We start from the raw sequence: 57,671 nt of genomic DNA, 5'->3' as shown, positions 1-57,671 counted from the left end.
AAATAATCAGCAGATAGCAAGTTGGTTTTTTATCCGTTACAATATCCCGTCTTTTCATATTCGCTTACGTCTTAAGATTAGAGATAATGGGAATCTATCTGAACTAATTAAAGTGTTTTATGATCATCTGAATAAAGACATAAAAACTGGGATAATTAGCGACGTGCAAATCAAACCTTATATTCGAGAAATAGAGCGATATGGTATCGACTATATTGAACAAATAGAATGGTACTTTAGTTTCGATAGTAGACGTGCAATAAATTTACTCAATTTAAAACATGAAGAATCCGTCTTATATTTTATTACAATTCAATTTTTAAAAGATGTTCTTAGTCAGTTGAGCTTAACTGCTCAAGATCAATTGGCTTACGCTAAAAATATCGCGGACAAGTTTGTTAAAGAAATGCACATTGATATGCTGGGTTTTAAAAAAATCAACGAAGTATATAAACATTTTCAGATTAATAACAATATAAAAACCACAAAAGTATTCGAAAGAAGTCATCTCGTGACAGTAGCACAAGCCATCAAATTACTTAACAAAATTGAGCGAACTCAACGTATAAATCTACTGATCGATATCACACATATGCATATTAACCGAGTGTTTATTGCAAATCAACGCATACATGAATTAATCATCTATCAGTATCTCCAGAAGCACCTGCAGGCAAAGCAAAAACACTCAAAGCTTCCAATTTAATCATAACATGGGTTTTGAAATGATTATGAGCTGCTGTCATATAAAGAAAATTTGCCGCATCCAAATAAGTACTATGTAATCTCTTTTCTATATTTTCAAGTCCTTTACTTAAACCAGATGTATTATGAATACTATTAATTAGATTATCGGTTTCTATATGTAGAATGTTCTCTGTAATGTAAATCCTAATAAGAGCGGGATGACCCTTTAATGATAAATTGCCATGTTTAAAGATATTTTCTGCTAAGGTAATCAAAACCAAAGGAATTATGCCCAGCTTTTGAACACCCTGCTGTACTTGTACCTCAAAATAAATCTGTTCATTTTGACGTAGCTTATGTAAATGAATTAAATTATGCACTTGCTCAATTTCTTCTCCAATAAATATGTGTCCCTTTTCTTCACTTGTTTCCACTGCGTAGCGCATCATGGCGGACAATGTAAGTATGGCGTCCGCCGCCACAGGAGCTGTTTTCCGCGTCTTATTGTATATAAAGTTTAACGTATTAAAAAGAAAATGTGGGTTTATTTGGGCTCGCAAATAAGCATTTTGCGCTTTCGTCAGTTCCTTTTCAATTTTTTGTTGTTCAATAATTTGATTTAACTGTTGTTTTTCAAGGGTTGTCGCACGCTCCTTTTCTTTCAGAAAAGTAATGAGGAAATAATACCCAGTAGAAAATCCAATAAAATACAAAGCTCTCCAAATATACTTAAGGAGATACGGTCTGTCTATTACCACTTCTCCCATTCCAAACACCAACGGAAACTTCGCAGCTATTGAATCGATAATATATAAAATCAATAAATATAGAACTATTTCTAAAACCACTACAAAGGGCATTGTCCAAACCGGAATGAATTTCCTTCTTAGTGTGATATATAAAACAACATGAGCATGAAAATAAAATAAGGCAATATTGTGTGCATAATGAATGACATAATCACCAATATAAAGAAAGTGCCCCATAAACAAGCCTAGAATGACTGTTTCATAAAGAATAAAAGTGGACCACGTTACCAAATGAGACCTCAAATTGACTCGTCTTTTATATAAAGTATTCATCACAATTTTCTCTATCTTTTCTCTTTCGTGTAAGCTACGACTATTTTCGTGTAAAAATGTTGATTTTGATTTTAATAACTATGAACTTTAAACGAAAAACCATGGGAAACATCAAAATTAAAAAAGAAACAGTTTTTCTTTTCAATAGGAGGAAAAATAGTCAAGTGAAACAGAATAAACTATTTACATCAGAGACAATCAATATGACAACATATCCTCCTCCTCCCACTACAAGATCTTTTTAAATATTGTTTACTTAATAGTTTTAGTTGGTTGGTTTAAAGGCTGGTTTGTTATAAACGGCCAGTCTTTATTGTATTTTTAGTTAGATATTCATAAAAAGAATCTTTATAGAAAGTGCCTATAGGGACTAGCATATTTTTGGGCATTTTCACTAAATTACCTTCTACTTTCTCAATGTGCTCTTTTGAAATCAAGAAGGAGCGATGAATCTGTATAAAGCTATCTGTTTCGTCTAATCTTTCTTTTATCTCCTTCAGCGTCAAATAAGTAATAATCTCCTCTGTTGTAGTATAAATCTTAATATAATTCTTTACACTTTCAACTGCTAATATCTCATCAAATTTTATACGAACAAATCGATTTCGCTCTTCTGTCGTTTTTACATAAAAATCCTTACCTTTTTCTCCAGAATGTCCAAAATTACTTTCAATCTTTATCAGCTTATTAATGGTCATTGCAAATTTTGCAAAGGTAAAGGGCTTTAGCAAATAAGCGTCAGCTTCTACTTCGAAAGCATCAAAAGCATATTTTGTATGTGCAGTAGTAAAAATCAATTTCTCTGTTTTATTTCTAATAGCACGTGAAAGATCAATACCAGAAATCCTAGGCATATCTATATCCATAAAAACAAAATCAACCTTACCTCCATTGGCAATATCCGTCATTGCTTCTATAGGGTCTGTATATACTTTTACGACTTCGAGTTCAGATATCTGTTCCACATAATCGGTTATAATTTCTATTGCATCGGGTTCATCATCTATGATAATACATTGATAGGGCATAATTCGAGTATAAACGTTTATCCAAAAATAAGCAAAAACAACTATGATACAACTATTTACTCAATTTACTTTTGAGAGATCCTTCACTTAATGTCAACGTTAATTTTCAATTAATCAATTTGTTTGCTCAAATTGTTTTTATTTCTTACTTTTCTGAAAAATATCTGGTTATGCAAGACTATTTGGATACATTTTTTCCTGTTATTCTAATAACACACATTTTTTTATGTATAAGATTTAGTAGTCTCGCGGCTTTTCGTTACTCTAACAATTATAGCTTTAGTCTTATACTAATGGTAGTATTCATTCCCTTTATTGGGTATTTCGTAGCATTAAAAAAATTAAAAAGATCTGCTAGTTAGTGCGCTCATTTGCGGAGAACCGAATTCTTATAGGCTTGGATGATTTTTATTTATAAGAAGCCCCAACAAGAAAGCCGCCTATATAGGCGGCTTTCTTGTTGGGGAAATCTAAAATGCTTAGTTAGTTGCATCCCACCAAACAGGAATTTGCATTGCTGCAACGTGTCCTGAAGGAATATTTGAAGGAATATTTTCCGAGTTGTAAGATCTTTCGGAAGCCGGGTAAGGGAATCTCAAAGGTATTATCGGCACAACAACACCAAAAGGATCATCACTTGAACCAGGATACACTTCTAGATTCAAAGGTAGACTTGGATAACCAGTTCTTCGAAAATCATTGTATGCTTCGAATTGTAAGTAATTTGCTATATACTTTTGAGTCATAATTTGATTGTACGCTTCCTCTGCATTACTACTTAGTTTATTCGCATTTACATATGCTTGATAACCAGTCACACCATACATATCCATTGAGGCAACAATACCCTCTTCATATGCGGCACTTACAGCAGGAGTAATTGTTCTATTAGCTTTAAGAAATTCAGCTTCCGCTCTAATGAAGGGAACCTCAGCATATACCAATAGGTTAAGCGAAGCATCTGCGGCACTATAAAATGAGTCTATAGGAGAATAATTAGCCAATGCTAAGGTTGGTGGATCATTTGTTACTCCGATATATTTGTCTTTATTTACCCCATCATTCGTTACCACTCCAACTTGATAAGCTAATCGTGGGTCACTAGTGGCCGCTAAAAGATTAACATAGAACTGTGAAGGTTTTGTCGCTGTATTCCAATTCCCTAAAATTGCATATTGATACCAGGGGTTTTGTGCATCTGGAGAATTTAAATAGGCAAAGGTTGGTGCTTCATCAGCGCTTATGCTGCCTTGATCTAAAATTTTTATTGCCAAGTCTGCCTGAGTGGCCGCGTTATAGCCCGGCGCATTGGAAAGTCGTAAATAGAACCGTGCTTTTAAAGTTCGTGCCAAATGTTGCCATTTCGTCATGTCTCCTCCATAAACAAAATCTTCAGTACCAGGACTTGCGGTACTTGTTTGTTCTGCTTCCGCTATCGCTTCATCTAATAAAGTTTGTATCTGCTTATATATATCCTCCTGCGAATCATATTTAGCCTTCACGACGCCACCTTCACCATTAAAGGCATCCGAAAAAGGCGCGTCTCCAAATGCATCAGTTACGTAAGACATATTCCAAGCAAGCATCACTTTTGCGATCGCGCTATACCCTGGGTTTCCATTCTCATTTGCTTGCGCAATCAGCACTTTGCAATTCTTCATTACATCCACATAGGAATAGAATTTCCAAAAATTATCTACGTCGCTTGCATTAATTAAGTAATTGCCCTCATGTGGTCCAGCCACTGCATAGGCTGTATGTTTTGTTAATAAGCTTGAAGTCCTAACCGGCCAGCCTCCAGCCACTTCATATGCAAAATTGCTAAGTATCCCCGGTAATATTAACTTTTCAGTGGCTTCTGATGGTGCATTTGGGTCTGTATTGATATCCAGTTTTTTACTACACCCAGCAGAAAACAACAACGAAATTACTGAAACTATAAGTAGTATATTATTAATTTTCATGACTCTTTGATTAAAATTTCACGTTAAGACCAAAAGTAAACCCACGAGTGCCAGGAGTTACCGAATGGTAAAAACCTTGGCCATTTCCATTTCCAAGTAAGCTTCCTTCAGGATCGAGGTAACTGAAATCAGATTTTATCCATAAATTTCGTCCCGTTGCAGAAAAGCTAATCTCTTCGAATGGTGTTTTCTTAATAAGGGATTGCGGTAATCGATAACTAAGTGTGATTTCTCTTAATTTAATGAATCCAGCATCTTCTACAATTGTTTCATAAGTTTCTGTAAATTTATTCTGAAAATATGCTTGATCTTGTAAAATAGGCGTTGTGTTAGGTTGGCCATCAGACTCTCTAATTCCCTGCCAAGTTGTATATGTGTTCCTCTGTTCAGTTACACCAGCTGTACCATAGAACGTAGAATAATATAGATCAAAGTTTAAAATATCGCCACCGTGACGAACATCAAAAAGCGCCGACAGCGATAGTCCTTTATAGTTAAATGTATTTCTTATCCCGCCTGTCCAGTCAGGCATCACATTCCCAATTGGTCCCAGATCCTCAGCTGGCAAAGGGTATCCTTCGTCATCGATTAATATATCTCCATTTTCATTACGCATAAAACCCTGCCCCCAAATTACACCGTACCCATAATCTTTGTCGGCTCTTATTTGTGGGCTTGTGAAACCACCTAAAAATATATTGTCAACTCCCTCCGCAATTGATTTCAACTTATAACGATTTCTTGCAAAATTTACCATAACATCCCAAGAGAAGTCTTGCGTACGCAATGGTGTTCCTGTCAGGACCACTTCAAGACCTTTATTTGAGACTTCACCAGCATTAATAACTCGACTAGCAAAGCCGCTTGCACCAGAAATCTCTTGATCTAAAATTTGACTCTTACTCACTTTATCATAATAAGACATATCTAATCCTAGCCGATTTTGGAAAAACTTCAATTCCAAACCGACTTCTTTTTCTGTAACCTTTTCAGGAGTCAGTCGGTCATTGGCTAACAACGAGTTTAATCTAAATGCATTTACACCGTTAAAAGGGAAGTTTATATTCCCTCTAGTACCATCACCCGGATTTGCCTGACTAAAAGTTTGATAAGTTCGATAAGGTTGAGCATCATTCCCTGCTTGCGCGTATGAGACTCTTATTTTACCGTAAGGGAAATAATCATTAGACCATCCTAAAGCATCTGTAAAGACAAATCCCAATGAAGCAGATGGATAAAAGAATGAATTATTCCCTTTGGGGAGTGTCGAAGACCAATCATTTCTCGCCGTCACATTTAAGAACAGATAATTTTTATAATCTAATGTTCCCGCTAAATAAAGCCCTACTAGCCTCCTTCTTTCATCATCTTGGAAAGCTTGAACACTTTCTGCATTACTTATATCATAAAACCCAGGAATGCTAAGATTTAATCCGCGAAGTGTTCTTCTTGTATATTTACGGTCGTTATAATTTGTACCTACTAAAGCAGTAAAAGAGAAATCTTCATTAATATCTTTTGCAGCGGATAAAATTAAATCATTATTAAATTGTGTATTTTTCAATAGGGATGCATACATTCTACCAGGCAAGGCCCCTCGCGTCCCTATATTCGTATACTCATTCATCTCATCGGTATAAGTATCCAAACCAACTCTATTCGTTAATTTCAACCAATCTGTAAGCTGTAAATTCATTTCATTGGAGGCTATGATTCGATCCACATTACTTGGAGAGGAATTATTGTTAACGAGCCACAATGGATTATTAAATCCCGTAGTACCATCTGCTGGAGAACTCCAAGACATATTACCATATTGATCATAGGCTTGTTTAATGTCGAAATTAATTGGTGCAAAGTTTAATCCATATAAAAATGATCTTGCGCTATTCCCTTCAGAAAATCTATTATTTATCGAACTTGTATAACTTACGGACGTGGTAGAGCTAAAATTTTTACTTAATTGGGAAGTGAAATTTGCTGTAAAACTATTTCTTTTGAAATCATTATTCGGTACTATACCTTGTTGCGTTAAATTTGAATACGTTAGCATATAAGATGACTTTTCTCCTCCCCCACTTAGTGATACTGAATTATTCCACACCTGGCCTGTACGATAAAAATCTTTGCGCGGATCATAAATGCTTGGTATACCAATTGAATCGATTACTGCTTGACTAACAGAGTCGCGGTGCGGTCCCCAACTAGCAGTTGTTTGTGTGGCTCCACCGTCAGCTTCAGAATAACCTCCTAAACCTAGAGGTAACCCATTTTTATATAATCCATTTGTACCTTGTAAATACGAATGTTGATATCCGTCCGTGATAGCATTATCAAAAGCCACACTAGAAGAAAAACTTATTTTTGGCCATTTTCTATTTAAATCCCGCACACCCTTTTTGGTAGTAATTAATACAACCCCAAAAGCTCCCCTAGAACCGTAAAGAGCGCTCGCAGAAGCCCCTTTTAAAATAGAAATATCTTCAATAATATTTGGATCAATATCCATCGCTCTGTTTCCTCCAGCACCATTGAAAAGTGTACTTTCGGTACTTTCAGAAATCCCGCTGTTAACAGAGTTATCCATTGGAATACCGTCAATTACAAATAGTGGAGAATTGTTCCCAGTTAACGAGGTATTGCCTCTTATTACAATTCTCGCTGAAGAACCAGCTTGTCCTCCAGAGCTGTTAATCTGTACTCCTGCTACTTTTCCTGCGAGAGCGTTTACAACGTTCGATTCTCTCGAATTAACAACATCCTGTGATTTTACATTTTGAACAGAGTAACCTAGAGACCTTTTCTCTCTAACAACTCCCAAAGCTGTAACTACAACCTCATCCAGTTGGGCAGCATTTTCTACCAACACGACGTTTAATGTATTATTTGAAGACAGAGGAATCGTTTGAATGACAAATCCAACATATCGAAAAGTTATTGATTTTGCATCATTACCTATTTGCAAAGAATAATTACCTTCTGAATTTGTTTGCGTTCCTAAGGTCGTTCCACTTACAAGAACGGATACTCCTGGTAAAACACCTCCCTTTTCATCAGTGACTTTACCGCTAATGGTTCTCTCTTGAGCATGTGCTATTCCTATTAACATAGTACACACCCAAAAGAAACTTAGTAGTTTTTGTTTCATGTGTTGTTTGTTTTGGTTTAAAAATTAAATTGATTAAAATATTATGTATGATTAATTTATCATAATCTATAGTAAATCTGTCCTCCTGATCTCACAATGAAAATTGCACATCTATCTAATATAGATCGCTTATTACAACAAAAACTACAATTAGTATGGATAGTTTTGACATCTTTGCTTAAATTGGCACTAAGGAAGAAAGAAGAGAAAATCACAAAACATCAATAAAGCAATATTTTCGACCAGCTCTGGGTTGATGTAAAAACATCATTAGATAAATGATACTAATAGTAAATTTTCTTTCAAATATTCCTGAATGTATAAATTAAATGCTTAACAATTTTTATATCCCAAAACAAAAGTAGTATTTAATGAATACTCTACAATAATTTTTTTATAAAAAAGGCGTAAAATGCAAAACTGATTTAATTTAGCTTGCTATTAACCGAACAATTGTAACAAACAAGAAAAGTTATCCGAATATTTTCATTCACCTACCCTGTTAAACCCATAAATTTTATATTTCTCCACGGTACGGAAAAGCCCAAATATTTTATTAAGCAAAAAAACCACCTGATAATTACATTCAGGTGGTTTAAAAGTCAAGTAAGATATACTTTTTTTAATTTATATCTCGGGGTTAGATTCCGATTCTCCCACTGGAATCGGAAAAATATAGCTACCCGCACTAGGAGTAATCGAAGAACCTGCACCATAAGAAGGTATTGCTTCTCCTCTGCGAAGAAGATCTGGTGACCTAAACCCTTCCCCTAATAGCTCAATGCGTCGCTCTGTTAAAATCTTGCTGATTAAATCATCCTTACCTGAGCTACTTATCGTTGTTGTTGCGTCGGACCTATTGTGAACTGCATTTACCAAAGCTAATGCGCGCCCTTGATCGCCAATTTCCGCTTCCGCTTCTGCTACATTCAATAAAATCTCTGCATATCTAATTACAGGAACCCAGTCTATAAAAGGAGCCGTTCCTGACCACTTGGTTAAAATAGGATAATTAGTGGTACCTACCGCTTCGGTTCCTGTCAAAAGTGTTCTACGTGCATCATTAGCGCCCCACTGTCCATTTGTGTAGATACCAGGAAAATCACCTGTACTATTATTCAAATAGTATTCGATGTTTCCACCAGCTCCTCCATTATAATAATAACCGATCTGGTTTTGCGTACCTGGTGCATTGGTATCAGCCATCGGCATTGATAAGATATTTTCGAGTGTTTTATAGGTCGTAAAAATGGCCTGAACATTACTAGACAATTCATGTGGCACGCCAGTCGTTGCTTTAAAGGGAGCACTAGCATTCACCATTTTATTACCCTCAGCAATCACATTAGCATAATCTCCCATAGCTAAATAAATCCTTGTTTTTAATGCGATGGCAGTATTCTTATGTGCTCTTGTTATTTGCAAATCTCCCGAATAAGTATTAGGCAATCCTTCTTCAGCATCATTTAAATCAGACAAAATTTGAGCATAAATTTCTGCCACGGTACTTCTAGGCAAAGCATTGTTTTCTGAACTAGACTCTGCTTTTAATCTTAAAGGAAGGCCAGGTGACGCTCCGTTATCCAATACATAAGGTTTAGCGAACATATGTACCAATGCGTAATACATCCAGGCTCTAACAAATTTTGCTTCTGCACGGTAATTTGCTTCTAATTCTGCACTTACAACACCTGGGTGCTTATCAAAATCCTCCAAAAATTTATTTGCTCGATTAATCGTAAGGTAAGCTTGACTCCAAAAGTTATTCACTTGCGTAGTCGTTTCATTGTTAGTATGGTTATATACGGCTAAGCCAGTTACGCCATTACTAGTACGGTTAATAAACTCTTCTGCACGGATATCATTATAAATATAATAACGACCCGCCATTAATCTACCATCCTTTGCGGAGGCATACAATCCCTGAACATGTGTAATAATTCGTTCAGGAGTATCAAACATATTTTCCTCTGGAATGCTTAGCTCTGGACTAAGATTTAGGAAATCTTTACTGCAACTAGATAAGGTCGCAGTAAATGTTAGGGCAACGAACGAAGCTTTCAGCAACCCTAGTGTACTATTTTTATATACTGATTTCATTATTTTTTTTCTTAATTGTTAAACTTAGAATCCCACTGTTAATCCCATGGTAAAAGTTCTTGCTTGCGGAATCGAATTACGCTCAATACCGGAAGAGAGATTCTGATTACCATTGCTTGAAATTTCTGGATCGACACCTGAATAACCTGTAATGATAAATAGGTTTTGTGCCGATGCATACACTCGCAAAGATTTTATTCCACTATTTCCAAATAATGTAGTAGGTAATGTATAACCTAAGTTCACATTTTGAAGTCTTAAGAAATCACCTTTCTCCACATTTTCAGAAATTAAGAAGGAAGATCCATTAGAGACATTATCTCCATACACTGCGCGAGGTATTTTTCCATTTGTATTTTCAGGTGTCCAAGCGTTTAATACTTCCGTTGAATTGTTCCAAACGCGTTGGTCTAGCAAGCCCGCACGCGTACCATTATAGATATAATTTCCACCGGAGAATGTAAATATCAAACCTAGATCAAAAGCCTTATATTTAAATGTATTGTTAAATCCTCCAAACCAGGTAGGTATCGTATTTCCTAATATTTGATTTTGACTGGCAGCTGATGGAGCGGGTGAGCCATCAAGGTATGTCCAGGTATTTTCCCCACCAGAATGCTGATACTGAATTTCCCTTCCTTCGAGATCAACAAATATACGGCGTCCATTTTCGGGATTGATGCCTGCCGTTTTTACACCATAAATACTCGCCGCAGAATACCCGACTTTAGTAATACTTGTCAGTTCAAGACCTCCGGTGTAAGCAAGTAAAGGCGTCTCCTCATCAATCAAACTTGTAACCCTATTCTTTAAAGTAGAGAAGTTTAAGCTTGTAGTCCAAGTAAAATCTCCTTTATCAATCGGTGTCGCGTTAATTGCAAATTCAAATCCTCTGTTATACATAGAACCTACATTTAACAAAATAGTATTAGCATCTGCATCAACGGGATTTGGGATGCCTTTTGAAGGTGCCTGTGGTACTGCTAAGATCATATTGTCGATATCTTTGTTATACCAGTTGGCCTCAAAATTCAAACGATTATTGAAAAATCCTAGGTCTAAGCCAATATTTATCTGTGAGCTCGTTTCCCATTTCAATTCGTCATTACCTGCCTGGATATACCAGTTCCGGGCTACGCCACCATAGATACCTGTTGAATATAGATTATAAGAACCGTACAGATTATTTAGGTTTCCATTACCCGTTCTTCCCCAGCTACCCTTTAACCTAAAGTTTGATATGGTGTTTGCCAAGTTAGAGTTCTTAAAAAATTCTTCATTTGAGATCGTATAACCTAAGGAGACCCCGCCAAAATTACCCCACCTATTATTTGGTGATAATGCAGAATTTCCATCACGTCGGAAATTTCCGCTGATATAATACTTACTGTCGTAGTTATAACTTATGCTACCTAAATAAGCTTCATACGCTACTTCATTGATCCAGTTCCCGCCTGCGGTATTTACCAAGAAGCTTCCTTGATATTGATCATAAAACGGATCTGCTAAATTCGATCTTTGACCGCCCCATGCTTCATCTCTCCTTTTTTGTGCATCAGAGCCAATTAATAAAGTAAGATTATGCACATCGGCGAACGTTTTATCGTAGGTAAGTGTATTTACCCAGTTCCAGTTTTCAGATCTTATCTTATTGTTAAATGCTTGACCTGTGCTACTTCTTCCATCACCTTGAATAGGGTTCCAGAATCGTTGGTTTTCGATATTACGCAGATCCCACGAATAGGTGGTACGAAAATTTAGACCCTCGGCAAGTTTTATAGTTGCTCCTAAATTCGCTAACAAACGGTTTGTTTCCGAGGAATTTTTATCTAGGTCTATTAGTGGATAAGGATTTGCGTACTGAGCGGGAACCAAATTTGCGCCACGTCCGATTGCATTTCCTTCCAAATTATAGCTTCCGTCTGGATTAAATGGACGTACATTTGGCATTTGCACCATTGCAATACGCCCCAGTCCTGAAGAATTATACGCGGCGCCATCAATAGATCCGCTATTAGGTGCATTATTCTGTGTATTTGTATAATTTACATTAGCATTTAACTTTAGCCAATTGGTCAGTTGATGATCTATGTTCATCCGACCACTTTTACGTTTAAAATTATTAGATTTTAAAAATCCGTCTTGATCGGCTAATCCAGCAGAAAAATAATACTTCGTCTTTTCTGTACCTCCCGAAATGGTAAGATTATGATTTTGTTGCCAGGCGGATCTGTATATTTCATCATACCACCTAGTATCTACTATAGACCCATCGTCATTATAATCCAAAAAGAATCCTCTTCCTTGTTCATCTCTTTGCCCCGCAGGAACGGTATTAGGATTAAGTGCTAAAGCATTAGCTAAAGCACCATTTTTATGATTCACATATTGCTCAGCATTTAACAGCTCTTGTAACCTAATAGCTTTTGTATTTCCAACCCATCCATCATATACAACACTCGTTTTTCCTTCTTTACCTTTTTTTGTGGTGATAACTAACACTCCGGCAGCAGCGCGTGATCCATAAATGGCTGAAGACGCCGCATCCTTTAAGATATCCATGGATTCAATATCGGCGGGATTTATATCTCCTAGCGGGTTATTGGAGGCTGCATTTAAATTGGTCCCTTCAAATTGGGTAGCATTATCCGTTGTAATAGGAATGCCATCCACCACAACTAGCGGAAAGGAGCTTAAAGACAATGAGCTGAGTCCGCGAACACGGATGACAGGTGCATTGTTTAACAAGCCATTAGGCTGTACAACGTTCACTCCTGTTGCCTGCCCTGTCAAGCCTTGTCCAAAACTCTGGATCGGCATTGACTTAATAACATCTCCTCTAACAGAGGCCGCTGAACCTGTAAATTCTTGCCTTTTCTGTGTTCCATAACCCGTTACAATAACTTCAGAAAGTTCGGACGCATCCGATGATAACACAATGCTCAAAGTAGAACGCCCACCTATCTCTTCTACAACTGACTTGTAGCCAATATAGCTAAATGTTAACGTTTTCGCATTAGCTGGCATCGAAATAGCATAATTTCCTTGGCCATCGGTTTGCGTTCCATTAGTTGTTCCTGAAACGACAACGGATACACCTGGTAAAGCTGCCCCTGTTTCATCAGTTACTTTACCGCTAATTCGTCTTTCCTGCGCATAACTACTCCCTATAAAGAGGGTGCACAACAGAAAAAAACTTAGTAGTTTTTGTTTCATGTGTTTGTTTTTTGGTTAAAAATTAAATTGATTAAGATATAGGGTTGTTAAATAAAAATTAAAAGTGAATAGACACTGATCGACTAGAATTTATTCGCCAGGTTTTATAATGAGTGGATAAGCACCAATTTGGCACTTTAAGTTTGAAGAGAAAATATTAAGTTGTAAATTATATTGCATGACACAAATTTGCTACACAATAGAAATCTGATATCAAATACAATTACATTCCCGAAATGATAAGATCATTAAGGAAAGCCTCGTTAATTAAGAACGTCTAAAAATAAAAGGGGGATTGTAAATGTTTTTTCAAATAATTCTAGTTGTGTTTTTTAAAATTTCCCAAACAAATATAATATTCAATAAAAATATCGCAATATTTATTTAAAAAAAAACATTATATATTTAAAAAAATGCCTTTAAGACTTGTTTGGCATTAAAATAAGATTAGAATTGTAACAATAAAAAATCACTTGATTTTTTCAAAAAGACTAATTCATTATACTAGTTTATGCTTTTTACAAATAAATGATCGGCTGTAAAAAGAGCATTCTCTGTTAAAGGAGATAAGCCATTTTTCCTGATTCCTCCATTACAAAAATCAAAGTAAGTATGTACCCGATAACCATTAATAAAAAATTGATCTGTGAGCTTTACACCGATGTATCATTTTAGACGACGCACTTATAAATTTTCTCGCAAACTATTATTTCAAATAGATTCGACTAGTTGAAAACACACATCCGCAGTTAAACAAACAAACTAAAGGAAATAAGATTAAGGCGAAGTCCCTTTACTGTAGCTTCACTTTAATCCATACTTCTAATTTATTGGGTCTGTTCCACCTTTTAATGTCACGTATCTAGTAAAATACGCTGATTCTCCGCATGCATTTATTACTTTCACCTTATGGCTATGTTATTTGAGACATAATTAGGTGGAAGCGTTGGCGAACGTATAATTATTGTGCTCTGCCCTTAATTTTGGATCGTTAGGCCTCCACTAACTGACCATTGATACGAAGTAGCTCCAGGAATTGGAGTAACTGAGTAATCGTATGCTCCAGAGCCGCCCATAATTGCTTGCCCTTGAATCGCTGTAGGTGCAGCGGCTCCTACTATTACTTCCTTGGCTGAGGTATTAAATGATCCGCATGGAGTTGTTATTGTTGCTAATACAAAACCTATACCACCTCCTGTGCTTATGACATTAACATTTATTTCTGTATTCGAACCACTTATAGATAACGGACCCGAAACATTCCATGAAACCACAGAATTTGCAGGCATATTAACTAATGAATATGACGCAGTTGTACAAAAAGTCTGGGCTCCGAAGACTGTTACGTTTGTAGGTACACTTTTTGTAATATTAAATCCTTTTCACTGGCTCGTATGTCTGACGTGTGCTATTGTATCCACTAACTTCAATCCATCCAGCATTATCATTACTTACAGTAATAGCGCCCGTTGTACTTGTTCCTGATAAACCGGTACTGATCGTCCATCTATAAGAATTTGCAGGATAATTTGAGTTACTATTTGCGCTGTATAGGTTTTTGTTCCTCTAAAGCCACACGGAATTACTTGGTCACCAGTGATATTTAATGATGTTGTCGCTTTTACCGTTACCGGTTTGTCCAAAAAAGTACCACTACCACAACTCCCATCAATTTTAACATTCGTATAATTTGCCCTAACTTTCCAACTTCCATTATTATTTATAACATTTGTCCACTGTATTTTTACACTATTCGGAGTCGTTTCAACAATAGTTCCATCTTGTGCCTCCCAAGAGATACCCCCACAAATAGTACCACTAAATACATATTCATAGACCCGATCTGGGCAAGGATTTCCCTCCCTAATAATTGTCTGAGCTTTTAAATGATGGGATATCCCAAACAGAAAAGCTAAAAGTATAAGTTTAAATTTCACATATATTCTACTTATATTATTGATCCCAAGTCTCAAATTCATTGTCTTTAGATTTTTCATCAAAGATCTTATGGATGGCTATTTTACCAAACTCACCCAACTCAACTTCTTTGCTACTAAATGCATTTTTGCCATTTGCCACTTTATCGTTTAAAACTACCGCTACGAAATATCTCCCGGGAAGTAAGTCTTGCTGTGCAATTCTGTCCATTATAGCAATGTTGTTTGAAAAAATAGCCGTGTCGCGGGAGCTATCATAAGCATATCCTTTTAAAACTTGTTCTACACTTTCGATTTCAAGATGCCGACCATTTGAAGGCCATACTACAATAGTAGCCCTTTCAGGTTGGAAATAAGGCTTTTCATAGGCGTCATAGCCAATTATGCCAACAGAAATATCCAATATGGAAGTAGTATCTGGCACACCATAAAATGGATCTCTAGGTAACCCCGCTAATTCTGTTTTTTTGTCAGATTCTATAGGAACCTGTTGCTGTTCTGACGACGTTTTGCTACATGCACATGCCAAAAGCAGCAAAACGGCATAAAGAAGTCTTCTTTTTTTCATACGACTTATTTCTGTTTAATAGGTTATAAAGAGTTTAACTATACTGATTCCCTTGTGAAAACTATAATTTACACAAAACAAGATTCAGTTATATAAGCAACCTGTTTATCATTAAAGTTCAAATTTACAACATCTAAACACCATAAATAGACCCCTTAATTGCTGACTGTTAATTCTTTATATTACTTTTCGAAGACAATTTTTGGATCTAATACTAAAAAAAAACGGGACTAGCTCCGATGTTGATTAATTGCTTTTTTTGATTTTATGGTTTAGTTATATATTTCAGTTTGATAGCACCAATGTAATTAAGAGTTTTATTATTTGCAAGTAAATGTGAAAAATAACGAGAATTATTTAGTCAATTCGGCTTAAGTGGCTGTCGCACTACTTGTTTTTAAGAAAGTTGAGGGACAAAAATCTATACCTACTACCAATCAATAAGCTGCTCAATGGCGAAATAATCAGCTATTATTAGCTGAAGCATTTAAATTTGAGGTATCGGATATGCTGAAGCATATAGTTAAAAAGATTAATATACGAGGGACACTGATATTACATTCTAAAAATCAGGGATGGCAATATCGGGTAAGTATCAGAGAGTGCCGAAGGAAAAAGACATAATACATAGCCCGTTAAGAAAAGACAATACCTGAATAATGCTGCGATTGAAAATTTCTTTAGCATTATAAACCCTAAATTGTTTTACCTAAAAGATAAAATGTTAAAGAACTGAAAAAGGATATCGAGGAACATATTGGGATATGATAACAATGATTGAATCAAACTTATTCTAAAAGGAATGAGCCCGATAAAATACCGGGCTCATCAAACTAATAATTAATATTTAAATTTGTCCAACTTTCTGGGTGCGCATCAAATTTTTAAACGAGCATTCCCTTCTTCAATCATTGAATGAATGAACAATATTAAGGCATCCACCATTGTTTAGCGCCCTTCGAATCAATTCCTCCCGCTATTTTCGAAACAGCGTCTCTATAGTTGACAGCATTTCTTGTTTGCTCTTCAACTGGATAAGTCATTCTATAAGGCACAAAATCAACATTCTGATCAAGGCTTCCACTAACCGGTGCAACAAAAAGTTGAGCACCTCCTGGTTTTTTGATATCGAGACGTATTCTTTCTAACCAAGCCTGAATACCTTGCATATACATACCTAACCACTTTTGCACACCGATCACATTTTTCCAATCAGCACTGCTATAAGGATTTGCAGCTATGTATTGATTGATGGCATTTCCATCTGTAACACCCCAATAGTTCATAGAAGCTGTAATGCCCTTTTTATAAAAGTCTTCTGCAGTTCCCCCCACGCTAAAGCCTCTTTCTGCTGCTTCTGCTAAAGCAAAAGCCACCTCCGGATAACTCATGAATATCCCCGATTCTTCAGCCGCTCTAATACGTGTACCGGGCAATGAAACTTGATCGGCATTAATGACAGTAGAAGATCCGTATACATAACCAACATATTCGCCGCTTACCTCTGCAGGGCTCGCATAAACCGCTAACCTTGGGTCATTAACTTCCTTCATGTAGTCAACCAATGTCTTCGAAACAGAAAAATCACCTGTTCTTGATTTATAACTTTCGTTGATGGGATTGTTGTTCGGAGCGTTTGCTAGGTAATGATAGAGCGCATTATCTTCATTACCTTGAAATACACCGGAGCTCACAGCAGCTTCAATCGCAGTTCTTGCAGCCTGGGGATCCTTGTCTACCATACGCAAGGCGATCCTTACAATAAGAGAGTTGGCGAATTTCTTCCATTTTATAACATCACCTCCGTAGATATTGTCACCAGAACCATAACTAGATTGATCTTCATCTAATATCTCAACCTGCTCTTGCAAGGTTTTTAACAAATCAGCATAAATAACCTGCGATGATTCGTATTTAGGGTTCAGCGCCGCTTCTCCTTGAAGCGCTTCACCATAAGGCACATCGCCGTAAATGTCCGTCAATACATGGAAAGCCCAACTTTTGAATATCTTAGAGATAGCGGATTTATTTGGAGAACCACTTATTAAATCGGCCTCATTTTGTTTAACACTTTCTTCTAGGTTATTCAGTACGTCATGATAATATGCTGCCCACAAATTATAGTTAACATTTGTTCTAATTTGGTATCTACTTTCTTCTGTATAATCTGGTTGCGACCATTGTTGCGAATAGAGTAAACCAAAGCGCCCGTTCTGCCATTCATCCCAGGTATTATCCATCGCGTTTTTCTGTGCATAGGATAACAAATATTCAGGGTTAACCTCATGCGCATTGTTTGGATCGTAGTTAAGCTCCTCAAAGCTCTTGGTGCAAGACCCCAGCCCTATTAGGCATAAAATGGTGAGAAATCCTAATTTATTATTATGTCGTTTCATCTTATTCAATTTAAAAAGTTACATTTAGATTAAAGCCAAAGGTTCTTGTAGAAGGCATAGATACGCCTTCAATCCCTTGGAGATTGCCGGTCGATAAAGCCATAGCCGATGGGTCTACATGTGGAATATTCGACTTCATAAGCCATAAATTTCTACCTGTTAAAGCAACTCTAACGGTTTGTAACCTCAATCTCTCCACAAAAGATTTAGGTAAATTGTAACCAAGATTTACCTCTCTTAGATAAATATAACTTGCGTCATATACGTTTTCGGCAGCAATTCTTTGTCCACCGTTTGCATTAAAGTGCGTATATGCATCAATTGAAACATCATTAGGAGTACCGTCTTCCTTAACGCCAGGTACTATAATTCCGTTTTCTCTGATACCATTTGCGGCTGTCTCTTCAAAAAGACCTGATGATTTGCCGAACAGGTTGGTAATAGAGAAAACGTCTCCACCTGATTGAAAATCAAAGTTTACTCCTAAAGAAAAGGCTTTGTAGCTAAATGTATTCATAAAACCGCCGGTAAAATCGGGCAAAATGCTTCCAATTTTCTCTACGCCATTGCTTACTTTATACAGTCCGTTTGGCAATACGACCTTCTCTCCATTATCGTCGTACACGAAGTTACTTCCCATGATACTTCCATATGACTCTCCTTCTTCTGCATTAATAGTAGCAACAAAAGGCGCTGTTCCTATTGTTAGGTTAGTCACTCTTTCACCAGTTACCGGATCAGTATACAGCTCTATAAGTTTATTAACGTTTCTTGCGATATTAAAAGTTGCATCCCAAGTAAAACCACCACTTGTCTTAATTGGTGTACCATAAATAGCCAACTCAAGTCCTTTGTTTTGCATCTTTCCAGCATTAATGATCCTACTGGTGTATCCCGAAGTTGGTGAGATTGCTAGAGGAATAATTTGGTCTTTTGCTGTTTTATGGTAAGCTGAAAAGTCAAATCCAAAACGGTTATCAAACATACGCATTTCTAAACCAGCCTCGTATTCAACTGCAGTTTCAGGTTTAAGGTTTGGATTGTTGAGCTGCACTGGACGTGTATAGCTGGGGCTGTCACCAATACTTTGATCAGGTTCAAAGATATTCAAAAGACGATAAGGATCGGTGTCGTTACCCACTTTAGCTGCTCCGAAACGTAGCTTTCCAAAATTTAACCATCCCGAATCCCTCATCGATCCTAGTTCCGAGAAAACGAAAGATGCAGACGCTGCTGGATAAAAGAATGAATTATTGTTAGCAGGTAATGTTGAAGACCAATCGTTTCTTCCAGTAACATCTAAATAAATAAACTCTTTGTAGCCAAATGAAGCACTGGCGAAAGCTGAGTTCATTCTATTTTGAAACAGTTGCTCAATAAGTAGGGCTGCGGATGTAGAATTACGCAAATTGAAAAAATCTTTTACGTTTAACCCACCTACCGTTTGCCCACCGTTGATGCGATATTGATTTTCTCTCCTATTAACGCCCGCCATCGCATTCACACTAAAATCGTTGAATGTTTTACTATAAGTGATTCGAGCTTCAAAGTTCTCTTCCTTATTGAACCGTTCATAATGAGAGTAAAATGGTACAGCATTCGACCCAAAAGCAATCCGTTCTTGACGGATGTCTGTATAGAAATCAGTCATCGCTTTGGCGCTTACCTTCAACTCATCTGTGATATCATAGGTTAAACCAAAAACACCATAGAAACGATCTCTTCCATCGTTCTGGTAATTTTTATAACGTGTCCAATAGGGGTTATCAGTATAATTCGCACGGGGATTACTGGCCGACACTCTATTCCATGTACGTTGAGAGCCGTCCGGATTCTCATAGTTACGCATATGGTCGATATCCCAACTACGCTGTCCAAAGTTGTTAAACTGTTGCATCACGTTTGCTCCGTCATAGCCAGTTCCTGGACGACCCGTTGCTTTTGTTCCGGCATAATTAGCACTCAAATCTGCGTGGAGGCGAGGAGTGAAATTATAGTTACCATTAAAGGAAATATTATTCTTTTCGAAGTCAGAGTTGGGTAAAATGAAATTCTGACTCAAATTTGTATAAGCAATACGAAAACTACCTTGCTCATTCGCACCATCTAAAGCAACGTTATTCGTATAGGTCATTCCTGTTTCAAAAAAATCGCGCACATTATTGGGATGCGCCACCCATGGCGCACTTACGCCTGTTTCGTCTCCTTCAAACGACCAGTAATGTCTTACCAGTAAATTAGGATCATATTTTGGGCCCCAAGATTCGTCTCTTGCATAATCAACTAACAGATCATATCGCCCTTTTCCATCACCATCATCGTATGTTCCATTAGGTGTATATAACCGTCCAAATGGTTGTGCCCCTCCAATTTCGTCATTCCACGCTCCTCCACCATATTCATTTTGATAATCTGGCAACTTGTAGACCTTATCCATCTGCGCGTTAAAATTATAAGAAACGCCAAGACCCTTTTTTGTAGATCCTTTCTTAGTTGTAATTAAAATTACGCCATTTAATGCCCTACTACCATATAATGCTGTTGCAGCTGCTCCTTTCAACACGGAATAACTTTCTATATCATCCGGATTAATATCTTGGATGGCATTTCCATAGTCATAACCACCCGCACCGCGTGCTTGATTGGTTCCCGGCTTACCTGTTGTAGCACTTATGGGTGCAAAATTTGAATTATCCATAGGAATACCGTCTACCACAAAAAGCGGGTTGTTATTCCCTGTTATAGAGCTAATACCACGAATGCTGATTTTGGCCGATCCGCCCATATTACCACTACCTCCAACAACCTGCACACCCGCTACTTTACCATTTAACCCATTTACAAAGTTTGTTTGCTTTGTCTGAGAAACGTCTTCACCTTTAATCTCTTGAACAGAATAACCAAGGGATTTTTTTTGACGTGATATACCCAAAGCGGTTACCACAACCTCACTTAAGGCTTGTGCATCCTCTGCAAGTACTACATCGATACGGTTTCTATTTCCGATTTCGATAGTTTGTTTAACAAACCCAATGTAAGTTAAGGTAATAGAGCTTGCATTACTGGGGACATCTAGGGTAAATAATCCCTTGTCGTCAGTGGTAGTTCCAGAAGTGGTTCCTGTAACTAACACTGAGACCCCTGGAAGCGGCTCTCCATCAGATAGGGAAGTCACTTTTCCGCTAATTGTCCTTTCCTGTGCATATGCCGTACCAATCAGCATGGTGCATACAAGAAAGAAACTGAGTAGTTTTTGTTTCATGTGTTTGTTTTTTGATTAAAAATTGAGTAAAATATAAATTGGTTTATTTATATGCATAGAGAAAAGACACACAAGCGATTTACTCGCTAGGTTTTATAATCAGAATGTAAGCTCTAACTTGAGTAAATTTTATTTTCATATAATAAATAATAGCCCATGAAATACCGCGAGCTAAGACAAAGCATCTATGTCTTATCAACAAAAAATTCTAATGTTTTTTCTAACAAAAAGCGTTGACGCCCCCTCAAATGTTAAAAAATGTTAAACAAATATCGCTTTTGCTTTACAATTTGCAAGAAAAATAATAAAAAGTTACAAAGAATCTTGTTTAAACACATTAAAATAGCATTATAATAAGATAAATGTAACGTTAAAAATATGCTCAATACTTTTTTAAAATTGACATCATAATAATATCGCCATAAAAAAAGGGGCACCGTAAAATGCCCCTTTTCTATGTAATTGCAATTCCTTTTAGTTCACATCCCAAAAAATCTTATGGGTTACATCATCTGCACCAAGTTTAGACGCTGCCGTTTCCACATTGCCTCCATTTAGCGTGCGTTCACTAACTGGGTAAGTCAAACGATTCGGAATAATCCCGGGAGCCACAGCACGGAAAGCAGGTTCTAATTTCGGGTAATCAAGCCGCTTCCACTCGTTCCAAGCGTCAAAACCGCGATTGTATAAAGCTAACCATTTCTGCATACCGATTTTCTCTTTCCAATCTCCTGCTGCAGTGCCATATGCTACAGCTGGTTGCGTTAAATATGAAGCCACATCTCTATCATCGCCTCCCCAATATAAAACGGAAGCTTCTATCGCTTTGTTATAATGATCAGCGGCAGACCCGAGAATCCCCCATCTTGCCGAAGCCTCTGCCAGAATAAACTCTATTTCAGAATAGTCTAAAAGTAGTGATTCAAAGTCGGGAGCAATTACCTTTTCACTCGGTCTTGAGGTTGTTGAAGCTTGATTACTAGAGCCAATGCCTCCTCCAACATACGCGCCGCCAACCGTAGTAAAAAATTGTGGTCGTCTAGGGTCATTCAAGTTATTTAAAAGAGTAACGAAAGGTCCTCCGGCAACATAATCCTGACGAGAAGTAAATTGCGAATTCAAATTATTAGAAACTGGATTGTTATTAGGAGATGCCGACACATATGCGAATGCTGCATTATCTGCATTACCGGTAAAAGCCGAAGCTGCTGAACTAGTTATAATTTCCTGCGCTCTTGCTCCATCTACATCGGCCAAGGTAATCGCCAACCTCATTTTAAGACTATGTGCAAACTTTAGCCAAGCAGCCATATTTCCTCCGTAAAGCAAATCTGCATTTTCAAAGCCAGGTCCGGCTGGATCTATCATCGCGATTGCAGCATCTAAACGAGTTAGTAAATCGTCGTAAATAGTCGCCGCATCATCATATTTTGGCTGACTGATGTCGGCAAGTGCTTCTGTATAAGGTATGTCACCCCAAGTATTCACCAGGGTTGCCCAAGCATATACCGATACGATTTCGATAGCAGCTAGTTGATTGTTTTTTTGGCTTTCCTCAATTTCTGCATCCTCAGTGGTATATGTTTTAGCTTGTTTTAAATCGTGTAACACTTCTTGATATAAGGGTTCCCAAAAATTTTGAGGAATATTACGCGTAACAAAATTATACCTTGGTTCATCTTGATAAGTAGTAGCTGTCCACTGCTGCATCCAAAAGCGAAAAACATTGATGTTTACACTAGGAGAAGTAACGTCATCAGTAAGCTCTTTTAATGCATTACTGAACAGCGGCCCTTGCGATACCTCGACGGGATTTTTCTGGTCGATATTATAGTCTTCCAGATTTTTCGCACAAGAGGCCAACAGAACCAATGGTGCGATATATAATAGTATTTTTTTCATCTGTTTATTTTTTGTTTTTTATTAGTCAGATGGAGCCTTTGATGATTAAAACAATCGCTATCCTGTATGTTTAACAATTATTTTAATTCTGTCGGGTTCATTGCTAATTATCTAAATTTCTTAAAACCTCATACGAACATTAAATCCATAGTTCCTAACAGCCGGATATACCCCGCTCTGAATACCTTGTAAGTTACCCGAACTTAAACCTCCTTCAGGATCAGCATAAGGCACATTACTATGAATAAGCCAAAGGTTTCTTCCCACCAGTGAAAAATCAATTCCTTTGAAGAAACGCGTGTTAGCCAGTAATCTATTTGGTAAACTATATGTAATAGCTAATTCACGCAATTTGATATACCCTGCATCATAAATAAATCCAGCCTGTGGATTATTAGAATAGCCATAAGGTGTTACTGAGTTGTCATAAGCCTCCACTCGTGTTGTATTGCTGGATCCATCCGCATTAACACCTGGCAATATAACACCACCTCCTTGACTTATAGGCGTACGTTTTGGATTTCCTAAGTCGTTCAAACCAGCAGTTTCTGGATAAATGCCTGTTGCCATTCCATAGTATTGATCAAGCGAGAACAAGCTTCCTCCTTTTTTGATATCGATCAGGAAGGATAACGAGAAATCTTTGTATTTAAAGTTGTTCTGGATACCCCCTAACCAATCGGGATTAATATTACCCAATACCTGATCTGGACCGGAAGTGGCATAAAGTCCATCTTCACCAACTACCCGATAATCCGGATCTCCGTAATGACCATCTAGATACACATAATCAACTCCTCTTAATGTACCGTACGGCTGATCTAAGGTTGCATTTAAGGTTATCCCTCCCTGGAAGGTACCCAATTGCAAATTCTCATTTCCTTCATACAGTTCGATCATCTTATTACGATTAAGAGCAAAATTCACATTCATGGTCCAAGAAAAATTATCTGTGCGGACAGGCACAACAAATGCACTTAATTCAAATCCCTGATTTCTCAACGAACCAGCATTTACCCAACGTCTATCATAGCCAGTAGCAGAAGAAACGGTAACTGCCATAATTTGATCAAATGAAGTTGACCGATAATAACTAGCATCAAATCCTAGCCTTGAATCTAAGAAATTCATTTCCAAACCTACTTCAAAACTCTTTGTACGTTCCGGTTTTAAATTCGCGTTACGAAGTTCTTCTGAAATAGAGGCCATTGGTATTCCGTTAAAAGGCGTATTAATCGTATACGTATTATACAAGCTTAAAGCTGAAGCATCATTTCCTACCTCTGCGTAATTTATACGTAACTTACCGTAACTTAACCAATTAGAATCTTTCATTAAATTAGAAAACAAGAAACTACCTGCTACAGATGGATACCAGTACACATTATTATCTGTAGGTAAGGTTGTTGATTGATCCCTTCGAATTGATCCTTCTATAAAATAGGTTTCCTTATAGCCAAAATTAGCATTTGCGAAAATGCCATCCACTCCTATTCTTTCAAGGCGCTCTCTAGGAGGCTCTATTGGAAAGATGGAATTGGAAAGTGAGTAAATGCCTTCGTAAGACAAACCACCATTTGTTCTTGCGCGTATAGACGACAAATAGTTTCTTCTTAAATTACTTCCTAATAAACCTTTAAAAGTTAAATCAGTAGTTATTTCCTTATTAAAATTTAGAAGCAAATCATAATTGGCTTCACTGTAAGTCCTATCATAACGTTGATATTGTGGAATATCCGTACCGCCAATAGCTAATCGTTCTTCCTGAAATTCGTTGGAACCGTCAAAGGTTACGCGTCCTATTACGTCCATCCATTCCAAGGGTTTCCAGTTTACTACCGCGCTGCCGAAGTAACGGTTACGCGTATCGTTTTGATAATTTTTATAGCGTTCCCAATAAGGGTTATTGGAATAAATTGGCCCAGTAGCACCCGTATCTCCCCAGTTCCACGTGATATTTCTTCCTTCACGTTCATATGCTCTTTCCAGTTCTTTTATATCAACATTTGTTTGCCACCATTGTCTAAAACCTTGATTAGGGTTACGTCCATCATACCCTGTACCAAAACGACCTAAACCATCTATTTTTGAAAAATTGGCGGTGGCACTTACTGTTAATTTATCATTTATCTGATGCGATCCAGAAAGGTTAAATAGGTTTTTAGTGATTTTACTGTTAGGTAGCACCCCTGTTTCATCATTACGCGTATACCCTACTTTATACGTGGTTACATCTCCCCCTCCATCAATGCTAATACTTTGCATCGAATTTACACCTGTTTTATAGAAAGAAGAAGGGTCGTTCTGTGCACCTACCCAAGGTGTTGCTTTTCCATAATTGGGAGAAGTTTCATCAAAAGCATCCCATTGATATACTAATAAATTAGGATCAAAGGCCGCTCCATAAGAAGCGTCTTCGGTAAAAGGAGCAATTAAGGCAGGGTCTGCGTTACCAAATACACTTTCGTACCAAAAGTTTCCATCTGGCGATGCATATCCTTCTTCACTATACTGATTCACATAACCTGCACCGTATTCCTTCTGATACTTTGCAAAAGTGCTCTTATCAATTTTCCCAAGAGTCACCCCACTATTAACGGTAATGTTCGTAGTATTTTTCTTACCCTTTTTGGTAGTGATCATAATCACACCGTTTGAGGCGCGTGAGCCATAGAGTGCTGATGCTGCTGCACCTTTCAGCACATTGATTGACTCAATATCATCTGGGTTGATATCCGCCGCGGCATTACCATAATCATAACCACCACGACCTTGGTTTTGTGCATCCGCATCTTCCTGGAGATCTGTATTGGTGTTCACGTTGCTCACTGGCACACCATCAATAACGAACAATGCTTGGTTATTCCCAGTTAGCGATTTATAACCCCGCATTACGACGTTTGTTGATCCTCCCATGGTTCCGGATTGCTTGATATCCAATCCGGCCACTTTTCCAGAAAGCGAATTTGTAAAGTTATTATCCCTTGTACGGGTAATATCTTCACTTTTTACCTCTTGAGCGGCGTAACCAAGCTCATTTCGTTTACGTTGAATACCGAGTGCCGTTACAACAACTTCACTTAAAGCTTGTGCATCTTCCGACAATTCTACATCAACCTGGTCTTGGTTACCAATTGTCACCGTTTCTTTAACATAGCCTATGTATGAATAAACAAGCGATGCAGCATTGGCCGGTACACTAATAGAATACAGCCCTTCGTCATTAGTGGTTGTGCCCGATGCAGTTCCTGTTACCATAACCGATACCCCTGGTAACGGCTCTCCACTGCCCTTGTCAGTGATCTTTCCTCGAATAGTCCTCTCTTGCCCATATGCGCTCGCTAGCAAAGCGACGCAAACAAGAAAGAAACTGAGTAGTTTTTGTTTCATGTGTTTGTTGTTTGGTTAAAAAATCAATTAATAAAAAATTATAAATGAAGAATTTATACGCAAGGTAATTTGGACTTGAAGTTATTCACGCTCCTGAATAGCTCTTAAACTAGTATTTAACTAGCGGGTTTTATTATTAAGACATAATCTGCAGTTTGCATATGCAACTTACAGCTAACTTTTTCTTTCAATTGTGCGCAGCAGTTCACCATTCTCAATTAATTAGAACCCTGATTTCTAAAAAACATTTAGTTAAGTTTCTTTAAGTTTTCCATGAATTCATTTCTATTTCTCATTCCACACTTCAACAAATTCCTCATCAGGATTTTCATTAAAATTTTTAACAAAAATTAACAATATTTTCAGCAAATATTCACTATTATTTCAAAATTTACAAGAAAAAATAAAAATTGTTACACAAAAACAATCAATACATCTAAAAACAATATATAAAAACACATTTTTTTACATAAAAAACGAATAAAAAACACAAAAACACTGATATTTTAAACACAAAACACTAATTTTTCATATGTTTTTTATTTTTTCTTAAAAAACATTAAGAATAACATCACTATCCTCAACGTTTACTTGTTAATTGTCTACAATAAAAAAACAACAAACAACACTTCTTTCATTACATATTTTGCTTTTTTAGGTCATTAATAATTAGTTCTATATCTAGAGATAAGAATAACTTAGTTAGTTATTTGCTATACCTCTATAGAAATATGTACAGTAATTGGTTATAATATAGAAACGACAAATACTAAGAGATTGTTTTACGATCTCAAAAAATTTTCATAAAAATTTTCAAAAGAAATTCCTCTGGGGTTCAGAATCACTAAGAAAAACTACCCTCAAACACCAATTTCGCAGGCCCTTCTAAATAAATATTTTCAAATATTCCGTTGCCGAGATGTGTAAAACGGATATTAAGATCACCGCCCATTGCTTTGATTGGCGTATTGATGTTACCCACTTGGTTATGATGTAAAGCCATCGCTAGCGCTACAGCTGTCACACCTGTCCCACATGCTAATGTCTCGTCTTCCACTCCTCTTTCATAAGTACGCACGGCATAACCCTTGTCTCTTGCTTCAACAAAGTTCACATTGATTCCCGCCTGGCGGTAGGTATCATTATATCGAATGGCGCGTCCAGCATGAAAAACATCTAGGCCTGTTAATTTGTCAACAAGTTGCACATAGTGAGGAGAGCCTGTATTTAACACATAATGCTCATCATATGTTTCAATATCACGTACATCGATCATCTTCAAACTTACCCAGTCGGCCATATCACTAATTGAGGCTTCATGCTCACCATCTACTGCCAAAAAAGCTGTTTTATTTTCTATAATTCCCAAATGTTTAGCAAAGGAAACGATACAACGCCCACCGTTTCCGCACATACTGCCTAAATTTCCATCTGCATTATAGTACAACATTTCAAAATCATAACCCTCCTTTTCCTGCAATAGCATCAAACCGTCTGCACCGATACCAAAACGTCTGTCACATAAGCGAGCTACCAAGGCGGTGTCATCCGCATCAAATTGTTGCTTGCGGTTATCTATTAAAACAAAATCGTTTCCAGCGCCTTGGTATTTGAAAAATTTCATCGATTATTCTTTTATTGGCAAACTTAGACAAAAAGCTCGTTTAATACAATAAAGGGCCTGTCTGCTGTCTGTAAAACTTCTAGCGAAACATACTGTTATATGAAGGAGTTGAATAAAATTATTCTCTTTACCCATGCTAACATTTGACAACAAAGGAATTTACTGTGCACGGGCGGACCTTTATATAGATCCCTGGCTTCCCGTAAATAAGGCCATCATTACACATGCCCATGCAGATCATGCGCATAAAGGGAATAAGCACTACCTTTGCCACACAGATACGGCGCCCTTATTAAAACTCAGACTAGGAAACGATATTAGCATCGAAACACTAAACTATGGCGAACAAATTACGATCAATGGCATTAGCATTTCCCTACACCCCGCTGGTCACATTATAGGATCTTCACAGGTAAGGCTATCTTATAAAGATGAAGTGTGGGTGGTATCTGGTGACTATAAACTTCAAGACGATGGACTATCGACGGCTTTTGAGCCCTTAAAATGCCAGCATTTCATCACAGAATCTACTTTTGGCTTGCCCATATATCATTTTCCAAAACCTGCTATTGTTAAGCAAGAATTACATGAATGGATACAAAAAAACAACGAACAAGCGGTTAATTCACTTTTAGTCGGTTACTCTCTAGGAAAAGCACAAAGAATTATAGAAATGGCCTCAGCGCTCGACATGCCCATTTATGCCCACGGAGCCATTGTGAATATACAACAACAGCTAATTAACGCCGGACACAAACTTTATCCCGTTCAGTATGCCTCTTTTGATTTGATAAAAACACTAAAACCGCCTTATCTCCTAGTATTGCCCCCCAGCGCGATAGGTAGCCCTTGGCTTAAAAAATTTAATCCCTATGAAATTGCATTCTTTAGCGGCTGGATGCAATTACGAGGCGCAAGACGGCGAAGAAATGTAGCACGCGGCTTTGTATTATCTGATCACGCCGACTGGAATCAGTTAAATTCGGCGGTTTTAAGCACCAATGCCGAAAACATCTATGTAACACATGGTTATAAATCAATTTTTGCTAAATGGTTACGTGAAGAGCATAAATTGAATGCCGTGGAGGTCGAAACACTTTATGAAGACGATTTATTAATGCGGGAGGATACAGATGCAGCTCTTTAACAAACTTTTCCAAGCAATTGATCAAACGACTTCTACAAATGCAAAAGTGAACGCTTTAGTAGATTATTTTCATGAAGCATCTACAGGAGACATTTTATGGAGCATTTACCTATTAATGGGTAAATCAAGTGGCCGCGTAATCAAAACGGCTCTTCTACGTCAGGCCGCCTATAAACTTTCTGCACTTCCCACTTGGCTTTTCGAAGAATCCTACCACATTGTAGGTGATTTGGCCGAAACAATTGCTTTATGTCTTCCACCACCCCAACATACCAAGCTATATACATTAAGTCAAACGATGACATTTTTGGCCTCATTTTCAGCCTTGCCTGATGATGAAAAGGAGCAGACCATTATCAATCGTTGGATGGAGATACCGGCATCTGAACGATTTCTCTTTAACAAGCTAATTACCGGGAATTTCCGGGTAGGGGTATCAAAGCAGCTGGTCATCAAAGCGCTTGCTATTAAATATAATAAAACGGCAAATGAACTAGCTCATCGCCTTATGGGAAACTGGCACCCGCATCAAACTAATCTTGAAAAATTGATATTGGAGGATATATTGAGCGAAAAAAGCTTCGAACCCTATCCCTTTTTTCTAGCTTATCAACTAGAAGGTGCGCCTGAAGGTTTAGGGGATATAAATGAATGGTATGTTGAACGAAAATTTGATGGTATCAGAGGGCAAATAATCGTTCGCAACGAAGAAATATTTATATGGAGCAGAGGTGAAGATTTACTCACTGATAAATTTCCGGAATTTCATCCTCTAAAACATTCGCTGCCCCATGGCACTGTACTGGATGGCGAAATACTCCCTTTTAAAGAGGATGAAATACTACCTTTTGCTGTTATGCAAACCCGCATCGGTCGTAAATTATTAAGTAAAAAAATCCTAGCATCTGCACCTCTTGTAATGATCTGTTATGATTTGCTAGAGTATAAAGGTACTGATATTCGAGATCGTCCGTTATCAGAAAGAAGAAAATTGTTAAAACAACTTGTAGATGGTTTGGTAGTGAATACTTCTCTTATGCTCTCTGCACCTGTACCTTGCTCTTCGTGGGATGAGGTACGAAAGGCGCGTGAAGAAGCAAGAGCTTATAAATGCGAGGGAGTCATGCTCAAGCGCAAGAATAGCATTTACGAAACCGGTAGAAGACGGGGTAGCTGGTGGAAATGGAAAGTTGATCCGTTTACTATTGACGGTGTGCTTGTATATGGTCAAAGGGGGCATGGCAGGCGGGCAAATTTATATACGGATTATACCTTTGCCGTTTGGGATAACAACGAATTAGTGCCATTTGCCAAAGCTTACTCAGGTTTAACTGATAAAGAAATATTAGAAGTAGACAACTGGATTAAAAAGAATACAATTGATAAATTTGGTCCAGTCAGAACAGTAACGCCAACTTTAGTGTTTGAATTGGCTTTTGAAGGTATTAGTGCCTCGCCACGACATAAATCAGGAATAGCTTTACGCTTTCCACGCATTTTAAGATGGAGAAGGGATAAGATTGCCGATCAAGCGAATACGAAACAGGACCTATTGAAAATGTTAGACAGCAAAGGTGATAAATAATTGACAACAATGAACGTGCATGAACTATTAGCTCACAACTAGTAACTGACAACTCATAACTAAAATCAATGTTAGCCCCCAAATGGTTTAAATCAAAAAACTGGAAACCGCATACGTTTCAGCAAGAAACATGGAAAGCAATTTTAGCAGGAGAATCCGGCTTATTGAATGCCCCTACCGGCTACGGTAAAACATATGCTATTTGGTTTGGTGTATTAGAACGCTTATTAGCCTTTAGAAATGCCAACAAAAAAGTTCCACGTGGCACTTTTTGTTTGTGGTTAACGCCTCTCCGCTCGCTATCCCAGGAAATGGTGCTGGCCTTAAACCGTGTTAACGAAGATCTTAAATTAAACCTAGATATCGCCTTACGCACAGGGGATACTAGCACAAAAGAAAGACAAAGACAGGTTACTGAGCACCCGGATATACTCATAACCACCCCAGAAAGTGTACACCTCATGTTGGCGCAAAAAGGATATGCCAATCGTTTACAACAGGTACAATTTGTTATTGTTGACGAATGGCATGAGCTTTTGGGAAGCAAGCGTGGTGTGCTTACCGAATTAGCGTTATCGCGACTAAAAACGCTTAACGCAAGCATTCAAATATGGGGCGTATCGGCCACCATCGGAAATCTAAATGAAGCGGCAGACATTCTTTTGGGCACTAAAAATAATGGTCGGATTATTAAGGCAAATCTTAAAAAAAAGACGGAAATTACAACGGTTTTACCCGATCATCTTGAGAAATTTCCTTGGGCAGGTCATCTTGGCATCCATCTAGCAAGCAAAGTCCTAGAAGTAGTAAATCGTAGTGGAACAACGCTTATTTTTACAAACACCCGCTCGCAGGCAGAAATATGGTATCAGGAACTATTAAAATTACAGCCTGATCTAGCAGGTCTTTTAGCCTTGCATCATGGATCGTTAAGTGAAGAAATAAGACAATGGGTGGAACAAGCTTTACACCTGGCTAAGCTTAAGGCTGTTGTGTGCACAAGTAGTCTCGATTTGGGAGTAGATTTCAGGCCTGTTGACACCGTTATTCAGATTGGTTCTGCAAAAGGTATAGCGCGATTTTTACAGCGAGCAGGCAGGAGCGGCCATCAACCTGGGGCAACAAGCAGCATTTGGTTTGTGCCTACGCATTCGCTGGAAATTATCGAGGGCGCGGCATTACGGTATGCAGAAAAAAATCAACTCATGGAAAACCGCATTCCCTACATCCGCTCCTTTGATGTGCTAGTTCAATACTTAGTAACACTAGCAGTATCTGATGGTTTTACTGCAGCAGAAATTTATAAAGAAGTAAAAAAAACACATTGTTTTTCGTCCATAACGCAAGAGGAATTCAACCAATGCCTTCTGCTAATAACGCAAGGAGGGAAAACGCTAGATGCTTACGACGAATTCCATAAAGTAGTTGTTGAAAATGATGTCTATAAGGTGGTAAGCAGAAAAGTGGCAATGCGGCATCGCTTGAGCATAGGAGCCATTGTTAGCGATACGATGATGAGTATTAAATTTCCTAGCGGAAAATATATTGGCAGTATAGAAGAATGGTTTATCTCTCGTTTAAATACGGGAGATACTTTTTGGTTTGCGGGTAGAAACCTTGAATTGTTGCGTGTTAAAGACTTACAGGCTATCGTTAAACTTTCCAATCGCAAAAAAGGACTTGTTCCATCTTGGATGGGCGGCCGACTACCCTTGTCTACTCATTTGTCGGTTGCTATTAGGCATATGCTCGACCAATGGGTAGACACATCCGACAGGAAAGAACCTGAATTGATTTTTTTGAAACCACTTTTTGAAGAACAGGAAAGAAGAAGCATTCTTCCGAATAGCAGCAGATTTCTTATCGAAAAAACGCAAACCAAAGAAGGTTTTCATTTATTTTTCTATCCCTTCGAAGGTAAATTTGTGCATGAAGGGATGGCTGCCTTAATAGCACATCGGCTTAGCAAAGACCGGTCGTATTCTTTTTCAATTGCCATGAATGACTATGGCTTCGAGCTCTTAAGCGATCAAGAGGTTGAAATAGAAAAAGCAATAAACGAGGGTCTGCTCTCTGTAAAACACCTGGGCGAAGACATTCAGCAAAGCGTGAACATGACGGAGATGGCACGCAAACGCTTTAGAGACATCGCAGGTATCGCTGGTTTAGTCTTTCAAGGGTTCCCTGGAAAAAAAGTAAAAACAAAACACCTGCAGGCCAATTCGGGCTTATTTTTTAAAGTTTTTGAGGAATATGAACATGATAATCTCTTATTAAGAGAAGCCTATGATGAAGTTTTTGATTTTCAATTGGATTTTAACCGTCTTTTTGAAGCGCTTAACCGTATTGCGAACCAAGAGATTTTAATAAAGTACCCCACCAACCTTACGCCCTTTGCTTTTCCTATCTTTGCAGAATCTTTTAGAGAACGCTTTAGCAACGAATCCTTAGAAGATCGCTTGAATAAGATTATTGCACAGTTAATATGAAAAATGAGCCTTTCCCCTTTCAGTTAGGGAATCAACCTGTTTATTTATTACCTGAAAAAGGTGTTTTTTTCCCTGAAAAGCACACCCTGGTTATTGCAGATGTACATCTTGGTAAAACGGAACATTTTAGGAAAGCAGGAATTTTCATACCATCAAATGCGGGGACGTTAGAAGATTATGAAAGATTAACGCGCCTTATTAACAAATATCAACCTGTGCGGATTATATTTTTGGGAGATCTTTTTCATAGCACGATAAATAGCTCTTGGCAATATTTTCTCCACTTTGCCCAACAGCACGCTACGATTCAACTAATTTTGATAAAGGGCAACCATGACGTATTACCTTCGAAGCTGTACTCAGATGCGAATCTTATTGTTCATCCGACGCACTTGGAGGAGAATGGCGTTATCTTTTCACATGGCCCTTTAACGAACATACCTCCCGACAAAATTAATGTAGCCGGACACATACATCCAGGGACTACTTTGATAGGTTCAGCGAAACAGAAATTGACATTACCCTGTTTTCATTATGAACATCCCCTATTATTACTCCCTGCTTTTGGAAGCTTAACAGGCGTCTATAGAATTCCAAAGAACCGTGCAAAGCAGTTTGTCGTAGCAAGTCAGAAGATAGTTGAAGTATAATATACTCTTGTCTTTATGTAAGTATTTTTCTTTTTTCTCAAACAAATATTAACTTTAATGTATTAATAGTTGTAAAATTTGTTGTATTTGAACTAAAAAAAACCTTATGAAATCTAAAATTTATGCACTTTTAACAATTTTCATGCTAGCATTCACCTTTAGCACTCCTATAGCTGCTATAGCAAGCACTGAAAAAAACTCGAAAAAAATTGAGCTTTCTGAAGAGGAGGTAGCAAAACGCATCGGTGAAATGCGCAAACGGGTTGAGGAAATCAAGGCAATTGATAAATCAACGCTAACGAAAATAGAAAGAAAGGCTCTTCGCAAAGAATTAAGGGAAATGAATAAAAAAGCCCGTGCGATGGGAAGCGGAGGCGTTTACCTCTCTGTTGGTGCTATCATTATTATTATCTTGGTATTGATTCTAATTCTTTAAACATTTATGCGTTGGAGTGCCTCCTTTGATACTCCAACGCACGTTTCTTCCCCTCCGGTTAGTAAACCAGACTGATTAACGTCGCGCTGGCTATTCAGCATTCATCGAGCATCGACTATGATTTTGAACATATCAATTTCGCGCTGCTTTGTCTTATCTTAAAAAAATCATTAAACTTGTATGCTATACGTAATAAATTAATATGAGATTTTCTCAACCTAGAACAACAGATAATTTAACGGCTCAACCGTCTAAGTATGATTTTAATAGTTGATGACAAACAAGAGAATCTAATTTCGTTACGGAAGTTTTTGGAATCTAATTATTTCGAAGTAGATGTTGCATCATCTGGTGAAGAAGCGTTGAAAAAAGTGTTAAAAAAAACATACGCACTGATCATATTAGATGTTCAGATGCCCGGAATGGATGGTTTTGAAGTAGCCGAGCTCATTTCCGGTTACAGTAAAACGTTAGATACACCCATTATCTTCTTATCCGCGGTAAACACAGAGAAAAAATTTATTACAAAGGGCTATGAAACCGGCGGAATTGATTATTTAACCAAACCTTTTGATCCTGATATCTTACTCCTTAAGGTAAAAACCTTCTACAAGCTCTTTGAACAGGCACAAGAAATGCAAGAAATGCAAGAAACGCTTAAAAAAGAAATCGAGCAGCGGAAAATTCTTGAAAATAAAAAGGATGAATTCATAAGTATTGCAAGCCACGAACTTAAAACTCCTTTAACGAGCGTTAGGGGCTATATACAATTACTCGAGCGATTGCCGGATATTAGGAATAATGAAAAGTATAAGAGTTACCTAGCAAAAACAAGCACACAATTAGATAAACTCCGTGATTTAATAGACGATTTATTGGATATCTCGAAAATAGAAAGCGGAAAGATGAAATTTAACCTTCAACCTATTTCAATAGAAAAATTGCTCGAAAATACCATTGAAAATGTTACACAGATGTATCCTACTCATCAATTTAAACAATTAGGAAAGTGCACTGCAACCATTCTGGGAGATGAAATGCGTTTGGAACAGGTTTTACTTAATTACCTCACTAATGCTATTAAATATGCCCCTAATTCAAAAGAAGTTCTCGTAGAATGCAAATTAACTGATGACAATAAAATACAAATCGGCGTTCGGGACTTCGGAATAGGAATTCCATCAGATAAACATGAAAGTATTTTTGATAAGTTTTACCGTGTAGAAGAATCTTCCTATAAATTTCAGGGTCTGGGTATGGGACTTTACATATGTAAGGAAATCATTGCAAGGCACGATGGTGAATATGGTGTGGAAAGTGAGCTGAATAAAGGTTCTTTATTTTATTTTAGGTTACCGCTAAAAAAAGCTAATGATGATACGGAGAAATCAATTTAACCTAATCCCTTTAAATTATAAACTCGCATTGCTTGCACTTGTACCTTTAATAGTGCTAATTTTCTTTTTTTATCTAATTGAAAAAGAAAAAACAGATCGTATAATTGGTACGGATAATTTCATAACGCGCATAAACCTAGCCCTTACAGCAGATGATCTTGTTGAACAAATACAGCAAGAACGGCGTTTAAGTCTAAGTAATCTTTTTAAAGGAAACGAAAATGGCGCATTGAGTGTACAACAATTAAAAACAGATGAAGCTATTCAAAAGTTTGATGCTTATATCGACAGTGGCCTGAACGCAGAATATACAAACTATACTTTTATCGATGAATTGCCTACTTGGCGTTCTAAAATAAACAATAGAGAAATGAGTTATGATGACGTTTTTAACAACTATCAAAAACTCACAGAAAGGCTTAGTAGTTTTACAGCAGTTTCAACAGATTATAATAGTTTAAATAAAGAAATAGGATCTCGTATAGCACTTCGTGAAATATTATCTAATACAATAAATTATTTAGCTACGCTTCGCCTAAATATATATTTTACCTTCGCTGACGACAAACTCGACACCATTAACTTTGCAAAATTTAACATGAGTTATGAGCTCTTACAATCATATCTCCGAGAACTGCAGAGCTTAGACAAACAATATAAGGAAAACAATTTCAACAAGTTAAAAGACAATCACGCGGTTGCTAATACGTTAGATTTCATAAAAGATGTATACGATACCCAAAAGCTTCCGCAAAAATTCAATGCTGAAGAATGGTGGAATGTTTCTGCTACAGCAATTGACTTTCTAAAAGCCCGTCTTTCAAGTACGATCAAAGACATAAGTACATCGGCAAATACCTCTTATGACAATGAGTTATACGATCGAAACTTTACCAGAGGTGTTCTTATCGCTGCTATCTTACTTGTGCTCGCACTGGTATATCTCGTAATTAAGAATATTGCCAATCATCTTTACGAGCTACAAGAAGCTGCCACAAAAATAGCGATGGGATATACAGATATCACTCTTCCAGCATTTGCCAAAGACGACTTAGGTGTCGTGGCCCGCTCTATCCGTCGTATAGATAAAAGCAATCAAGAAATCGCACGGGTAGCCAATGAAATAGGCAAAGAAAATTACGAGATACAAATTAATCCAAAAGGCACCCACGATGTATTAGGAACTGCTTTACTCAACATGAAAAATGCGCTGGAACGGCACTCACAAAAGGATAAACAGCAGATCTGGATTCAGACAGGAGAAAATACTATAAACAGTCTTCTTATTGGAAGAAGAGAACTCCAAGAGTTTAGTTTAGAGATATTAAAAACCCTGGTTGACTATTTAGAGGCAGCGATAGGTACTTATTACCTGAATGGAAGAGATAAATCCTTGGAATTATTAAGCAGCACCGGCGTAACAAATATTTCTCAACTCTCAAAAAGAATAAATTTTGGGGAAACAATGTTAGGAAAGGCCGCTGTGGAGGGAGAGGTGATTGTCTTAACCAACTTGCCTGATGATTACCTCAAAATCGGCACTAGCTTGGGAAACACGAAGCCATCATGGATTTTGATAATACCCCTTGTGCATGAAAATGAAATAGAAGGGGTAATTGAAATAGCATCTATTAATGATCTACCTGACGCAACGCTTACTTTTGCCAAGAGTATCTCAAAAAATATCGCCGCGGCAGTGCATGCAGTAAAGAGCAGAATTAGACTTAAGGAACTACTGGAAGAAACACAAGCACAAACAGAAGAACTGCAGGTTCAGCAAAGTGAATTAGAAAACCTCAATGTAGAGCTGGAAGCACAGGCGAATAAACTGCAAGCATCTGAGGAAGAACTGCGCGTACAACAAGAAGAACTATTGGAGGCAAATCAAGAGCTTGAGATAAGGTCGCAGGCATTAGAAGACAAAAATCAAGTGATCTTAGAACGCAATCTTGAAATCCAAAAGAAAGCGGAAGATCTAGCTATTAGTACCAAGTACAAATCAGAATTCTTGGCCAATATGTCACACGAATTGCGCACACCGCTTAATTCTATTCTTTTATTATCACGGCTGCTTAGTGAAAATAATGAAGGTAATCTGTTTGAAGATCAAATTGAGTATGCCAACGTCATACAAACATCTGGAAATGGATTGTTAACCCTGATAGATGAGATCTTGGATCTTTCTAGAATAGAGGCAGGTAAAATGACCTTGACATTTGATCAGGTCACTTTAGATGAGGTGCTAAATGATATACAATCGCTCTTTGGGCGAATGGCCAACGAAAAGGGGTTAAACTTAATTATAGAGAAAGATCCAGCATTGCCAAATTCTATTAATACAGATCATTTAAGACTTCAGCAAATTTTAAGAAACTTAGTTTCAAATGCACTTAAATTCACTTCAAAAGGGTCGGTAACTGTTTCCGTTCGTAAACATAAGAAAAAAGAGCATTACATTGATTTTGCTGTCCGCGACACCGGCATTGGTATACCCATCGAAAAACAGCAATTGGTTTTTGAAGCCTTTCAACAAGCTGACGGATCTACCAGACGCAAATTTGGCGGAACCGGTCTCGGGTTATCTATCAGTAAAGAACTCGCTAAACTCTTGGGTGGATCTCTTTATATCAACAGTGAGGTTACTAAAGGTAGTGAGTTCATTGTCACATTACCTGAAGAAGCGATATCAGAAATTGAAGAGTCAATAACAACGTCGGCCCCAAAAACAAATGATAAAAATCTTGAACATCCTAACATTAAAGAAAGAACCCCTTTTATCAGCTCCATTATTCCAAATGAGCTAGACGATGATAGGGAACACATAAAGGAGGGGGATAAATTATTACTGATCATTGAGGATGATACAAGTTTTGCCAGAGCGCTTGTGGACTTTTCCCATAAAAACAAGTACAAAGTTATCACTACAGTGCGGGGTGACGAGGGGATTAAATTAGCAGAAAAATATTTACCAAATGCTATATTATTGGACATCGAATTACCCATAAAAAATGGTTGGCAGGTAATGGATGAACTAAAAAACAATCCCGTAACCCGCCACATTCCTGTTCATATCATGTCATCCCATGAGGTCAAAAAAGAAAGTATTACAAAAGGAGCGATAGATTTTATACGAAAGCCAATGGCCTTTGAGGAGATCGGTGCAATATTTAAACGGGTCGAAAAAGCACTTTCTGTAGGCCCGAGAAGGGTATTGATCATTGAGGATAACTTAAAGCATGCACAGGCATTAGGACATTACTTGGAAAGTTTCGATGTAAAAACTGAAATCAGCAAGGATATCCAATCGGCCGTTGATAAATTGAAAAGCCAAGAGGCCGACTGCGTAATACTCGATATGGGAGTACCTGATGCTACTGCTTACAAAGCCTTAGAAACCATTAAAGCAGATGCCGGTATGGAAAATCTTCCTGTTATTATCTTTACAGGAAAAGATCTTTCACCCGCAGAAGAGATAAAGATAAAACAATACGCAGATTCTATCGTGGTAAAGACTGCTCATTCATATGAACGTATTATGGACGAAGTGGGCTTATTCTTACATATTGTAGAGGAATCGAAAGAGACAGATGTAAAAAAAGAAAGGACTAAGCTTAATACAAGTTTACATGAAGTTTTGAGAGGTAAGACTGTTCTGATAGCTGACGACGATATACGAAATATCTTTTCACTTACAAAAGCATTAGAACGCTACCAAATAAATGTAATTTCTGCTGATGATGGAAAAGAGGCCTTTAATCTTTTACAAAAAAATGCCGCCAAGGTAGACATCGTACTTATGGATATGATGATGCCTGAAATGGATGGTTATGAAACTACGCGACTAATCAGACAAGATAAAAGATTTAAAATACTCCCCATTCTCGCCGTAACGGCGAAGGCTATGATGGGTGATCGGGAGAAATGTATTGCAGCAGGGGCATCAGATTATATCTCCAAACCAGTGGATATTGATCAACTAATTTCTTTATTAAGAGTATGGCTCTACCAATAGACAGTAATCCGCATAAAATATTAATAATAGACGATGAGCCGCTAAACATTTTGGCCTTTTGTACAGTTTTATTGCTATAATGGCGCAAGCAATGAGCCATGATAAAGAAAAGTGTCTGGCCGTTGGAATAAACGATTAGGTTTCAAAGTCCATTGACATCGACATATTAACGAAGGTCATTAAAAAACATATAAAATAAAGAGATGTGGCAAGTACCTCCGATTCATGATAATGACCTGGAAATTTTAATTAACGACCTCCTTGAAATACATGGATATGATTTTAGAAACTATAGCAGAGCTTCTTTAAAACGACAGGTAAATCGCTTATATACGAAAGACAAATTTCCAAGTTTTGCAGAAATGCGTTATAGATTGAAATCAGATTTATATTATCTTAAACAGTTTATAGAAGGCATCACCGTAAATGTAACCGAGATGTTTAGGGATGCCGATTTTTATATGCACTTAAGAAATCATATTATTCCAACCCTAGGAACATATCCTTTTATTCGTATATGGGTGGCAGGTTGTTCTACTGGTGAAGAAGCCTATTCTGTTGCTATCTTATTAAAAGAGGCTAATCTGTTACATAAAACGTTAATTTATGCTACTGATTTAAATCCAGCAGTATTAGAGCAGGCGCGGAGTGGCCGTCTTTCGTTGAAAACCATGAAATTATATTCCGAGAACTATATTCAAGCTGGCGGAAAAGATGATTTTTCTTCTTATTATACAGCGAATTACCATCATGCAAAAATCAATAGAGAGCTTATCGCGCGCATAGTTTTTAGCCAGCATAACCTGGTGTCAGATAGTTCTTTTAATGAGTTCCAATTAATAACCTGTCGAAATGTGCTTATCTATTTCAACAGTAACTTACAGGCACGGGTTTTCAATTTGTTTGATAACAGCCTGGCACGCTTGGGATATTTAGCGCTAGGTACTAAAGAAACAATCCTGTTCTCCCCCCTAGTTACACGCTATAAACAACTAGAACCTAACACAAAAATCTGGCGAAAGCAACAAAGTGCAGCTGAAAACTAAACTTCTATCAAGTATATTATAAGGTTTTTTCAGTATGTTTGTGACGCCTTTAGAAGTCAAAAATTTAAACCGTAAAAAGGTCATAAAACTAAAACTAACCTTCTTTATAACGTTAGTTTAAATCATATGCTTACATGTTAAAACTTGAAGAGATTAAGAAACCTATAGCTGCAGAATTAGATATTTTTGAAAGAAGATTCAAAGAGTCAATGCGCAGTTCAGTTCCTTTGCTCGACAGAATAACGCATTATATAGTTAAAAGAAAAGGCAAACAAATGCGTCCCATGTTTGTTTTTTTTGCCGCAGGAACATGTGGTGGTATAAATGACTCCACACATAGAGGAGCCGCACTGGTAGAGCTTGTTCACACTGCAACGCTCGTTCATGATGATGTTGTAGATAATTCTTATCAGCGAAGGGGTTTCTTTTCTGTAAACGCTTTGTGGAAAAACAAAATAGCTGTTTTAGTGGGTGATTTCCTCTTAAGTAAAGGGCTTTCACTATCAGTAAAAAATCAGGATTTTGAGTTTCTTAGGATTTTAAATGAGGCAGTTACAGAAATGAGTGAAGGAGAACTACTCCAAATGGAGAAGGCCCGTCGTTTAGATATAAACGAAAGCGTCTATTTTGAAGTAATTCGTCAAAAAACAGCTTCTTTAATAGCATCGTGTTGTGCTTGTGGCGCCGCCTCCTCCAATGCATCTGAAGAAATCATCAAGAAAATGCATGCCTTCGGTGAAAAGGTAGGTATCGCTTTTCAAATTAAGGATGATCTTTTTGATTTTGGTTTTGACGATGTAGGAAAGCCGTTAGGTATAGATATTAAAGAAAAAAAGTTAACGTTACCTTTAATTTATGCCTTAAACAACACAAATAGAGAAAAGAAAAGATATATCATCAATTTGGTAAAGAATTACAACGAAGATCAAAAAAAGGTAGCGGAAGTTATTGATTTCGTACGTTCAAGTGGAGGACTTGACTATGCTAAAGAAAAAATGCTTGCCTACCAGACGGAAGCCTTTGAAATATTAAAAACATTTCCCGATAGCCAATATAAAATTGGGCTTGAACAATTAGTACGATTTACCACGGAGAGAAATAAGTAAACATGACGAACGAATTAATATTCTTTTTAGGTTTTTTGCTTTTTATCATTTTGATGCTAGCGATAGATTTAGGGCTCTTTAATAAGAAAGATCATGAGGTATCCTTTAAGGAGGCTTCCATCATGAGTACTGTATGGGTTTTATTTGCGCTTGGCTTTTATGTCCTATTAAGATTTTGGGGCGATAAGCTACACGATATACAAGATTTTGCACACCTCCAAGAAGTAACCCAAAAACACTTACATAACATAAAGCTGATTCCGAGTGATTTTGTTGCTAGTATCGAAATATATAAAAAGAACCTTGCACTAGAATATGTTACCGGATATGTCGTAGAATATGCACTTTCTGTCGATAATATATTTGTGATGGTTTTAATCTTTACATCCTTTGGTGTACCCTCGAAATTCTATCACCGCGTTCTGGTTTGGGGAATCATTGGAGCGATCTTGTTAAGATTTTTATTTATTTTTTTAGGCGCTTCCCTTATCAGTAGATTTGAATGGATATTGTACGTTTTTGGTGTCTTTTTGGTATATACAGGCATCATGATGTTTATTAACCGCAATGAGGAAGAAGAGATTGATCCGAAAAATCATAAAGTAGTACGTTTTGCGTCCAGGTACTTTTCTGTATATCCGGAATTTGTAGGAAACCATTTCTTTCTCAAAGAAAACGGAAAAAAATTCGTTACCCCTCTCTTTCTGGTATTGCTGGTAATTGAATTTACAGATCTGATTTTCGCGGTTGATTCCATCCCTGCCATTTTTGCTGTCACCAAAGACCCTTATATCGTTTTCTTTTCCAATATTTTTGCCATATTAGGCTTACGTTCAATGTTCTTCCTACTGGTAAATGTCATACATAAATTCCATTATTTAAAGGTTGGCTTGTCCTTCCTGCTGGTATTCATTGGAGCGAAAATGTTGGGGCATCACTGGCTCGAAGCCTGGGGTTTCACTACCGCACATTCACTTTATATCATTATAGGTATTTTAGCAGTAAGTGTTATCGCTTCATTAATGTTTCCTAAGAAGGTTGAAGGTGAATGAGAGCTAAATTAAGTATGACATTTATTATCGGTAAATTTTATTTAAGCCATTGAGCAACAGCCTTCTTTGCATTTAGAAACCGATCTTCCCCTAATCCAGAAATCAATTGGTAGCTTGCTTTCAAGTTTTCCAACTCTTTTGTCCAAACTTCTAAAAAATATTGTCGCTGCTCCGGTGCGGGGAAATCTCTTAATGGATCATCCTCCCAAGGCAGGTCAATATTCATCAACAAATAGAAGTCGTAGGGATGGGTTTTTAGTCTATTATTAACCTCTTCAGGAGTGCTGCCAAATAAATAATCACTCCATACTTTAACGGTTAAGAAGGTTGTATCACAAATTAGCAGATTATTAACAGCTAGTGGTTCTAAACTTCTTTCGAGCGCTAATTGGCCATAATATATATTTAATTCGTCTTGTAAAGTATAGGATCGATTTAAGTTGCGGCAGTATTCTCTCGAGTATTCCGGCACACAAACCGTCTTATAATATCTTGCCAATCGTTCTGAAACGCTTGACTTTCCAGTAGATTCCGGACCTACTACTGCAATTTTAATTAATGATCTGCTTTCCATGTTTTCTTCCAATCCATGTAACCTAGCCAAGCTATAACTGCCAAAACGCCGTACAAAATGGCGGTAAGGAAGTATTCTTTGTACATAAATAGTGGGATGTAAAGTATATCTACCACAACCCACATAATCCAATTTTGTAAAACTTTTCTTGTCATTAAAAATTGGGCAACAAAGCTGATAGAAGCCAGCGTCCCATCTATATAGGCTACATCAGTATCTGTAAAATGATGTAGAAACAATCCTAATAATATCGAGAAAACAAAAATGGCCCCAACCGCAACTATCATTTTTCTACCTGTAAGGCGAACGATTGGCTTCTTATGCTCCTGTTTACGTTTAACCCAATAATACCATCCATAAATGCCGGTAAATAAGAAATATCCTTGCAGTATCGTTTCGCCATAAAGTTTCCCTTGGTAAAAAAGTACAGCATAAGCTATTACACTGAATATACTTATCGGCCAATTTAAAATATGTTGTTTAGCCGCTAAATAAATACAAATGAAGCCAGTAACAACCGCAAACCACTCAAGAAGAGACGTGTGAGCAATTTGAGAGACGATTTGATCGATGAGATTCAATACTAATCAGCGTTAACTAGAGGATCTTGCCTAAGTCCCATTTAAATTTGTCGATAACACTCAGGTTCGCCATAACACAATTATTTATGAATCAAAAATAATCAAAATCAGCTAACATCGCAAGTTTACTACCCCCAGCCTTTTTTACATTTTTTTCAATCTTTTTACCAAAAAAGTCCTATCTTTGCACTCCGACAAAGCAGTCGGAAATTCTCTTCTCTTAACAGATCTTTCCAACCTGTTTTCTCGCAACGTTCTTTTTTAAAATTATACTTTTTGAACATATAAAATGCCAAAAAACACCTCCATTCGCTCGGTGCTGATTATCGGTTCGGGCCCAATTATCATCGGACAGGCCTGTGAGTTTGACTATTCGGGTTCTCAAGCAGCTCTTTCTCTAAAAGAAGAAGGTATTGAAGTTTCTATTATCAATTCAAACCCTGCAACTATTATGACCGATAAGGTCATTGCAGACCATGTTTATCTTCTCCCTCTTACCACCGAAAGTATTGAACAGATATTACAAGAACGCAAAATTGATGCTGTTCTACCAACAATGGGTGGTCAAACTGCATTAAATCTCTGCATAGAAGCATCCAATAGGGGCCTCTGGGAGAAATATGGTGTCAAAGTGATCGGAGTTGACGTGGCAGCTATTGAAAAAACAGAAAATAGAGAAGCATTTCGTCAACTGATGATTGATATCGGTGTTGGCGTAGCTAAATCGCAAATCGCCAATTCTTTCTTAGAAGGTAAAGAAGCAGCTCAAGAAATTGGTTTTCCTCTAGTAATACGTCCAAGTTATACACTTGGAGGAACTGGTGGGGGTTTCGTTCATAAAAAAGAAGAATTTGAGGCCGCTCTTAGCAGAGGGCTGCAGGCATCTCCCACACATGAAGTACTGGTTGAACAAGCAGTTTTAGGATGGAAAGAATACGAACTCGAATTACTTCGCGATAGTAAGGATAATGTTATTATCATCTGTTCTATTGAAAATTTTGATCCAATGGGTATCCATACGGGCGACTCAATCACCGTTGCCCCTGCAATGACTTTGAGTGATACTTGTTATCAAGAAATGCGCAATCATGCCATTATGATGATGCGGGCCATTGGAAATTTTGCTGGAGGTTGTAATGTACAGTTTTCTGTAAACCCAGAAAATGAAGAAATCATCGCAATTGAGATAAACCCAAGGGTCTCTCGCTCTTCGGCCTTGGCTTCAAAAGCAACCGGTTATCCGATTGCTAAAATAGCAGCTAAACTAGCTATCGGATATAATCTTGATGAGCTGGAAAATCAGATTACCAAAACTACATCCGCTTATTTCGAGCCTACTCTTGATTATGTAATTGTTAAATCTCCCCGTTGGAATTTCGCTAAATTTAAAGGTGCCAATAGAGAGCTCGGCTTACAAATGAAATCTGTGGGTGAGGTAATGGCTATTGGCCGTACATTCATTGAGGCTCTTCAGAAGGCCTGCCAGAGCTTGGAAACAAATCGTCTAGGTTTAGGAGCCGATGGAAGACAATTGCGGAATTTAGAGGAAATTATGCATAGCTTAGAGCATCCTAGTAGTGGAAGATTATTCCATATAAAAGATGCCTTTGAAATGGGAGTGCCATTGGAGTCCATTAGAAAAGCTACTTTAATAGATAAATGGTTCCTTGTTCAGATTCAGGAATTGGTGGAGTTGGAAACTGAACTAAAACGATATACGCTAAACAATATCCCAAAGGACTTTTTTATAACCTTAAAACAGAAAGGGTTCTCTGATGGGCAAATTGCCTGGTTGTTAAGTAATGTTAGCGAAGATGACGTGTATAACCGCCGAAGCGAATTAGGCATCAAGCGTGTTTACAAGATGGTCGACACTTGCGCTGCCGAATTTCAAGCACTTACTCCTTATTACTACTCTACTTTTGAGGAAGAAAATGAATCTCTTCCGAGCGATAAGAAGAAAATCATTGTATTGGGTTCGGGTCCAAATCGAATAGGACAGGGTATCGAATTCGACTATTCTTGCGTTCACGGTTTACTGGCAGCCAAAGAGGCTGGTTACGAGGCTATCATGATAAACTGTAATCCGGAAACAGTATCTACAGATTTCAATATGGCCGACAAGCTTTATTTTGAGCCCGTTTTCTGGGAACATGTACGAGAGATTATTGAGCTTGAAAAGCCAGTAGGTGTAATCGTTCAACTTGGTGGCCAAACTGCATTAAAAATGGCAGAAAAGCTAAAAGAAACTGGTATCAAAATCATTGGAACTTCTTTTGAAAATATGGATCTTGCGGAAGATCGCGGACGGTTCTCTGATCTTTTGAAGGAACTTGAAATTCCTTATCCGAAATATGGCGTGGCAGAAAATGCAGAAGAGGCAATTAAAGTGGCTAATGAAGTAGGTTATCCTGTATTAGTTCGTCCTAGTTATGTATTGGGCGGACAAGGTATGAGTATTGTCATCAATGATGATGAATTAGAAAAGGCTGTCATCAAAATTATGAAAAACATGCCCGGTAACAGGGTTTTAATTGATCATTTTTTAGATCGTGCAGAAGAAGCTGAATCTGATTCAATATGTGATGGCGACGATGTTCACATTATAGGGATGATGGAACATATTGAGCCGGCCGGTATTCACTCAGGTGATTCCAGTGCCGTATTACCTCCATTTAGCCTATCAAAAGCGGTGCAAGAGAAAATGGAGGAATATTCCATCAAGATCGCTAGAGCACTAAACGTAAGAGGCTTATTGAATATTCAATTTGCTGTCAAAGACGAAAAGGTCTATGTTATAGAAGCAAATCCAAGAGCATCACGTACAGTTCCATTCATCGCCAAGGCTTACGATGTTCCCTACATTAATATTGCCACCAAGGTCATGTTAGAGGAAAATAAACTCAAAGATTTCAAAATAGAGCGTAAACTGAATGGGTATGCTATTAAAGAACCAGTATTCTCATTCGACAAGTTTCCTGATGTTGATAAACAATTAGGTCCGGAAATGCGCTCAACAGGTGAAGCGATACGTTTTATTAAAGATCTAGATGACCCATATTTCAGGCATCTTTATGCAGAGAAGTCAATGTATCTAAGTAAATAAGTTAAAAAGCTCCTTGGAAAAACCAAGGAGCTTTTTAACTTATTTACTTAATTAGCTAATTAAAAGCTATTCCCATCCACCACCTAATGACCTATAAAGGTTAATAACAGATTGTAAATACTCGAGATAGGTACCGTTAAGTGATATCTCTGCATCTAGCACGTTGCGCTGAGAAGTAATCACATCGAGGTAATTAGCGCGTCCTGCTTTAAATAATTCAGTAGAAGCATCTACCGCTAGACGTAAGGCTTCTACCTCTTCATTATTTAATTGTCTTCTACGCATGATGTGTTTTTGGGCATTCAAACCAGTTTCAACCTCCTGCCAAGCCTTCAACACTGTCTTTTCGTATTCCTGATATTCAATCCCTTTATTTGCAAGTTCCTGTTCATAAGCCGAACGAATCAATCGCTGGTTAAATAAGGGTGCTGTAAGTCCGCCAATCAGCCCATAAGCAATGGAACTTGGTGTCACAAATAATTTAGACATATCAAATGCCTGGAAGCCAACGTAAGGCGAAAATTGCAGAGAAGGCATAAAAGCAGCTCTCGCGGCCTTAACATCACCTTTTGCAGCCAGCAAATTAAGCTCGGCGGCTCGAATATCAGGTCTTAAAGCAAGCATTTTAATAGGAAGGCCTACTTTTGCGGTACTAGCAAGTGGATAATCTTCAAGTACGTTTTCACCTCGCTCAATTTTCTCAGAAAATCTCCCACAAAGGAAATTCAAATAATTCTCTTTGGAGTTAATCTGTTGCAATACAACTTCTTTACGGCTTTTAGAATTTGCTAAAATGGCACGCATTTGCTGAACACCTAGCTCAGTAGCCCTCCCACCAGCTTTTTGCACTTGAACCAATTCGTACGACTCTTGCTGCAATACAATATTATTTTCTAGAATACCTAATTCGTTGTCGAGTGCCAATAAATCGAAATAAGCAGCAGCAACTTCCGCTACCAGTTGCGTTTGTACAAGTTTCTTTCCTTCATAGGAAGATAAAAAACGTGCGAACGCCGCTTTCTTTCTATTCTTCAATTTTCCCCATAAATCTATTTCCCAAGAAGCTCTTAAGCCTAAAAAGTAATCAGGTACCGGATCAGGCAGCTTTTCGTCATCTTTCAGATTTTCCGAAAAGTTAGTATCATAATTACCAATACCGTCCATCGTATAAAAGCCATATTTTCTTAAACCTGCCTCAGCTACTGCATCAATGGACGGAAATAGCGCATTCTTTCGAAGCCGCATATTGGCACGTGCCATTTCGACCCTGTATAACGCTTGCTGCATATCGGGATTATTTTTCAATGCAGTATCTATTAATTTCACTAGGTATTCATCTTGAAAGAATTCCCGCCACGAAATGCTTGCTATCGAGGTAGAATCTTTCGTTAGCGTATCCGCTTTATTGCTGCCCACAAAATGCTCAGGTAAGGTACGATGAGCCAAATCAACGTCCTTTTGAACAGAACAAGAAGACAGTACTGAAACCGCCAGCATAACAGCGGTAACCACTCCTACTTTGGTTTTCTTATTTTTTTTCATGGCCGCAAACAACACAAAGAGCCCGGGTATCACCACAACACCAACAATGGTTCCTACAATCATTCCTCCAATGGCAGTCATCCCTATCGACTTGTTTCCCAAAGCACCTGCACCAGAAGCCATCGCTAATGGGATCAGCCCAGCAATAAAGGCAAATGAGGTCATTAAAATAGGTCGTAAACGGGCTACCGATCCTTCGATGGCTGCATTCAAAACAGAAGCCCCCTGTTTATGCTTCAAAATTGCATATTCTATAATCAGAATAGCATTTTTACCCAATAAACCTATAAGCATAATTAATGCTACTTGCGCATATATATTATTTTCTAAGCCAGTTACTTTTAGCAATAAAAAAGCGCCAAACACACCTGCCGGTAAGCTTAATATTACAGGTAAAGGTAGCAGGAAGCTCTCGTATTGAGCAGCCAGTAATAAATACACAAATAACAAACAGAGGGCAAATACATATATTGCCTGATTTCCAGATAGAATCTGTTCACGCGTCATGCCCGACCATTCAATTTCAAAGCCTTTGGGCAGGCTTTCCGCTGCTACACGCTCAACAGCTGTAATAACATCACCGCTACTATATCCCACCGCTGCATCACCATTAATCATCGCTGAAGTAAACATATTATAGCGCGTCAATTGTTCCGGCCCATAAATCCGCTCCATTTTTATAAAGCTCGAAAAAGGAACCATTTCACCTGCATCATTTTTAACAAACAATCGTAACACATCTTCCGGCTTCTCTCTATATCCAGGCCCAGCTTGCACCATTACTTTATACATCTGTCCGAATTTGATAAAGTTGGAAGTATAGAAGCTTCCCATCAAGGTTTGTAAGGTAGACATGGCATTATCAACACTAACCCCCTTTTTTGCAGCAATGTCATAGTCAACGTTAATTAAGTACTGCGGGAAGTTAGGATCAAAACTTGTAAAGGCACTCCCTATTTCAGGCGCTTTCTTAAGGTTATCCATAAAACCATTCAGTGCATCTGAAAGCTTTCCCAGATCATCACTACCGGTTCTGTCTAATAAACGCACTTCAAATCCGCTTGAATTTCCAAACCCAGGCACTGTTGGAGGAGGGAAAAATTCTATTTCTGCATCTGTAATGCCTGCTGTTTCCTTTTTCAGTTTAGCTATCATCTCCGTAACAGATTCGCTTCGCTCTTCCCAACGTTTCAAGTTGATCATACCCATCCCATACGATGCTCCCGTTACCTCATTTACTATACTATAACCGGCTAGTGTGGAAACACTTTCTACCGCATCTTGCTGCCTGCTTATAGCATCAATTTCATCCAACACTGCTTCCGTCCGTTGAACCGTTGCACCCGCAGGCGTGGTAACGTTCACATAGATCATTCCCTGATCTTCAGTAGGAATAAATCCTGAAGGTAAAACCGCTGAAATACCCCAAGTAGCGATAAACGATATCACTAAAAGTGCCAATGTTATTATGCGCCGTCCGGCAATTTTTCCTATGAGACCTGCATATCTTCCTGAAACACGATTATAAATGTGGTTAAATTTCCTGAAAAAGGCGGCAAGCATCCCCTTCGGTTCGGGTTTACTATGTGGGGATCTTAAAATGATCGCGCAAAGAGCAGGTGTAAGTGTTAAGGCGTTAATTCCGGATATAATAATTGATCCCGCAAGGGTTAATGAAAACTGTCGATAAAACACCCCCACTGGTCCCGACAAAAATGCTACCGGAACAAATACCGCCGACATAACCAACGTGATCGCGATAATAGCACCACTAATTTCCTTCATGGCGGCCAAGGTAGCTTCCATTGGCTCCATATGCTCCTCTTCCATCTTCACATAGACGGCTTCCACCACCACAATAGCGTTATCGACGACAATACCGATAGCAAGCACCAGCGCGAATAATGTTAACAAGTTTATGGAAAAGCCCATCATCTGCATACAGAACAATGCTCCGATCAAACATACGGGCACTGCTAATGCGGGCACTAAAGTGGATCTAAAATCCTGCAGGAAAATAAATACCACTAAGAAAACCAGAATAAAGGCTTCAACTAATGTATGCAACACCTCGTTGATGGAAGCATCGAGGAAGCGTGAGACATCATAGCCCATGGCATATTTCATACCTGGGGGAAACGATGTTCCTTTTAGCTCTTCCATTTTCCCTTTAATCAGATCAATTACCTCACTAGCATTAGAGCCCGGTAACTGTTTAATCATAATAGAAGCAGAAGGCCTACCATCTGCCTTAGAAGCCATCTCATACTCAAGTGAACCAAATTCTACTTCGGCTACATCTCTTAATCGCAGAATAGAGCCATCGGGATTAGCACGCAATGGTATGTTTTCGTATTGCTCTGGACGATCAAATTTTCCGGGGTATCGCAAAACATATTGCTGCATATTGACACTTTTGTCGGAACCTATACCCGTCTGACCTGGTGCAGCTTCTACATTTTGTACACGAATAGCTTTAATCACATCTTCACTTGAGACGTTGTAAGCCGTTAATCGATCAGGTTTCAACCACACTCGCATGGCATAATCTTTAAAACCCATGATTTCGGCGCGTCCAACTCCTTGAATGCGCTTCAGTTCTTTTAAAACATTTATGTCTGTGAAGTTATAAATGAAACGTTCATCTGCCGTTTCATCGTCACTATATATGTTGAGGTACATCAACATACTATTTACTTCTTTCTCTGTCGTAACACCCGCTTTAATCACCTCTTCCGGCAATTCATCAAGTACTGTTGTAACACGGTTCTGCACATTAACAGCGGCTATATCCGGATCAGTACCTACTTCAAAATACACCTGTATAAGCGTATTGCCATTGTTGGTAGAAACAGATGACATATAAGTCATCCCAGGTACTCCATTTATCGCCTTTTCCAGCGGAATGGCAACCGCATTCGTACTAACTTCGGCATTGGCACCTGTGTAGTTAGCATTAACAACAACAGAAGGCGGCACAATGTCTGGAAACTGCGTTACCGGTAAAGTGAAGAGGGACAAAAGTCCTAATAACGTTATGAATAGTGAGATAACCAGCGAGAGCACTGGTCGCTTTATGAAAATTTCGAACATGCTTAATATCTTAATGAAGGTAACCTAAAATTATTTTAACCCTTGATTGGGGTTATGCAACAAGCTGTCTAACGATACAGCCTTGGGCTCTATGGCTGAGCCATCTGTTAAACTTTGTGTGCCCTCATAGACTATTTTTTGCCCCGCTGTAAGTCCCGAACGTATTAAATAAAAATGACCAAATCGTGTTCCCAACTCAATATTAGTCATCTTCACATGACTGGCGGTATCTAAAACATAAACATACGCTCTGTCTTGAATTTCAAAAACAGATTTTTGCGGGACAATGATAGATCCTGTAATATTCGTAGGCAATTGGATTTTTCCTGTTGCTCCATGTTTAAGAATACGGTCTGGGTTAGCAAAACGAGCACGCAGCGAAATCGTTCCAGTTTCTTCTTGAAACTCTGATTCGGCAAGTTCTATCTTTCCCTTATGTGGATAATGCTGGCCATCTGCCAGTGTTAATTTCACCTCCTTAGAAAGAATGCTATTTTCAGCTGACTTCCTAGCAATATTCTGAAGATATTCTGTTTCGGAAATGTTGAAATAAGCATATACTTCATTCAGATCAGAAACACTTGTTAAAAGTGCTCCTTCATTCAATAAGCTTCCAACCTTTAAAGGTATTCTATCAATTCTTCCGGTAAAAGGTGCTTTAATATAAGTATATGCCAGCTGTGTACCGGCACGTTGTAGATCTGACCTTGCTTCTTCTACGCGTGCTTTGGCAGCATTTAACTGTGCTTCCGCCACATCAAGGTCCGTCTTTGTAATAATATTCTTTTTCACCAATGTTTTCACTCGCTCAAGCTCCAAAGCAACAGTTTTGGCATCAGCGGTAGCATTATTTAAGAGCGCCTGGGCTTTCGATACATCGGCCCGTTGCTCATCGTCATTAATCTTAAATAATAGTTGCCCTGCTTGCACCAATGCGCCTTCATCCACATAAATTTTATCTAAGAAGCCCTGTACTTTTGAGCGAACTTCTACGTTTCTTACCGCCTGTATATCGGCAACATAATCTGTGTATAATATCGTATCAACGGTTTCGATCGTGATGTATGGTACTGTCCGTTTTTCATCTTCTTGATCACTGCTAACATTGCCGGATGTACAAGCTGCAAAAATGGATAAAGCAATTAAGCATAACCCTGTATAAAAAGTAGTATTCATTAAAAAGTGCTAGAAAGTAAAATATTTTAGTTGATTGTATCTGTAGCACACAAGTGATCAACACGCTGATTGAAGGTGCTACAATTTAGAACTCTCAGGGAGAGCAAGTATAAACTGTTAAAGAGTTTTAGTATAGAAGTAAATAAAGAAGCAGACTAAAATGGTTTTAATCTGAACAAGAATGAATAATAGCCTAAAAGAGGAGTTGTTTTAGAAATGAAATAGCTTTCGCTACTTACCAATGAGTTAACTACCGGCTTAATAGTCATGATAAAGCTATCAAGCACTTTAATACTCATTGAAATGATATTTGTTAAATAATTATAATTATCGTAAAAAATTTTGGGGCTTATATCCTTGCCAGACATTGGTATGTCTAGCACGTCGTCAAAGAAACACTCTAGAAGGGTATCTCCATCAAAATCTCTTGGCTTAGGATCATGAGTAGATTGTTTTTGGTATAATAAATTATCATTGGCATAGGTAGGAAAATACGTTATCGTATTAACTAAACCCAGGAGAACTATGAAATTTATTATTTTAAAAAAATCCATCGACCACAAAAATAGCATTTTTTCACACAAAATACCGGATTTAAGCCTCAAGTCAATGTAATATTTATTATATATTAACCTGAATTCAGGTTATTATCCAAATAAAGCTCCGAAGACTTCTTCAACTTTAGCTACCCAGGTAATTTTGATATTATATTTAGAAACATCTAAACCTTTGCTATTATACTTTGATATAAAGATCTGTTCGAACCCCAATTTCGCTGCTTCGGCAATGCGTTGTTCCGCCCTATTAACTGCACGAATTTCACCCGAAAGCCCTACTTCGCCTGCAAAAGCAATATTATTTGACAAAGCGATATCCTGCTGTGAAGAAATAATTGCATTTATCACCGCTAAATCAATGGCTGGATCTTCCACCCTTAACCCTCCTGCTATGTTCAAAAACACGTCTTGTGCGCTCAATCGAAATCCAAATCGTTTCTCCAATACTGCCAATAACATATTCATTCGTTTCGTATCAAAACCGGTGGAAGAACGTTGCGGCGTACCGTATGCAGAATTACTTACTAATGCTTGTACCTCAATTAGCATCGGTCTAACACCTTCTAACATGGCTGCTATGGTTATTCCACTTAAGGGCGACTCTCTTTGCGAGAGTAGAATTTCTGAAGGATTGGAAACCTCCCTTAGCCCCGTACCATGCATCTCATAGATGCCCAGTTCTGATGATGAGCCAAAACGATTTTTAACAGCCCTTAAGATACGATACATATGATGTCTATCCCCTTCAAATTGAAGCACCGTATCTACCATATGTTCCAAAACCTTTGGCCCCGCTATGGCTCCATCCTTTGTAATATGCCCAACAATAAAAACGGGCGTTGAAGACTCTTTAGCAAACCGCAATAACTCGGCGGTACATTCTCTTACCTGTGACACACTTCCAGGGGTTGAATCGATTTGAGAAGAGTGTAAGGTTTGTATAGAATCAATAATTACAAGATCAGGCTCCACAGATGCTATTTGCTTAAATATATTCTGTGTAGATGTTTCTGTTAAAATATAACAATTGGCTTTTGACGATTGCATGAGCCTTTCCGCTCTCATCTTTAATTGTTGTTCGCTTTCTTCTCCCGACACATACAGTGTTTTAACACCAGGTATCGTTAAGGCTAATTGCAACATCAAGGTAGATTTTCCTATGCCCGGCTCGCCGCCAATAAGAACCAATGACCCAGCAACGATACCTCCGCCTAATACGCGATTTAACTCTTTATCAGGCGTCTTTATCCGCTGTTCGTCTTGGTAAATAATCTCATGTATAACAGCTGCTTTATTTGCCTTTCTCGCAAGCGAATTTCCACTTCGCCAATCAGGCACTTTATTTCCTGCTTTTTCAACCAATTCTTCAACAAAGGTATTCCATTGGCTACAAGAGGGACACTTACCCAGCCATTTAGCTGATTCATATCCACAGTTCTGGCAGAAATAAGTTGTTTTGCTTTTAGCCATAAGATGAAAAAATTAATGCTAATTATTGGCTATATACATAGAGGTCATTTTCGTATCTAGCGCCGGTAAATATATCAATTTATTCCATAAAAAAACCTTACTCCGGTTTTGTGGAGTAAGGTTTTCTATAAAAAATCTATTTATAATTTGATCTCTTCTTCCTTTGCGTTAAGAAAATGAAATTCATTCATATAATAAGAGGCGATCGATTTAATCGTTATCCATTTACCATATTGAAAGAACCATTTCATCCTTCGAGATATAAATCCCTTCTTAATAAAGGCTGAGACATAAGGGTGCACACATAGTGTGATCTGTTTTTCGTTCTGCTCATTGAGCACGTAACTGAGGTTACTTTCAATATCGTCCATCAGCACAATACTCGCTCTTATTTCACCCGTTCCTCCACAAGCAGGGCACTTTTCATTGGTAACAATGGTCATTTCAGGACGCACACGCTGGCGCGTTATCTGTACCAGGCCGAACTTGCTGGGAGGTAAAATTGTGTGTTTCGCCCTATCGTTCCCCATACATTCCTTAAGATAGTCGTGCAACTCTTTACGATTTACAGGCTTATGCATATCAATAAAGTCAATCACCACAATACCTCCCATATCTCTCAAACGTAGTTGACGCGCAATTTCCTTCGCGGCTTCTTTGTTCACCTGTAGCGCATTGTCCTCTTGATTTTCTTTATTCGCCGTTCTATTGCCGCTATTTACATCTACTACATGTAAGGCTTCTGTATGCTCTATTACCAGATAAGCCCCACCTTGCAGGTTAACAATTTTTCCGAAGGCGGCCTTAATTTGCTTTTCAACACCAAAATGTTCAAATATTGGATCTTTGTGTTTGTAGAGCTTTACTATCTTTTCTAGATCGGGAGAAATATCCTGTATATAAGAACGTGTTTCGTCATAAATTATCTGATCGTTGATATAGATATGAGAAAACTCATCAGTCAAGATATCACGCAAAATGGTAGAAGTTCTATCCATTTCACCTAATATCTTTTTCGAAGGTTCAGTGGACCCTAACCTTTTGCTGAAGGATTCCCACTTCGTTATTAAATCCCTTAGGTCTTTTTCTAACTCAGCAACACCTTTCCCTTCAGATACTGTTCGGATGATCACTCCGAAATTTTGAGGTTTTATACCCTCCACAATTTTTTTTAGTCGATTTCTCTCTGTATTACTTTTAATTTTCTTTGAGATTGAAACGACATCAGAAAAAGGCACAAGTACCACAAATCTTCCTGCTATAGATAAGTCGGAACTCAACCGTGGTCCCTTGGTTGAGATTGGCTCTTTCGCAATCTGAACGGGGAGCAGCATATTCCGGCTCAAGATCTCAGAAATCTTTCCAGCCTTATTTATATCTTTTTCTAGCTTTAAACTATTGAGCAGTTTATCTTTATAACTGCCATTCTTTACTAATTTGGTAAGCTTGATGAGCGACTGCACTTGAGGGCCTAAATCTAAATAATGCAAAAAAGCATCTTTAGAATAACCCACATCTACAAACGCAGCATTGAGCCCAGGCATAATTTTTTTGATTCTGCCTAAGTAAATATCGCCAACAGCGTAATTATTATTTACTTGCTCTTTGTTAAGTTCAACAAGCTGTTTATCCTGCAGTAAAGCAATAGTTGTCCCCGTGTCTGGGGAAGAATCTACTATTAATTCCTTTACCAACAGCTACTCTTATTTTGAAAGCGCATAAAGCAATAGCTAAACACATTCCTTTATGCAAATTCGGTTAAACCATAAGATTGTTTAATTAAAAACAAACACAATAAGGGGTTCTTCCAGTATGAACCCTACAATAATACACTAGGCATCAACCACAATAGCCTGCATCTCATTAGAGAAGCAGGCTACCACGTTTGGCGCATCTGATTGCATTATTTATTTTTTCTTATGTCTATTTTTTCTTAAACGTTTCTTACGTTTGTGAGTAGCCATTTTATGTCTTTTTCTTTTCTTTCCGCTTGGCATAGCTTAAAATTTTTAAATGTTTTTTAATAAATTAATAAATTACTTGCTTAATTCATCCACCTTACGATCGATGAACTGTGATAAGCTTGGGTCTGCCGCTATCTTTTTACTTTCTTGAAAAGATTTAATAGCTTCAGCTTTCAAGCCAATATTTTCATAGCTAGTAGCTAGGTAAAACCAAGCTTCTGCGCTTGGTTTAATCTCTAAAACAGTTTTAAACCTATCTACAGCTTTGTCAAACTGGCGTGAGCGCATGGAAAACATTCCAAGGTTCATGTTTGCCTTTAAATTTTTTGGATCTTCTTTTACAACTTCCATAAGCACTGCTATACCTTGCATAGGAGCACCACC

Annotated in this window: 33 protein-coding genes (2 of these 33 only partly in view); 12 read left to right on the top strand and 21 right to left on the bottom strand. The window is 37.9% G+C overall.

All coding sequences use genetic code 11. The annotated features are described in order from the left end of the window. Positions 1 to 706: the end of a lantibiotic dehydratase gene (locus BMY50_RS16360; RefSeq protein ID WP_093326466.1), read on the top strand. The gene continues 2,114 nt to the left of window position 1, outside the view; 706 of the gene's 2,820 nt are visible here — the last part of the coding sequence; the start codon falls outside the window, past its left edge; the stop codon is at positions 704 to 706. Here BMY50_RS16360 and BMY50_RS16355 read toward each other — a convergent pair. The 14 genes from BMY50_RS16355 to dapF form a co-directional block, all read right to left on the bottom strand. After that, positions 642 to 1,769 (bottom strand): sensor histidine kinase, encoded by a 1,128-nt coding sequence (locus BMY50_RS16355; protein ID WP_093326465.1) that lies wholly within the window; start codon positions 1,767 to 1,769, stop codon positions 642 to 644. The two genes, BMY50_RS16360 and BMY50_RS16355, sit on opposite strands and share 65 nt — an antisense overlap. 293 nt (positions 1,770 to 2,062) lie before the next feature. Then, positions 2,063 to 2,797, bottom strand: coding sequence for a LytR/AlgR family response regulator transcription factor (locus BMY50_RS16350; protein ID WP_093326464.1), 735 nt, complete (start codon positions 2,795 to 2,797; stop codon positions 2,063 to 2,065). A gap of 479 nt (positions 2,798 to 3,276) precedes the next feature. Further along, complete coding sequence (locus BMY50_RS16345; protein WP_093326463.1) at positions 3,277 to 4,761, bottom strand: SusD/RagB family nutrient-binding outer membrane lipoprotein; 1,485 nt, start codon at positions 4,759 to 4,761, stop codon at positions 3,277 to 3,279. A gap of 10 nt (positions 4,762 to 4,771) precedes the next feature. Beyond that, on the bottom strand, positions 4,772 to 7,909 hold the full coding sequence (locus BMY50_RS16340) for a SusC/RagA family TonB-linked outer membrane protein (RefSeq protein ID WP_093326462.1): 3,138 nt from the start codon (positions 7,907 to 7,909) through the stop codon (positions 4,772 to 4,774). A gap of 627 nt (positions 7,910 to 8,536) precedes the next feature. Beyond that, entirely contained in the window at positions 8,537 to 10,009 is a 1,473-nt protein-coding gene (locus tag BMY50_RS16335; protein WP_093326461.1) for a RagB/SusD family nutrient uptake outer membrane protein, read from the bottom strand. A gap of 24 nt (positions 10,010 to 10,033) precedes the next feature. Beyond that, on the bottom strand, positions 10,034 to 13,225 hold the full coding sequence (locus BMY50_RS16330; protein ID WP_093326460.1) for a SusC/RagA family TonB-linked outer membrane protein: 3,192 nt from the start codon (positions 13,223 to 13,225) through the stop codon (positions 10,034 to 10,036). Positions 13,226 to 14,202: 977 nt separating this feature from the next. After that, the gene (locus BMY50_RS16325; RefSeq protein ID WP_093326459.1) at positions 14,203 to 14,514 is read right to left on the bottom strand and encodes a hypothetical protein; all 312 of its coding nucleotides are present in this window, start codon (positions 14,512 to 14,514) and stop codon (positions 14,203 to 14,205) included. Between the two features lie 162 nt (positions 14,515 to 14,676). Continuing rightward, positions 14,677 to 15,204 (bottom strand): hypothetical protein, encoded by a 528-nt coding sequence (locus BMY50_RS16320; protein ID WP_093326458.1) that lies wholly within the window; start codon positions 15,202 to 15,204, stop codon positions 14,677 to 14,679. After that, a complete protein-coding gene (locus tag BMY50_RS16315; protein ID WP_093326457.1) occupies positions 15,179 to 15,730 on the bottom strand; it encodes a hypothetical protein in 552 nt (183 codons plus the stop codon). The genes BMY50_RS16320 and BMY50_RS16315 overlap by 26 nt, the downstream gene beginning before the upstream one ends. A gap of 929 nt (positions 15,731 to 16,659) precedes the next feature. After that, the gene (locus tag BMY50_RS16310) at positions 16,660 to 18,126 is read right to left on the bottom strand and encodes a SusD/RagB family nutrient-binding outer membrane lipoprotein (protein WP_093326456.1); all 1,467 of its coding nucleotides are present in this window, start codon (positions 18,124 to 18,126) and stop codon (positions 16,660 to 16,662) included. A gap of 10 nt (positions 18,127 to 18,136) precedes the next feature. Then, on the bottom strand, positions 18,137 to 21,388 hold the full coding sequence (locus BMY50_RS16305) for a SusC/RagA family TonB-linked outer membrane protein (protein WP_093326455.1): 3,252 nt from the start codon (positions 21,386 to 21,388) through the stop codon (positions 18,137 to 18,139). A 474-nt stretch (positions 21,389 to 21,862) separates the two neighbouring features. Beyond that, positions 21,863 to 23,290 (bottom strand): SusD/RagB family nutrient-binding outer membrane lipoprotein, encoded by a 1,428-nt coding sequence (locus tag BMY50_RS16300; RefSeq protein ID WP_093326454.1) that lies wholly within the window; start codon positions 23,288 to 23,290, stop codon positions 21,863 to 21,865. A gap of 120 nt (positions 23,291 to 23,410) precedes the next feature. Further along, positions 23,411 to 26,680 carry a SusC/RagA family TonB-linked outer membrane protein gene (locus BMY50_RS16295; protein WP_093326453.1) on the bottom strand — a complete coding sequence of 1,090 codons (3,270 nt, stop codon included), beginning with the start codon at positions 26,678 to 26,680 and terminating at the stop codon, positions 23,411 to 23,413. An 844-nt stretch (positions 26,681 to 27,524) separates the two neighbouring features. After that, complete coding sequence (gene dapF, locus BMY50_RS16290; protein WP_093326452.1) at positions 27,525 to 28,304, bottom strand: diaminopimelate epimerase; 780 nt, start codon at positions 28,302 to 28,304, stop codon at positions 27,525 to 27,527. 133 nt (positions 28,305 to 28,437) lie between these two features. On the opposite strand from dapF, the gene BMY50_RS16285 reads away from it, so the two are divergent. The 10 genes from BMY50_RS16285 (at position 28,438) to BMY50_RS16240 (ending at position 43,224) form a co-directional block, all read left to right on the top strand. Next, a complete protein-coding gene (locus BMY50_RS16285) occupies positions 28,438 to 29,451 on the top strand; it encodes a ligase-associated DNA damage response exonuclease (protein ID WP_093326451.1) in 1,014 nt (337 codons plus the stop codon). Further along, a complete protein-coding gene (locus BMY50_RS16280; protein ID WP_093326450.1) occupies positions 29,438 to 31,036 on the top strand; it encodes an ATP-dependent DNA ligase in 1,599 nt (532 codons plus the stop codon). The genes BMY50_RS16285 and BMY50_RS16280 overlap by 14 nt, the downstream gene beginning before the upstream one ends. A 68-nt stretch (positions 31,037 to 31,104) precedes the next feature. Beyond that, positions 31,105 to 33,525, top strand: coding sequence for a ligase-associated DNA damage response DEXH box helicase (locus BMY50_RS16275; RefSeq protein ID WP_093326449.1), 2,421 nt, complete (start codon positions 31,105 to 31,107; stop codon positions 33,523 to 33,525). Beyond that, a complete protein-coding gene (pdeM, locus tag BMY50_RS16270) occupies positions 33,522 to 34,175 on the top strand; it encodes a ligase-associated DNA damage response endonuclease PdeM (protein WP_093326448.1) in 654 nt (217 codons plus the stop codon). Before BMY50_RS16275 ends, pdeM begins: the two co-directional genes overlap by 4 nt. Positions 34,176 to 34,281: 106 nt before the next feature. Beyond that, positions 34,282 to 34,611: a hypothetical protein gene (locus tag BMY50_RS16265; protein ID WP_202907860.1), complete on the top strand. Its 330-nt coding sequence runs from the start codon at positions 34,282 to 34,284 to the stop codon at positions 34,609 to 34,611. A 257-nt stretch (positions 34,612 to 34,868) separates the two neighbouring features. Continuing rightward, entirely contained in the window at positions 34,869 to 36,008 is a 1,140-nt protein-coding gene (locus BMY50_RS16260; RefSeq protein ID WP_093326447.1) for an ATP-binding response regulator, read from the top strand. Next, positions 35,983 to 40,020: a response regulator gene (locus BMY50_RS16255; protein ID WP_093326446.1), complete on the top strand. Its 4,038-nt coding sequence runs from the start codon at positions 35,983 to 35,985 to the stop codon at positions 40,018 to 40,020. Before BMY50_RS16260 ends, BMY50_RS16255 begins: the two co-directional genes overlap by 26 nt. 203 nt (positions 40,021 to 40,223) lie before the next feature. After that, the gene (locus BMY50_RS16250; RefSeq protein ID WP_093326445.1) at positions 40,224 to 41,066 is read left to right on the top strand and encodes a CheR family methyltransferase; all 843 of its coding nucleotides are present in this window, start codon (positions 40,224 to 40,226) and stop codon (positions 41,064 to 41,066) included. Between the two features lie 134 nt (positions 41,067 to 41,200). Beyond that, complete coding sequence (locus BMY50_RS16245) at positions 41,201 to 42,172, top strand: polyprenyl synthetase family protein (RefSeq protein WP_093326444.1); 972 nt, start codon at positions 41,201 to 41,203, stop codon at positions 42,170 to 42,172. Between the two features lie 2 nt (positions 42,173 to 42,174). Then, a complete protein-coding gene (locus tag BMY50_RS16240) occupies positions 42,175 to 43,224 on the top strand; it encodes a TerC family protein (protein ID WP_093326443.1) in 1,050 nt (349 codons plus the stop codon). Positions 43,225 to 43,261: 37 nt separating this feature from the next. Here BMY50_RS16240 and BMY50_RS16235 read toward each other — a convergent pair whose 3' ends face one another. Further along, entirely contained in the window at positions 43,262 to 43,798 is a 537-nt protein-coding gene (locus BMY50_RS16235; protein ID WP_093326442.1) for an AAA family ATPase, read from the bottom strand. Continuing rightward, a complete protein-coding gene (gene pnuC / locus BMY50_RS16230; RefSeq protein WP_093326441.1) occupies positions 43,780 to 44,379 on the bottom strand; it encodes a nicotinamide riboside transporter PnuC in 600 nt (199 codons plus the stop codon). The genes BMY50_RS16235 and pnuC overlap by 19 nt, the downstream gene beginning before the upstream one ends. A gap of 289 nt (positions 44,380 to 44,668) precedes the next feature. On the opposite strand from pnuC, the gene carB reads away from it, so the two are divergent. Beyond that, a complete protein-coding gene (gene carB, locus BMY50_RS16225) occupies positions 44,669 to 47,485 on the top strand; it encodes a carbamoyl-phosphate synthase large subunit (RefSeq protein ID WP_093326440.1) in 2,817 nt (938 codons plus the stop codon). A gap of 66 nt (positions 47,486 to 47,551) precedes the next feature. On the opposite strand, the gene BMY50_RS16220 is transcribed toward carB, so the two are convergent. From BMY50_RS16220 to BMY50_RS16195, 5 genes are all read right to left on the bottom strand, one after another. Beyond that, on the bottom strand, positions 47,552 to 52,120 hold the full coding sequence (locus BMY50_RS16220) for an efflux RND transporter permease subunit (protein WP_093326439.1): 4,569 nt from the start codon (positions 52,118 to 52,120) through the stop codon (positions 47,552 to 47,554). Between the two features lie 30 nt (positions 52,121 to 52,150). After that, positions 52,151 to 53,296 carry an efflux RND transporter periplasmic adaptor subunit gene (locus BMY50_RS16215; protein WP_093326438.1) on the bottom strand — a complete coding sequence of 382 codons (1,146 nt, stop codon included), beginning with the start codon at positions 53,294 to 53,296 and terminating at the stop codon, positions 52,151 to 52,153. A 647-nt stretch (positions 53,297 to 53,943) separates the two neighbouring features. Next, positions 53,944 to 55,323, bottom strand: coding sequence for a DNA repair protein RadA (radA, locus tag BMY50_RS16205; RefSeq protein WP_093326436.1), 1,380 nt, complete (start codon positions 55,321 to 55,323; stop codon positions 53,944 to 53,946). A 140-nt stretch (positions 55,324 to 55,463) separates the two neighbouring features. Then, positions 55,464 to 57,017, bottom strand: coding sequence for an Rne/Rng family ribonuclease (locus BMY50_RS16200; RefSeq protein WP_093326435.1), 1,554 nt, complete (start codon positions 57,015 to 57,017; stop codon positions 55,464 to 55,466). 342 nt (positions 57,018 to 57,359) lie between these two features. Continuing rightward, on the bottom strand, positions 57,360 to 57,671 hold the end of the coding sequence (locus BMY50_RS16195) for a tetratricopeptide repeat protein (RefSeq protein WP_093326434.1). It continues 534 nt past the right edge of the window; 312 of the gene's 846 nt are visible here — the last part of the coding sequence; its start codon lies beyond the right edge, outside the window — the gene reads right to left on this strand; it ends in the stop codon at positions 57,360 to 57,362.

It is taken from the genome of Olivibacter domesticus, from assembly GCF_900109575.1.
GTDB classification, from domain to species: Bacteria; Bacteroidota; Bacteroidia; order Sphingobacteriales; family Sphingobacteriaceae; genus Olivibacter; species Olivibacter domesticus.
Note: the sequence above shows the minus strand (reverse complement) of the source record. Positions and strands in the feature narration are given on the sequence as shown.

Coding starts and splice junctions, on each gene's coding strand:
- BMY50_RS16220 (WP_093326439.1), bottom strand. CDS start 52,120: ATGTTCGAAATTTTCATAAAGCGACCAGTGCTCTCGCTGGTTATCTCA.
- BMY50_RS16305 (WP_093326455.1), bottom strand. CDS start 21,388: ATGAAACAAAAACTACTCAGTTTCTTTCTTGTATGCACCATGCTGATT.
- BMY50_RS16260 (WP_093326447.1), top strand. CDS start 34,869: ATGATTTTAATAGTTGATGACAAACAAGAGAATCTAATTTCGTTACGG.
- BMY50_RS16240 (WP_093326443.1), top strand. CDS start 42,175: ATGACGAACGAATTAATATTCTTTTTAGGTTTTTTGCTTTTTATCATT.
- BMY50_RS16330 (WP_093326460.1), bottom strand. CDS start 13,225: ATGAAACAAAAACTACTAAGTTTTTTTCTGTTGTGCACCCTCTTTATA.
- dapF (WP_093326452.1), bottom strand. CDS start 28,304: ATGAAATTTTTCAAATACCAAGGCGCTGGAAACGATTTTGTTTTAATA.
- carB (WP_093326440.1), top strand. CDS start 44,669: ATGCCAAAAAACACCTCCATTCGCTCGGTGCTGATTATCGGTTCGGGC.
- BMY50_RS16320 (WP_093326458.1), bottom strand. CDS start 15,204: ATGAATTTGAGACTTGGGATCAATAATATAAGTAGAATATATGTGAAA.
- BMY50_RS16285 (WP_093326451.1), top strand. CDS start 28,438: ATGCTAACATTTGACAACAAAGGAATTTACTGTGCACGGGCGGACCTT.
- BMY50_RS16295 (WP_093326453.1), bottom strand. CDS start 26,680: ATGAAACAAAAACTACTCAGTTTCTTTCTTGTTTGCGTCGCTTTGCTA.
- BMY50_RS16255 (WP_093326446.1), top strand. CDS start 35,983: ATGATGATACGGAGAAATCAATTTAACCTAATCCCTTTAAATTATAAA.
- BMY50_RS16310 (WP_093326456.1), bottom strand. CDS start 18,126: ATGAAACGACATAATAATAAATTAGGATTTCTCACCATTTTATGCCTA.
- BMY50_RS16215 (WP_093326438.1), bottom strand. CDS start 53,296: ATGAATACTACTTTTTATACAGGGTTATGCTTAATTGCTTTATCCATT.
- radA (WP_093326436.1), bottom strand. CDS start 55,323: ATGGCTAAAAGCAAAACAACTTATTTCTGCCAGAACTGTGGATATGAA.
- BMY50_RS16355 (WP_093326465.1), bottom strand. CDS start 1,769: ATGAATACTTTATATAAAAGACGAGTCAATTTGAGGTCTCATTTGGTA.
- BMY50_RS16325 (WP_093326459.1), bottom strand. CDS start 14,514: ATGCCTGCAAATTCTGTGGTTTCATGGAATGTTTCGGGTCCGTTATCT.
- BMY50_RS16235 (WP_093326442.1), bottom strand. CDS start 43,798: ATGGAAAGCAGATCATTAATTAAAATTGCAGTAGTAGGTCCGGAATCT.
- BMY50_RS16350 (WP_093326464.1), bottom strand. CDS start 2,797: ATGCCCTATCAATGTATTATCATAGATGATGAACCCGATGCAATAGAA.
- BMY50_RS16265 (WP_202907860.1), top strand. CDS start 34,282: ATGAAATCTAAAATTTATGCACTTTTAACAATTTTCATGCTAGCATTC.
- BMY50_RS16300 (WP_093326454.1), bottom strand. CDS start 23,290: ATGAAAAAAATACTATTATATATCGCACCATTGGTTCTGTTGGCCTCT.
- BMY50_RS16245 (WP_093326444.1), top strand. CDS start 41,201: ATGTTAAAACTTGAAGAGATTAAGAAACCTATAGCTGCAGAATTAGAT.
- BMY50_RS16280 (WP_093326450.1), top strand. CDS start 29,438: ATGCAGCTCTTTAACAAACTTTTCCAAGCAATTGATCAAACGACTTCT.
- pdeM (WP_093326448.1), top strand. CDS start 33,522: ATGAAAAATGAGCCTTTCCCCTTTCAGTTAGGGAATCAACCTGTTTAT.
- BMY50_RS16275 (WP_093326449.1), top strand. CDS start 31,105: ATGTTAGCCCCCAAATGGTTTAAATCAAAAAACTGGAAACCGCATACG.
- BMY50_RS16250 (WP_093326445.1), top strand. CDS start 40,224: ATGTGGCAAGTACCTCCGATTCATGATAATGACCTGGAAATTTTAATT.
- BMY50_RS16340 (WP_093326462.1), bottom strand. CDS start 7,909: ATGAAACAAAAACTACTAAGTTTCTTTTGGGTGTGTACTATGTTAATA.
- BMY50_RS16335 (WP_093326461.1), bottom strand. CDS start 10,009: ATGAAATCAGTATATAAAAATAGTACACTAGGGTTGCTGAAAGCTTCG.
- BMY50_RS16345 (WP_093326463.1), bottom strand. CDS start 4,761: ATGAAAATTAATAATATACTACTTATAGTTTCAGTAATTTCGTTGTTG.
- BMY50_RS16315 (WP_093326457.1), bottom strand. CDS start 15,730: ATGAAAAAAAGAAGACTTCTTTATGCCGTTTTGCTGCTTTTGGCATGT.